49 protein-coding genes and 1 riboswitch (2 of these 50 cut by a window edge) are annotated in these 57,671 nt (G+C 30.4%); of the genes, 14 read left to right on the top strand and 35 right to left on the bottom strand.

All coding sequences use genetic code 11. The features are described from left to right. The 5 genes from BUA86_RS08375 to BUA86_RS08355 form a co-directional block, all read right to left on the bottom strand. Positions 1-2, bottom strand: a 2-nt sliver of a protein-coding gene (locus BUA86_RS08375) for a ribonucleotide-diphosphate reductase subunit beta (RefSeq protein WP_072931677.1). It extends 958 nt beyond the left edge of the window; a 2-nt sliver of its 960-nt coding sequence is all that appears in the window; its start codon straddles the left edge of the window (only 2 of its three bases are visible, at positions 1-2); its stop codon lies off the left edge, out of view. A 381-nt stretch (positions 3-383) separates the two neighbouring features. After that, on the bottom strand, positions 384-1,955 hold the full coding sequence (gene rny, locus BUA86_RS08370; protein ID WP_072931675.1) for a ribonuclease Y: 1,572 nt from the start codon (positions 1,953-1,955) through the stop codon (positions 384-386). Positions 1,956-2,208: 253 nt separating this feature from the next. After that, the gene (locus BUA86_RS08365) at positions 2,209-2,499 is read right to left on the bottom strand and encodes a cell division protein ZapA (RefSeq protein WP_072931673.1); all 291 of its coding nucleotides are present in this window, start codon (positions 2,497-2,499) and stop codon (positions 2,209-2,211) included. 9 nt (positions 2,500-2,508) lie between these two features. Next, positions 2,509-2,844, bottom strand: a complete 336-nt coding sequence (locus BUA86_RS08360) for a hypothetical protein (protein WP_143147277.1) — start codon at positions 2,842-2,844, stop codon at positions 2,509-2,511. Between the two features lie 148 nt (positions 2,845-2,992). After that, positions 2,993-3,793 carry a hypothetical protein gene (locus BUA86_RS08355; protein ID WP_072931668.1) on the bottom strand — a complete coding sequence of 267 codons (801 nt, stop codon included), beginning with the start codon at positions 3,791-3,793 and terminating at the stop codon, positions 2,993-2,995. 238 nt (positions 3,794-4,031) lie between these two features. On the opposite strand from BUA86_RS08355, the gene BUA86_RS08350 reads away from it, so the two are divergent. The 4 genes from BUA86_RS08350 (at position 4,032) to dnaJ (ending at position 9,947) form a co-directional block, all read left to right on the top strand. Beyond that, the gene (locus BUA86_RS08350) at positions 4,032-5,723 is read left to right on the top strand and encodes a M23 family metallopeptidase (protein ID WP_072931666.1); all 1,692 of its coding nucleotides are present in this window, start codon (positions 4,032-4,034) and stop codon (positions 5,721-5,723) included. Then, on the top strand, positions 5,671-8,109 hold the full coding sequence (locus BUA86_RS08345; RefSeq protein WP_072931664.1) for a TonB-dependent receptor: 2,439 nt from the start codon (positions 5,671-5,673) through the stop codon (positions 8,107-8,109). Before BUA86_RS08350 ends, BUA86_RS08345 begins: the two co-directional genes overlap by 53 nt. Before the next feature lie 111 nt (positions 8,110-8,220). Continuing rightward, the gene (locus tag BUA86_RS08340) at positions 8,221-8,799 is read left to right on the top strand and encodes a nucleotide exchange factor GrpE (RefSeq protein ID WP_229731792.1); all 579 of its coding nucleotides are present in this window, start codon (positions 8,221-8,223) and stop codon (positions 8,797-8,799) included. Between the two features lie 23 nt (positions 8,800-8,822). Then, on the top strand, positions 8,823-9,947 hold the full coding sequence (dnaJ, locus tag BUA86_RS08335) for a molecular chaperone DnaJ (protein ID WP_072931659.1): 1,125 nt from the start codon (positions 8,823-8,825) through the stop codon (positions 9,945-9,947). A 148-nt stretch (positions 9,948-10,095) separates the two neighbouring features. Here dnaJ and BUA86_RS08330 read toward each other — a convergent pair whose 3' ends face one another. The 5 genes from BUA86_RS08330 to BUA86_RS08310 form a co-directional block, all read right to left on the bottom strand. Continuing rightward, the gene (locus BUA86_RS08330) at positions 10,096-10,893 is read right to left on the bottom strand and encodes a hypothetical protein (RefSeq protein ID WP_143147276.1); all 798 of its coding nucleotides are present in this window, start codon (positions 10,891-10,893) and stop codon (positions 10,096-10,098) included. An 11-nt stretch (positions 10,894-10,904) separates the two neighbouring features. Beyond that, positions 10,905-11,663: a hypothetical protein gene (locus BUA86_RS08325; RefSeq protein ID WP_072931655.1), complete on the bottom strand. Its 759-nt coding sequence runs from the start codon at positions 11,661-11,663 to the stop codon at positions 10,905-10,907. Positions 11,664-11,666: 3 nt separating this feature from the next. Next, on the bottom strand, positions 11,667-12,392 hold the full coding sequence (locus tag BUA86_RS08320; RefSeq protein WP_072931654.1) for a hypothetical protein: 726 nt from the start codon (positions 12,390-12,392) through the stop codon (positions 11,667-11,669). 150 nt (positions 12,393-12,542) lie between these two features. Further along, on the bottom strand, positions 12,543-15,662 hold the full coding sequence (secA, locus tag BUA86_RS08315; RefSeq protein WP_072931651.1) for a preprotein translocase subunit SecA: 3,120 nt from the start codon (positions 15,660-15,662) through the stop codon (positions 12,543-12,545). Between the two features lie 131 nt (positions 15,663-15,793). Further along, positions 15,794-16,015 carry a DUF2795 domain-containing protein gene (locus BUA86_RS08310; protein ID WP_019976296.1) on the bottom strand — a complete coding sequence of 74 codons (222 nt, stop codon included), beginning with the start codon at positions 16,013-16,015 and terminating at the stop codon, positions 15,794-15,796. A gap of 172 nt (positions 16,016-16,187) precedes the next feature. Here BUA86_RS08310 and BUA86_RS08305 point away from each other — a divergent pair, with 172 nt between their 5' ends. The 3 genes from BUA86_RS08305 (at position 16,188) to BUA86_RS08295 (ending at position 19,571) form a co-directional block, all read left to right on the top strand. Then, positions 16,188-17,129 carry an NAD(P)H-dependent flavin oxidoreductase gene (locus BUA86_RS08305; RefSeq protein ID WP_072932046.1) on the top strand — a complete coding sequence of 314 codons (942 nt, stop codon included), beginning with the start codon at positions 16,188-16,190 and terminating at the stop codon, positions 17,127-17,129. A gap of 78 nt (positions 17,130-17,207) precedes the next feature. Further along, a riboswitch (FMN riboswitch) is annotated at positions 17,208-17,335 on the top strand. 132 nt (positions 17,336-17,467) lie between these two features. After that, positions 17,468-18,133 carry a 3,4-dihydroxy-2-butanone-4-phosphate synthase gene (gene ribB, locus BUA86_RS08300; protein ID WP_072931649.1) on the top strand — a complete coding sequence of 222 codons (666 nt, stop codon included), beginning with the start codon at positions 17,468-17,470 and terminating at the stop codon, positions 18,131-18,133. A gap of 184 nt (positions 18,134-18,317) precedes the next feature. After that, a complete protein-coding gene (locus BUA86_RS08295) occupies positions 18,318-19,571 on the top strand; it encodes an MFS transporter (RefSeq protein ID WP_072931647.1) in 1,254 nt (417 codons plus the stop codon). A gap of 422 nt (positions 19,572-19,993) precedes the next feature. On the opposite strand, the gene BUA86_RS08290 is transcribed toward BUA86_RS08295, so the two are convergent. Both BUA86_RS08290 and BUA86_RS08285 read right to left on the bottom strand, forming a co-directional pair. Next, positions 19,994-20,560, bottom strand: a complete 567-nt coding sequence (locus BUA86_RS08290) for a DUF4920 domain-containing protein (RefSeq protein WP_072931644.1) — start codon at positions 20,558-20,560, stop codon at positions 19,994-19,996. A 12-nt stretch (positions 20,561-20,572) separates the two neighbouring features. Next, the gene (locus BUA86_RS08285; protein ID WP_072931642.1) at positions 20,573-21,169 is read right to left on the bottom strand and encodes an NUDIX hydrolase; all 597 of its coding nucleotides are present in this window, start codon (positions 21,167-21,169) and stop codon (positions 20,573-20,575) included. A 40-nt stretch (positions 21,170-21,209) separates the two neighbouring features. Between BUA86_RS08285 and BUA86_RS08280 the strand changes: the two genes are divergently transcribed. Further along, positions 21,210-21,605, top strand: a complete 396-nt coding sequence (locus tag BUA86_RS08280; protein ID WP_072931640.1) for a hypothetical protein — start codon at positions 21,210-21,212, stop codon at positions 21,603-21,605. A 214-nt stretch (positions 21,606-21,819) separates the two neighbouring features. After that, positions 21,820-24,117, top strand: coding sequence for a choice-of-anchor L domain-containing protein (locus tag BUA86_RS08275; RefSeq protein WP_072931638.1), 2,298 nt, complete (start codon positions 21,820-21,822; stop codon positions 24,115-24,117). Between the two features lie 96 nt (positions 24,118-24,213). On the opposite strand, the gene BUA86_RS08270 is transcribed toward BUA86_RS08275, so the two are convergent. From BUA86_RS08270 to BUA86_RS08260, 3 genes are read right to left on the bottom strand one after another with little or no spacing between them, the layout of a single operon-like run. Next, a complete protein-coding gene (locus BUA86_RS08270; RefSeq protein WP_072931636.1) occupies positions 24,214-25,935 on the bottom strand; it encodes an ABC transporter ATP-binding protein in 1,722 nt (573 codons plus the stop codon). Further along, positions 25,928-26,671, bottom strand: a complete 744-nt coding sequence (locus BUA86_RS08265; protein WP_072931634.1) for a DUF6796 family protein — start codon at positions 26,669-26,671, stop codon at positions 25,928-25,930. Before BUA86_RS08265 ends, BUA86_RS08270 begins: the two co-directional genes overlap by 8 nt. Positions 26,672-26,711: 40 nt before the next feature. Then, positions 26,712-28,463 carry an ABC transporter ATP-binding protein gene (locus BUA86_RS08260; protein ID WP_229731793.1) on the bottom strand — a complete coding sequence of 584 codons (1,752 nt, stop codon included), beginning with the start codon at positions 28,461-28,463 and terminating at the stop codon, positions 26,712-26,714. Between the two features lie 119 nt (positions 28,464-28,582). On the opposite strand from BUA86_RS08260, the gene BUA86_RS08255 reads away from it, so the two are divergent. Beyond that, entirely contained in the window at positions 28,583-29,560 is a 978-nt protein-coding gene (locus tag BUA86_RS08255) for a helix-turn-helix domain-containing protein (protein WP_072931631.1), read from the top strand. A gap of 89 nt (positions 29,561-29,649) precedes the next feature. Here BUA86_RS08255 and BUA86_RS08250 read toward each other — a convergent pair whose 3' ends face one another. Genes BUA86_RS08250 through BUA86_RS08240 form a run of 3 tightly spaced genes read right to left on the bottom strand, consistent with a single transcriptional unit; the run spans position 29,650 to position 35,354 of the window. Continuing rightward, positions 29,650-31,065: an efflux transporter outer membrane subunit gene (locus BUA86_RS08250; protein WP_072932032.1), complete on the bottom strand. Its 1,416-nt coding sequence runs from the start codon at positions 31,063-31,065 to the stop codon at positions 29,650-29,652. Continuing rightward, on the bottom strand, positions 31,052-34,213 hold the full coding sequence (locus BUA86_RS08245) for an efflux RND transporter permease subunit (RefSeq protein ID WP_072931629.1): 3,162 nt from the start codon (positions 34,211-34,213) through the stop codon (positions 31,052-31,054). The genes BUA86_RS08250 and BUA86_RS08245 overlap by 14 nt, the downstream gene beginning before the upstream one ends. Positions 34,214-34,241: 28 nt before the next feature. Further along, positions 34,242-35,354 carry an efflux RND transporter periplasmic adaptor subunit gene (locus BUA86_RS08240; protein ID WP_072931627.1) on the bottom strand — a complete coding sequence of 371 codons (1,113 nt, stop codon included), beginning with the start codon at positions 35,352-35,354 and terminating at the stop codon, positions 34,242-34,244. Positions 35,355-35,632: 278 nt separating this feature from the next. Here BUA86_RS08240 and BUA86_RS08235 point away from each other — a divergent pair, with 278 nt between their 5' ends. Beyond that, positions 35,633-36,229: a porin family protein gene (locus BUA86_RS08235; protein ID WP_072931625.1), complete on the top strand. Its 597-nt coding sequence runs from the start codon at positions 35,633-35,635 to the stop codon at positions 36,227-36,229. Positions 36,230-36,285: 56 nt separating this feature from the next. Here the strand turns inward: BUA86_RS08235 and BUA86_RS08230 are convergent, their stop codons facing one another. From BUA86_RS08230 to hxlB, 13 genes are all read right to left on the bottom strand, one after another. Then, positions 36,286-37,050, bottom strand: a complete 765-nt coding sequence (locus BUA86_RS08230) for a LytR/AlgR family response regulator transcription factor (protein WP_072931623.1) — start codon at positions 37,048-37,050, stop codon at positions 36,286-36,288. Then, a complete protein-coding gene (locus BUA86_RS08225; protein ID WP_072931621.1) occupies positions 37,040-38,155 on the bottom strand; it encodes a sensor histidine kinase in 1,116 nt (371 codons plus the stop codon). The genes BUA86_RS08230 and BUA86_RS08225 overlap by 11 nt, the downstream gene beginning before the upstream one ends. A 147-nt stretch (positions 38,156-38,302) precedes the next feature. Continuing rightward, positions 38,303-39,136, bottom strand: a complete 834-nt coding sequence (locus BUA86_RS08220) for a 1,4-dihydroxy-2-naphthoyl-CoA synthase (RefSeq protein WP_072931619.1) — start codon at positions 39,134-39,136, stop codon at positions 38,303-38,305. 321 nt (positions 39,137-39,457) lie between these two features. Further along, entirely contained in the window at positions 39,458-41,500 is a 2,043-nt protein-coding gene (locus BUA86_RS08215; protein ID WP_072931617.1) for a M16 family metallopeptidase, read from the bottom strand. A gap of 15 nt (positions 41,501-41,515) precedes the next feature. Further along, positions 41,516-42,838 (bottom strand): M16 family metallopeptidase, encoded by a 1,323-nt coding sequence (locus BUA86_RS08210; protein ID WP_072931615.1) that lies wholly within the window; start codon positions 42,836-42,838, stop codon positions 41,516-41,518. A 178-nt stretch (positions 42,839-43,016) separates the two neighbouring features. Beyond that, on the bottom strand, positions 43,017-43,445 hold the full coding sequence (locus BUA86_RS08205; RefSeq protein WP_072931613.1) for a hypothetical protein: 429 nt from the start codon (positions 43,443-43,445) through the stop codon (positions 43,017-43,019). Between the two features lie 88 nt (positions 43,446-43,533). Next, a complete protein-coding gene (locus tag BUA86_RS08200; protein ID WP_072931611.1) occupies positions 43,534-43,851 on the bottom strand; it encodes a hypothetical protein in 318 nt (105 codons plus the stop codon). Position 43,852: 1 nt separating this feature from the next. Continuing rightward, positions 43,853-44,887 (bottom strand): succinylglutamate desuccinylase/aspartoacylase family protein, encoded by a 1,035-nt coding sequence (locus tag BUA86_RS08195; RefSeq protein ID WP_072931609.1) that lies wholly within the window; start codon positions 44,885-44,887, stop codon positions 43,853-43,855. A gap of 102 nt (positions 44,888-44,989) precedes the next feature. Further along, positions 44,990-45,706, bottom strand: coding sequence for a 6-phosphogluconolactonase (gene pgl, locus BUA86_RS08190; protein ID WP_072931607.1), 717 nt, complete (start codon positions 45,704-45,706; stop codon positions 44,990-44,992). Positions 45,707-45,712: 6 nt separating this feature from the next. After that, complete coding sequence (zwf, locus tag BUA86_RS08185; protein WP_072932030.1) at positions 45,713-47,221, bottom strand: glucose-6-phosphate dehydrogenase; 1,509 nt, start codon at positions 47,219-47,221, stop codon at positions 45,713-45,715. 1 nt (position 47,222) lies between these two features. After that, positions 47,223-48,641, bottom strand: a complete 1,419-nt coding sequence (gndA, locus tag BUA86_RS08180; protein WP_072931605.1) for an NADP-dependent phosphogluconate dehydrogenase — start codon at positions 48,639-48,641, stop codon at positions 47,223-47,225. A gap of 210 nt (positions 48,642-48,851) precedes the next feature. Beyond that, positions 48,852-49,478: a 3-hexulose-6-phosphate synthase gene (gene hxlA, locus BUA86_RS08175; protein ID WP_072931603.1), complete on the bottom strand. Its 627-nt coding sequence runs from the start codon at positions 49,476-49,478 to the stop codon at positions 48,852-48,854. Positions 49,479-49,508: 30 nt separating this feature from the next. Next, positions 49,509-50,081, bottom strand: a complete 573-nt coding sequence (gene hxlB / locus BUA86_RS08170) for a 6-phospho-3-hexuloisomerase (protein WP_072931601.1) — start codon at positions 50,079-50,081, stop codon at positions 49,509-49,511. A gap of 56 nt (positions 50,082-50,137) precedes the next feature. Here hxlB and BUA86_RS08165 point away from each other — a divergent pair, with 56 nt between their 5' ends. Further along, positions 50,138-50,344 (top strand): hypothetical protein, encoded by a 207-nt coding sequence (locus BUA86_RS08165; RefSeq protein WP_072931599.1) that lies wholly within the window; start codon positions 50,138-50,140, stop codon positions 50,342-50,344. A gap of 81 nt (positions 50,345-50,425) precedes the next feature. Here the strand turns inward: BUA86_RS08165 and BUA86_RS08160 are convergent, their stop codons facing one another. The 3 genes from BUA86_RS08160 to BUA86_RS08150 all read right to left on the bottom strand — a co-directional run bounded on the left by BUA86_RS08160 (position 50,426) and on the right by BUA86_RS08150 (position 53,636). After that, the gene (locus BUA86_RS08160) at positions 50,426-51,301 is read right to left on the bottom strand and encodes an AraC family transcriptional regulator (protein ID WP_072931596.1); all 876 of its coding nucleotides are present in this window, start codon (positions 51,299-51,301) and stop codon (positions 50,426-50,428) included. Between the two features lie 130 nt (positions 51,302-51,431). Continuing rightward, positions 51,432-51,896: a GNAT family N-acetyltransferase gene (locus tag BUA86_RS08155; RefSeq protein ID WP_072931594.1), complete on the bottom strand. Its 465-nt coding sequence runs from the start codon at positions 51,894-51,896 to the stop codon at positions 51,432-51,434. A gap of 108 nt (positions 51,897-52,004) precedes the next feature. Further along, positions 52,005-53,636 carry an ABC-F family ATP-binding cassette domain-containing protein gene (locus BUA86_RS08150; protein WP_072931592.1) on the bottom strand — a complete coding sequence of 544 codons (1,632 nt, stop codon included), beginning with the start codon at positions 53,634-53,636 and terminating at the stop codon, positions 52,005-52,007. A 235-nt stretch (positions 53,637-53,871) separates the two neighbouring features. Here BUA86_RS08150 and BUA86_RS08145 point away from each other — a divergent pair, with 235 nt between their 5' ends. Continuing rightward, on the top strand, positions 53,872-56,010 hold the full coding sequence (locus tag BUA86_RS08145; protein WP_072931590.1) for a TonB-dependent receptor: 2,139 nt from the start codon (positions 53,872-53,874) through the stop codon (positions 56,008-56,010). 7 nt (positions 56,011-56,017) lie between these two features. Then, the gene (locus BUA86_RS08140) at positions 56,018-57,187 is read left to right on the top strand and encodes a PepSY-associated TM helix domain-containing protein (protein WP_229731796.1); all 1,170 of its coding nucleotides are present in this window, start codon (positions 56,018-56,020) and stop codon (positions 57,185-57,187) included. Between the two features lie 90 nt (positions 57,188-57,277). On the opposite strand, the gene BUA86_RS08135 is transcribed toward BUA86_RS08140, so the two are convergent. Continuing rightward, positions 57,278-57,671, bottom strand: the 3' portion of a protein-coding gene (locus BUA86_RS08135) for a metal-dependent hydrolase (RefSeq protein ID WP_072931588.1). Its footprint extends 287 nt past the window's final position; only the last 394 of its 681 coding nucleotides appear in the window; its start codon lies off the right edge, out of view; it ends in the stop codon at positions 57,278-57,280.

Here is a 57,671-nt window from a genome sequence, read left to right as displayed (position 1 = left end):
ATGGTTTTTAGACTTTTTAAATTAATAACTATGGTAGAAAAAGCATAAATTGGATTATTAAATTGTCATTCGTAATTATAGAATATTTTTTAATAATTGAGCCTCAATAGGCTGACAATTTTACTCTTTTACTTATCGGTTCTTTCAAAATTAAGACAAGATTTTACAATTAAAAATTTTCGAATCTTAAAAATTTAAAAGGTTATCAACAAGTTGTTAATTACTTAGTAGACAAATAAATAATTATTTTTTAACAGCTTATTAATGTATAAAAAATAGTAGAATAAAAAAAGTTATGTAATAAATATTTTGCTATAATTATTAAAAAAATAGACAGACCTTTTACGATCTGTCTATTGATAATAATCTACTGTATTTTTTTTCTATCTTGCAATGTTCACTGCGCGCGTTTCTCTAATAACTGTTACACGAACTTGACCAGGATATGTCATTTCATTTTGTATTTTATCAGAAATCAAGAAAGATAATTCAGCCGCTTTAGTATCGTCAACTCTATCACTTTCTACGATAACACGTAACTCACGACCTGCTTGAATAGCGTATGCTTTTTCAACTCCATCAAAATTTAAAGCTGTAGCTTCTAAATCTTTTAAACGTTGCATATAAGATTCAATAACTTGACGGCGAGCACCAGGGCGAGCACCAGAAATTGCATCAGCAACCTGAATAATAGGAGAAAGTAACGAATTCATTTCTATTTCGTCGTGGTGAGCACCAATTGCATTAATTACATCTGGATGTTCTCCGTATTTCTCAGCCCATTGCATACCTAAAATAGCATGAGGTAATTCTGATTCTTGTTCTGGAACTTTTCCTATATCGTGTAATAAACCTGCTCTTTTTGCCAATTTAGCATTTAAGCCTAATTCAGCAGCAAGTGTTCCTGCTAAATTTGCTACTTCACGAGAGTGTTGTAATAAATTCTGTCCATAAGAAGAACGGTATTTCATACGTCCTACGATACGAACTAAATCTTTATGTAATCCGTGTATTCCTAAATCTAGAATAGTTTTCTTACCAACTTCTATTATTTCGTCCTCGATTTGTTTTGTTGTTTTAGCAACAACTTCCTCAATACGAGCTGGGTGAATACGTCCATCAGTTACTAAACGGTGTAATGATAAACGTGCGATTTCTCTTCTTACAGGATCAAAACATGATAAGATAATTGCTTCTGGTGTGTCATCAACAATTACTTCTACTCCTGTTGCAGCTTCAATTGCACGAATATTACGACCTTCACGTCCAATAATACGTCCTTTTATTTCATCAGACTCAATATTAAAAACAGATACAGCATTTTCTATTGCTTGCTCTGTTCCTATACGTTGAATAGATGAAATTACAATTTTACGAGCTTCGTTTTTAGCCTCTAGCTCAGCTTCTTCCATAATTTCTTGGATATGAGCCTGTGCTTTAGTTTTTGCTTCATCTTTTAAAACTTCAATTAATTCTGCTCTTGCTTCTTCGGCAGAATAATTAGAAATTTTCTCAAGAGTTTCTACTTGCTTTTTATGCATTGTATCAACCTCTTTTTGTCTGATATTAAGCTTTTCTGTTCGTGCTTGTATATTTCCTTTCTCAGATTTAATCTGATCTTTTTGTTTCTGAATTTCTGCTAGGTCAGATTTTGTTCTCTCTTCTCTTTCCTTTACTTTAAGCTCAGCATCAGCTACTTTTCTTTCACGTTGATTAACAACATCTTCGTGCTTAGATTTTAATTCTAAAAATTTTTCTTTTGCTTGAAAAATCTTTTCTTTTTTAATTGTCTCTCCTTCTTTTTCTGCATCATTAATCAAAGATTGCGCTTTAGCAGTTGCATCATCAATCAACTTTTGGTTTTGTTGATCTACAGATTTTTTTGATAAAAAATATCCTACTGCAGCACCTATGATTAATGTAACAATCGCAATAATTATCGTCGTTAGTTCCATAGATTATGTAATGTTTATATATAAAAAAACCTACATTAGTAAAGTATGTTTTGAGTTAACTCCTGAAAACAGGATTTGAGTTAGTCCGCCAGTCAAGTATCCGCTGACAAATTAATGTACCCTAAGGTTGCGGCCCGCTTTCCGAACGGTGTTCACTCGGTAACAAAACTAGTGTTGAGTTAACCAAAATAGCTAGAACTAATGTAGGAATATTGTTTAATGGACAGCTTCTACAACTGTCAGAACTTCTCTTTTATTTTGTGACTGACTGATCAATCAATTCCAATAACTTCGAAATGCGCTCTGTTGTCATTTCTTCGTTATCTTTCACTTGCTTTTTCAATTTAGCTTCGCGTAATGCTAGCTGTATTGTAACCATTGCAAGTGCATCTTGTTTGTCAGAAACAGCGTATTTCTGTTCAAATTGTTTCAAAATATGATTTATCTCTTCTGCACAAGAAAGTAACATTTCTTCCTCGTCAGAATTAATCGTCATTGGATAATGACGTGAAGCAATTTTTATCTCAATTCGTTGAGTTGACATTTTCTTTTTTTAATTATTTGTTTTAATTTGAGCGATGCAAGTATCGACTTCTTTTATTAATTTGTTCATTCTTTGCTTCATCATTTGTTTATACTCCTGATTTCCGCTCATTGCATTAACGACTTTTAATCGTTTTACTTCTTCATTTAAATGTAAGTTATTCGCTTGCGAATCTCTCAATTTATTTTTTAACCTGGCGTTTTCATCTTTCAACAATTGGATTTCATTTTGAAATTTATCCTGTTCTTGTATCGATTTTTCCGCGCCTTTCAGTATATTTTTATAATTCTCTAGTTGATTTAAAAGATCTAAAACTTTATTTTCTAATTCGTTAAATTTTATCATTTTTTCCATCTCCGGAGAATTTCAATTATTCTAGCTTCTATTGCAAAAATAGTATTTTTTTACATCTTTTCATCATAAAAAGCCAAATATTGTGGGTTTTATTTTATTTGTTTGACAAATAGCATTTTAATAAGATTTTCTAATTTGATTATTTCTTTTTAAAGCGCTTTAAAAGATATTTTATTCCAAAAATTAATCCCAAAACAGATAAAATTGTTGGTAAACATTGGCAAAAAATGATTAAAAATAATTTGAAATAATATACACCATCAAGCCATGCTTGTTTTAATTCGTATCCTAAATTTATTTCTTTGTAAACATCTAATTTTGCTTGCGGTAAAACAGAAGTTACAACATGTGGTTCTTCAGATAAACTATAAGCTATTGTCGCATAATTTATACCATCATTAATAATAGCTTTATTTACTTTATTTTCTATCTGTTTAGAAATTTTTACCGATGAATTGTTATCATTTTTCAAATCATTTTCATATTTCTGAAAAGTCAATTCTTCATTGTTAATTAGAATGTGGTCAATAATCACTCCTTTGTTTAATGCGAAAATAATATGCTCTCTTAATTTATTTGCAGGAACTTTTAATTCAATTAAATTTTGACGTTGAATTTTAGTCATTTTTTTCACACTATCATTCGAGATATTAACTTCTTTACTATCCAATGTATTATTCGTTAATTCACTATTCAGAACAAAGCCACTATTTTCTATCGCATGTTGCTCTATTTCTTGACCATTTTTTAAAACATCTGCAACTTTCATTTCTAACATTGCATTAGATTTAAAGACCTTACCTTCTACAGTTGGGCTAACCGCATTAGAAACTTGATCACTCATTTCATTTGTTGTTTCTGCTACATCTTCTCTGTTAGCATGTTTTCCACAACTTACAATTGTTATTATAGTCATAACAGTTAAAAATACTTTTTTCATTTTTTATGTTTTTTTAGTTATATCTAAAATTAGTTGTAAGATTTTTCAATTCATTGGTCAATCTTTTTACTTTTAGTTGTTTTCTTATTTTACAAATACAATGTATTGATTTTTAGTATTTTGAGTTTATTTTACAAAGATTTATCCTAAAAATATTTTCAGATATTCAAAAGTTTAAAGAAGTTTGTAAAAGATTTATTCTAATTTTAGATGAATTGTTAATTTTTGAAAAGAAAACATGAACATAATTAAGCCAATTTTACTTAACCTTTTAGTAGGTTCTACTGTATTCGCACAACGAGCAGAACAACCAAAACCTGAAACTTATCCTAAAAACGTATTTCAAAATCCTTTAGAAATCACGAATTATCTTGCTGGTAATTTTGGCGAATTGCGCACAAATCATTTTCATGCTGGTTTAGATATTAAAACACAACAAAGAGAAGGATTAAAGGTAAAAGCTGCTGGAGATGGTTTTATTTCTAGAATAAATATTTCTCCTACTGGTTACGGAAATGCTTTATATATAGATCATCCTAATGGTTACACATCTGTTTATGCACATTTAAGCGAATTTTCTCCTGCAATACAAGAATATGTACGCAAACAACAATATGCAAACGAAACATTTAAAATAGAACTTCACCCAAAACCAACAGATTTTCCTATAAAAGCAAATGAGATTATTGCTCTTTCTGGAAATTCTGGCGGATCTGGAGGTCCACATTTACATTTTGAAATAAGAGATACCAAATCAGAAGAACCAATTAATCCATTCTATTTTGGTTTTGATATTCCTGACACAAGAAAACCATCTTTATTAGGAACGTATGTTTATCCTATTTATGGAGATGTAAATCAAAAAACGACTCGAACTGTTGTAGCGAATGGAAGTACTATTTCAGCTTCTGGTGCAATTGGTTTTGGTGTAAAAGCTTATGACAAACAAAATGGTTCTGAAAATAATAATGGTATTCATCAACTAAATGTTTTTGTGAATGATGAGCCTATTTACACATTTACTGCAAATCGTTTTTCTTTTGACGAAGCAAGAGCTATAAATAGTGTTTGCGATTTTGGAGATATACAGAAAAATAATAGTTGGGTTTATCAAGCATTCGTAAAAAAAGGAAATCCAATGCGAGTTTTTTCTAATTTAAAGAATGATGGAATTCTTGAATTAGAAAATGGAAAAAGCTACGCCGTTAAAATTGAAGTTTCCGATTATGCTGGAAATACTTCTACATCACAATTTACAGTTAATGGGAAAGAATTTATAGATAGTGCAAAAATTCCAGATACAAACCCAATGTATTGGAATAAAGAAAATCATTTTAAAACAGACGGAATTGAAATATTTTTTCCGAAAAATTCATTTTATGAAGATTTCGATTTAGCTTATAAATATGCGAATGGAAAACATTGGGTAGGAGATTATAATATGCCTGTTCACAGTGCTTACACAATCGCTATCTCCCCTTCTGTAGATATTCCTACTGCACAATTAGACAAAGCTGTTATTGTAAGAGAATATCAAAAAAGAGGTGCTTGGAAAAAAAGTTATGAGACTACAGAACTAAAAAATGGGAAACTTGTTGCAGATATAAAAGAGTTTGGTGTATTCTCTATTATGATTGATAATACTAAACCAACAATTACTCCGTTAAACATCAAAGCAAATAGTCAATTTTCTCAAGCAAATGGCATTATTAAGTTTACAATTAACGATGTTCATTCTGGAATAAAAGATTACAAAGCTTTTATTGATGGTAAATGGGTTTTAGCCGAATATGATCAAAAAATTAGACGATTGACAATTAATTTGAATAAAGAACAAATTTCGGTTGGAGACCATCAGTTAGAATTAAACGTAAAAGATGAAAAAAACAATACAGCAACCTACTCTACCACTTTCAAAAAGATTTCTTAGTACAATAAGTTTATCTCTTTTAGGTGGAGTTTTATATGCCCAAACAGCTCAGATTACTGGAAAAATTGTAGACGAAAACAAAAATCCTATCAACAAAGCTGAAATTATAATTGGCAACGAATCATTTTTTACAGATCAAAATGGAAATTTTAAATTATCTATTCCATCTAATCAATCCGTAATTGTAACGTTTAATTATGATCATTACTCATCATTTTCGCAAACATTTACGTTAAAGGATAAAAATAGAAAAGAGATTTTTATACAATTAGTTCCAGATCAAAGTAACGCTATAGAATTAAGTGAGGCTGTTGTATCATTTCAAAACAACAACAATAAACCTTTACAAAGTACGACTCTAAGTGCTGCTCAGATGCAACAAGGTCCTAGTTTAACTGGTGGTGTTGCAGATTTATTAAAAACATTGCCTTTTGTTAACTCTAATACCGAGTTAAGTTCTCAATACATGGTTCGCGGAGGAAATTACGATGAAAATTTAATTTATATAAATGGAATCGAAATTTATAAACCTCAGTTAATTCGTTCGGGAGAACAAGAAGGTTTAGGATTTGTAAATCCAGCAATGACAGAATTTATAAATTTTTCTGCTGGAGGTTGGGAAGCTAAATACGGTGATAAAATGTCTTCTGTTTTAGATGTTACATACAAACGTCCAAAGAAATTAGAAGGACAAATGGAAGCCAGTTTAATGGGAGGAAATTTAACTGTTGGTGGTGCTTCTAAAAATAAAAAACTATCTGCTATTGTAGGTGCTCGTTATCAAAATAGAAATTTAGTTTTAAATACATTAAAGGGAGATACCAATTTTAATCCTCAATATTATGATGTACAAACCAACATCAATTATAAATTAAACGAAAAATGGAACGTTAACTTTTTTGGTTCTGTTTCACGTTCTCGATACGAAATGTTTCCTATAAAACGTGATACTTACATCAATACATTTAATAATCCATTGTTATTATCTGTTTTTTACAATGGAAAAGAAGATGATAGATTCGGAACAGAAACGGGAAGTTTATCTTTTACTTATCAACCAAATGATAAGGTTGATTTAGGTTTAGATGTATTTGCTTATCATTCTAAAGAAAGAGAATATTTCGACATACAAGGTTCTTACTTTATTTCTGAAGTTGATAACGATGGTAATGCCATTTCTACAAACGATGTTGGATCACAAATAGATCATGCACGTAATAATTTTGACGCGTTAGTTGCAGGAATTCAACACCGAGGAAAATATAAAATCAATAAGAACAATGATATCGAATGGGGAGCAAAATTTCAACAAGAAGATATTAGAGATTTATTAGGCGAATGGCAAGCAATAGATTCTACTGGATATGTTGTGAATCCTAATCCTAATAATGGTTTAAATTTAAGATATTACGTTAATTCTCAGAACAACTTAAAAAGCAATAGAATTTCTGGATATGCACAGTACACAAGTAAATTTATGTGGAATGATGCAAAAGTATTGTTTAATGCTGGAGTAAGAACTTCTTATTGGGATTTTAATGATGAGATAACGGTTTCTCCTAGAGCGCAGATTGCTGTAAAACCAGATTGGAAAAGTGATATGTTATTTCGTTTTTCTACAGGATTGTATTATCAACCGCCTTTTTATAGAGAAGTTCGTCGTTTAGATGGTTCATTAAATAACAAAGTAAAATCTCAGCAATCTATTCATTTTATTTTAGGTAATGATTATGAGTTTAAATGGATGGATCGTCCATTTAAATTAACAACAGAATTATACTATAAAATCTTAAATGATTTAAATCCATATTATGTAGATAACGTTCGTATTCGTTACACAGCAGACAACAATTCTAAAGGATACGCTTATGGACTTGATATGCGATTATTCGGGCAATTTGTTCCTGGTGTAGATTCGTGGTTTTCTGCCTCGTATGCACGTGCATATCAAAACATAGATAATAAAGGAGATATTCCTTTACCTACAGATCCGAGATTTAAATTATCTGCATTTTTCCAAGATTATATGGAGTTTTTACCATCATTTAAGGTAAATGTAAATTTAATTTATGCTTCTGGATTACCAAATGGAGCGCCACAATTTTCAGATCCTTACCAATACCAAACAACTTTAAGAGATTACAAACGAGTTGATATTGGTTTTGTAAAAGAAATCATCAACCAAAAAGATTTAAAACCTTCTGCAGGAACATTTTGGAGCAACTTTAAGGAAATATCTATTGGTGTTGATGTGTTTAATGTATTTGATATTAAAAATCAAATTAGTAATTCGTGGATACGAGATGTAAATTCTTCTACTGTTTATACAATGCCAAACTATTTAACTGGGCGATTTTTAAATGGTAAAATCAATTTCAAATTTTAATCAAAAAACTTATACTTTTGCAAGCACTTCTCTTAAGACAGAAGTGCTTATTTTTTTATCTAAAATCTGACAAAACGACACATAATGGGCATTGGCAAACTATTTGATTCAATGAGAAACAAAAAAACTTATAAGAACATGTCTGACCAAAATATAAACGAAGAATTGGAGAACGAAAACATTCAAGAAAACGTTCAAGAAGGAGAAGCTCAAACTGAGCAAACAGAAACATCTGGAAAGTCAGAATTAGAAATTGTAAAAGAACAATTAGCAAAAGAGAAAGATCAATATTTACGTTTATTCGCTGAGTTTGACAATTTTAAAAAGCGTACATCTCGCGAAAGAATGGATACGTTTAAAACGGCAAATAAAGAAGTTATTACATCTTTATTACCTGTTTTAGATGATTTTGGTCGTGCATTAAATCAAATTCAGAAATCTGAAGACAATGTTTTATTCCAAGGAGTAGAATTAATTAGCAATAAATTAACTGAAACATTACGCGCAAAAGGTTTAAAACCTATCGAAGTAAATGCTGGAGACGATTTTAATACAGATTTCCACGAAGCAATTACACAAATTCCTGCTCCAACAGAGGATTTAAAAGGAAAAATTGTTGACGTTGTAGAAACAGGTTATTTATTAAATGACGTTGTTGTTCGCTATGCAAAAGTAGTTGTTGGATTGTAATTTATTAAGATTAAAGTAGAAAGATGTCATCAAAAAGAGATTATTACGAAATATTAGGTGTAGACAAATCATCGACACCAGAACAAATCAAAAAAGCTTACCGTAAACTTGCTATAAAATATCATCCTGACAAAAATCCTGATGACAAAGAGGCAGAAGAAAAGTTTAAGGAAGCTGCAGAAGCCTATGAAGTTTTAAGTGACGAACAAAAACGTGCTCGTTACGACCAATATGGTCATGCTGGAATGGGTGCTAATGGTGGCTTCGGTGGCGGAGGTGCTGGCGGAATGAATATGGAAGATATCTTCTCTCATTTCGGTGATATCTTTGGCGGAGGTGGCTTCGGCGGAGGTTTTGGTGGTCAATCACGTGGTCCTCGTCGTATGAAAGGTTCTGATTTACGTATTCGTGTAAAACTTAACTTAGAAGAAATGGTTAACGGTTGCGAGAAAAAAGTAAAAGTTAAGCGTTTTAAACAAGCTGAAGGTGTAACATCTAAAACATGTCCTACTTGTGGTGGTTCTGGACAACAAGTTCGTGTAACCAATACATTTTTAGGTCAAATGCAAACTGCAACAACTTGTTCTACTTGTCAAGGTGTTGGGAAAGTTGCAGACAAAATTCCTTCTGGAGCAAATAACCAAGGTTTAATAAAAGTTGATGAAACAATCGACCTTAAGATTCCTGCAGGTGCTAGAGAAGGTATACAATTACAAGTTCGTGGAAAAGGAAATGATGCGCCTTTTGATGGAATTCCTGGAGATTTATTAGTCTTGATAGAAGAGGAAGAACACGACACATTAAAACGTGATGGAAATAATTTACATTACGATTTATATGTTTCTATTCCAGATGCAGTTTTAGGTGCTTCTAAAGAAATTCCTACTGTAAATGGTAAAGTAAAAATTAAAGTTGATAAAGGAACACAATCTGGAAAAGTTTTACGTCTTAAAGGACAAGGTTTACCAGATTTAAATGGTTACGGAAAAGGAGATTTATTTGTTCATGTTAATATTTGGACACCAACTCATTTATCGAAAGACCAAGAAGCATACTTTGAGAAAATGAGAGATGATGAAAACTTCTCTCCAGAACCTTCTAAAAATGAGAAATCATTTTTTGAGCGTGTAAAAGATATGTTCCAATAACAGATAATATTACAGAATAGAAATAGGCTGTTTTACAATAAGTAAAACAGCCTATTTTATTTTGATTAGTTAAATTCTCGTTCTTCGAAAGGCTCAGAATGACAATCTGAATTAATCAAAATTTACTTTATAAATAAAGTTATTCTAATTAAAAATCTCCTAAATATCTTAATGTAATATTAGAAAGAGTATTCGGTTCTGGAATGATAGTTATGTCAGTATCTGGAGTAATATCTCTGTAACTTCTTACTATTTTCATCGTTAAATAATCGTGGGCATTTAATTTCATTACGCCAGCTGCATTTATTGAAATTGTAACTATTCCTGCAGGAAAACCTTTAGTTCCTTCTAAATTATAATTATCTGCCTTGTCTAATGAAGCGTCTTTACCATTAACATAAATTTTCATATCTAATTGATCTCTTCTATTTGAGTTAGCTGTAAAGCTTTTTTTCATAAATGAAGCAGCTTGAATATGATAGTAACCTGTCTTTTTTACTACAAAATTCCCCGATGCATCTATTTGAAAATTAGCTGGAACATTCGAATTAAAAGTTGCAAATTTTAAAGTCCTTACATCTGTTTCGGGTAATTTCGTCATTTCTCCTTCTGTAAAATTACTTTCGGTAGATGCAAAAGTTATCGTTTTATTATCCCTTATTTTATTAATTGAAATAAACGGACGCCAAGCCGTTCCATTCCACCAATAAAAACCTCTTTGTGCTACATCTGGAGAATTAAAAAACACTAACAAACCTACTTCTTTAGCATTAGTTGTATTTAGTGTAGTTACACGTGGTACAATTACTCCAGAAGTATTAGAGGGATTTGTTGGGTTTGGCTCTACAACATCTAATGTAGCTTGTGGTGTTAACGTATTAATTCCGATTTGTGCAAATGTGTTTACACTTGATAAAAAGAATGTATAGATAAAAAATTTAATCATCTTTTTCATCATTATTTCATATTAATTAATGTTAATGTATAGGGCGTATCTACAGAAACTTGACTAGAATTTGGTGTTCCTGATGTTTTAGTTGTTCGGACAGTAATTACATCATTCTTATTAAAGTTAAGAACTGTCGCAATGTAAAAAGTTGCAGATCTCGTATTTCCTCCTCCATTTGCTGGCGCAGAATTAGTAGATGTTAAATTATTACTTGGATTACCATTTATTAAAATCTCTGTACTATAATCAAAAACAGCAGCATTTACATCTTTTACTACTCCTCCTGAAAATGTTAGATAATAAGTAGATGTTTTTCCTACTTTTAATCCTCCATTAGATAATTCAAAACTAGCATCTAAAGTTGTTATATACTCAAAAGGAACGTTCGCTCTAGTTATTGTTCCTCCAATGTTGCTAGGACTAAATTTAGTTCCTAATACAATTGTTTTAGATGTATCAAGATCTTTTGATACATTGTCTAACATAAATTCCCAACTTGTTGTTGCTGCATCCCAATAGTAATAACCTGTTGCATTACTTACAGATGTTGTATCTAGATAGATTAACATTCCGTTCTGTTCTACTGTTGGGTTTATTTCTGGAAAGTTATTAAGAAGTGGTACACCAAAACCAGTATCCAGTTCACCAGAAACTAAATTTTTAGCACTAACTTGTAATTGAGCTTTTGGTTGATTTGTATTAATCCCTATTTGCCCTTTTGTGATTGCAACTGAAATACAAAAAATAAAGAATAAAAAATATTTCATATACTAATTTTGAATAAAATAAAGCGTTAAACTATTAATTCCGAAAGATTCGTAAGGCATTATATTATCCGTAGTTTTTTCTACTACTGCTGTTATCTTTTGCCCAGCTTCTAACTTATATAAAAAATCTAATGTTGCACTTGTAGAAGATGTTGGTTCTGCCGAGATAGATGTACTTACAGAAGCTGTTGCATTTCCATTAACTAAAACAGCATAATTAAAATTAGCTTGTGTACCTGTAGTAGAAGCTGAACTTCTTTTTGAATTAGCAGTTAAAGAAATAAGATATAATCCAGATTTACCAATCGTAATTTCGTTATTAGAAACAGAAAAATTATCCTTATTGGCTTTTATAAACTTTGTAAAATTAATTACACGTTTTAAATCCGAACCTGCATATCCTTGTCCTTGAAATGAATAAATAGTTTCGTCGGTATCTTTATTTACAATTGTAGGAAAACCTAACCATCTTGATCCATTCCAATAATAAAAACCATCTGGATTAGTTGAGTTCCCTTGTAAAAAAACTATTTTCCCTATTCTATTTGTAATCAATACTGGAAAGTTTGCAATTTTAGGAATCAGAATACCATCTGTTCCATTTGGGGTTGCTACACTAGAGGGCTCTACATGTAAAGTAGCTTTTGGTTGATTTGTATTAATCCCTACTTGTGAAAATACAACCTTGTAAGTTGATAAAAATATAATTATCAGGCAATTAAACTTCATAATTCCTTTATTAAAAAGTATGCGAATGTAGTAAGTAATTTTCAATAATCTATTTTATTTTTTATTAATAAATTGAAAACAAAATTGCTACACAAAACAAAAGCCTTTCTGAAAATCAGAAAGGCTTTTAGTATGATAGTTAAATTATATTTATTTTACTATTTCTTGCTCTACAGATTCCTCTTTTTGAGCATTTGGTAATTCTCCTTTAAATAAGAAAGAAATAATTTCTTTGTTTACAGTATCTAACATTCTTTGGAAGATATGAAAAGATTCTTGTTTGTAAACAACCAATGGATCTTTTTGCTCGTAAACAGCATTCTGAGAAGTTTTACGTAAGTCATCAACATCACGTAAGTGTTCTTTCCAGTTGTCATCTATTAAACTTAATACAACAGATTTTTCGAAATCTTTGATTAATGTTTTTGCATTAGACTCGTAAGCTTCTTTTAAATCACAAACAACTGTCATTTGACGAATTCCGTCTGTAAATGGAACTTGAATACGAGAGAACATATGTCCTTGATTTTCGAATACATTAGAAATTACAGGGAAAGCTGTCTCTGCAACATATTTCATACGTACTTTATAATCTTCAATAGCTGCATCATAAGTGATGTTAATTAAATCTTTTGCTGTTTTAGATCTAAACTCATCTTCTGTTACAGGAGTTCCCATTGTAAAGTATTTAATCAAATCTAACTCATATTGAGCAAAATCTTCAAAATCTTTATTTGATTTTACAATAGACGCAGCAACATCATAAATCATGTTTGCGATATCTACTTCTAATCTTTCTCCAAATAATGCATTATGACGACGTTTGTAGATAACTTCACGTTGTTTATTCATTACGTCATCATATTCTAATAAACGTTTACGAATACCAAAGTTATTTTCCTCTACTTTTTTCTGTGCACGTTCTATAGATTTTGTAATCATAGAATGCTCAATAACGTCTCCATCTTTGTGTCCCATACGGTCCATTAATTTCGCGATTCTTTCTGATCCGAATAAACGCATCAAACTATCTTCTAACGAAACAAAGAATTGAGAAGATCCTGGATCTCCTTGACGTCCTGCACGACCACGTAACTGACGGTCTACACGACGAGAATCGTGACGTTCTGTACCAATAATTGCTAAACCTCCAAATTCTTTTACTTCTTTTGTCAATTTAATATCGGTACCACGACCAGCCATATTTGTTGCAATTGTTACAGCTCCTGGTTTACCAGCTTCTGTTACAATATCAGCCTCGCTTTTGTGTAATTTTGCATTTAATACATTGTGATGTATACCACGTAATTTTAATGCTTTTGATAATAACTCAGAAATTTCAACATTTGTTGTTCCAACTAAAACTGGACGTTTATCTTCTTGAGAAAGTTTTGTAATTTCTTCAATTACTGCTTTATACTTTTCTCTATTTGTTTTGAAAACAATGTCATTTTTATCGTTACGTAAAATTGGTCTGTTTGTAGGAATAGATACAACATCTAATTTATAAATTTCCCAAAACTCACCAGCTTCAGTTTCAGCAGTACCTGTCATCCCTCCTAACTTGTTGTACATACGGAAATAGTTCTGTAATGTAACAGTTGCAAAAGTTTGAGTAGCTGCTTCAATTTTTACGTTTTCTTTCGCCTCAATAGCTTGGTGTAATCCGTCCGAATAACGACGACCGTCCATAATACGACCTGTTGACTCATCTACAATTTTCACCTCACCTTCTACTACAACATATTCAATATCTTTTTCGAATAAAGTATATGCTTTTAGTAATTGACTTAATGTATGAATACGTTCTGACTTGATAGAAAAATCACGGAAAAACTCTTCTTTCATTTGAAGAATTTCTTCTTTGTCTTTTCCAGAATTTTCAATTGCTCCAATATTTGTAGAAACGTCTGGTAAAACGAAGAAATTATCATCTTCCATTCCTTTAGACAAATACTCGATTCCTTTATCAGTTAAATCAGATTGATTTTGTTTTTCATCGATAACAAAGTATAAATGCTCATCAATTTTTGGCATTTCACGGTTATTATCCTGAATAAAATATGCTTCTGTTTTTTGTAATTGAGCACGGATACCATCTTGAGATAAGAATTTAATTAATGGTTTATATTTTGGTAAACCACGGAAAACTTGATAAAGTTTAAATCCTCCTTCTTTTAAATCTCCTTGTTTAAATAAAGTTTTTGCTTCATTTAATGTTTTACCTAATAATTCTCGTTGTAAGTTATATAAACGATCAATTTTTGGTCTTAACTCATCAAATTCATGACGGTCTCCTTGTGGAACTGGACCAGAAATAATTAATGGTGTACGAGCATCATCAATTAAAACAGAATCCACCTCATCGACAATTGCAAAGTTTAATTCTCTTTGTACTAATGCATCTGGAGTGTTCGCCATATTGTCACGTAAATAATCGAAACCAAATTCGTTATTTGTTCCATAAACAATATCCGAAGCATAAGCTTCTCTACGACCACCAGAGTTTGGTTGATGATTGTCTATACAATCTACAGATAATCCGTGGAAAGAGAAAATTGGACGCATCCATGCCATATCACGTTTTGCTAAGTAATCATTTACTGTTACTAAGTGTACACCGCGACCTGTTAAAGCATTTAAGTAAATTGGTAAAGTAGCCACTAATGTCTTACCTTCCCCTGTTTGCATCTCTGCAATACGACCTAAATGTAAGGCAGAACCACCAATAAACTGTACGTCATAATGAGACATGTCCCATGTAACTTGACGACCTGCTGCATCCCAAGAGTTTTTCCAAACAGCTGTGTTATCATCTTTAAGCGAAACGAAATCATGACCTCTGTTTACTAAAACTCTGTCATATTCAGAAGCTGTAACTTCTAACGTTTCGTTTTCAGTAAAACGTTTCCCCGTTTCTCTCATTACAGCAAAAGCTTCAGGTAAAATTTCTAATAAAATTTTCTCTTCAACTTCGTAAGCTTGTTTATTAATTTTATCAATTTTAGAGTAAAGTTCTTCTTTTGCTCCAAAATCTTCAGTTTGTTCTACTTCTGCTTTTAATTCGCTTATCTGAGATTTAAATTCTTTAGTAGCTTCAACTAATTTTAGTTTAAAATCTAATGTTTTGTTTCTTAATTCATCAATTGATAATGAACCAAAGTTTTGACCAGCTTCATTTGCTGCATCAACATATTTTTGTAATTCTTTTACATCTTTAGCATTCTTATCACCTAAGAATCCTTGTAAAATTTTTGTTAAAATGCTCATATTTTCTGTCGTTCTTCGTCAAATTAGAAACACAAAAAATTATGCTACTAATTAAACGCAAATATACGTTAACTATGTTAGATATAGACTATAGAATTGAAAAAAGCCCCAATTTGGGCTTTTCTATTTTCTTAATATTCGTCCTCGTTCCAAAGAAAATCATCATCTGTTGGATAATCAGCCCAAATTTCTTCAATGCTCTCGTATGAATCACCTTCATCCTCGATAGATTGTAAATTCTCTACCACCTCTAATGGTGCACCAGTACGAATTGCGTAATCGATTAATTCATCTTTAGTTGCTGGCCAAGGAGCATCACTTAAATAAGATGCTAATTCTAAAGTCCAATACATAGTTTATACTTTTTATTAATTACAAGAGACATTTAAGCTCTATTATATTGTTCAAAATTTTCATTTTTGCCAAATCAAATAATTTGCCAAAGTCAAAGTGTCAGTCTTTAAGTTAAAATTAAATTTTTTCCTTTTATATATTTCTTTAATTTTATTGACAAATAAAGCAAAAATGAACACGAATATAACAAAAATATTTGCAATAAAACACCCTATTGTACAAGGAGGTATGATTTGGAATAGTGGATGGCGTTTAGCCTCTGCTGTTAGTAACGCTGGAGGACTAGGTTTAATAGGTGCTGGAAGTATGTATCCAGATGTTTTAAGAGCGCATATACAAAAGTGTAAAACCGCTACTAGTCTACCTTTCGGAGTAAATGTACCCATGTTATATCCTAACATAGAAGAAATTATAAATATTATTATTGAAGAAAAAATAAAGATTGTTTTTACCTCTGCAGGAAACCCAAAAACTTGGACAGAAATTTTACAAAAAGAGGGAATAAAGGTTGCCCATGTTGTAAGTAGTACAAAATTTGCATTAAAATCTCAAGAAGCAGGAGTTGATGCTGTCGTGGCAGAAGGCTTTGAAGCTGGTGGACATAATGGCAGAGATGAAACAACAACTTTGTGTCTGATTCCAAATGTCAGAAAACATATTGACATTCCTTTAATTGCTGCTGGAGGAATTGGAACTGGATCTCAAATCTTAGCAGCAATGGCATTGGGTGCAGATGGTGTACAAATAGGTTCTCGTTTTGCTGCAACACAGGAATCTTCTTCTAATCAACTCTTTAAAGACACTATTGTTAATACAAATGAAGGTGACACACAATTAACCTTAAAAGAATTAGCTCCTGTTCGTTTAATTAAAAATGATTTTTTTAATCTGATACAAGAAAAATATCAACAAGGTACAAATGCAGAAGAATTAAATGAATTATTAGGAAGAGGGCGTTCTAAAAAAGGAATGTTTGAAGGCGATTTAATAAATGGTGAGTTAGAAATTGGACAAGTAGCTGCTTTAATTAACTCCATTCCATCTGTGGCAGAAGTTTTTGAAGAATTGTTGTCAGACTATGAAAAAGCAAAAGAAAATTTACTAAAATTTTAATTCTCTTTTGTAAATTTGTAGTTGAAAATTTATAAAGATTTATGTCCTAAGTAAATTAAAATTATAAATTAACAACGAAATTTTCTTCGGGGCAAGGTGAAATTCCTTACCGGCGGTTATAGTCCGCGACTCCTTTTATTTTTTAATTGGACTGATTTGGTGAAAATCCAAAACCGACAGTATAGTCTGGATGAGAGAAGAAAATTGAATATATTTTAAGTTTCTGAGTATTATTTTGAATAATAAGTAATTGTTATGTTACGTCATGTTCAAAAAACTAATACTCACAACTTCTATGTATTCCGCCCTGAAGTGATGTTTCATTAAAAAAATACAAAATGAAAACAATCACACAATTTGGTAAAGATGCCAACGAACGTATTGCAAATGCAATAAAAAGTTTACAAAACGGAAAAGGAATCCTATTAGTAGATGATGAAAATCGCGAAAATGAGGGTGATATTATTTTTCCAGCTTCCACAATTACAACGCCAGATATGGCATTATTAATTAGAGAATGTAGTGGTATTATCTGCTTGTGTATTACACAAGAAAAAGCAAATGAGTTAGCATTAACTCCTATGGTTTCAGATAACACGGCAAAGTTTCAGACTGCTTTTACAGTAACAATCGAAGCAAAAGAAGGCGTTACAACAGGCGTTTCTGCTGCTGATCGTGTACAAACTATTAAAACAGCAGTTAATCCTGAAGCTAAACCATCCGATTTAAATAGACCTGGACATGTTTTTCCTTTAATTGCAAAAGCAAATGGTGTAATGGAAAGAAGAGGACATACGGAAGGAAGTATAGATTTAGTACGATTAGCTAACTTAGGAAATGAAGCTGTTTTATGTGAGTTAACTAATCCTGATGGTACAATGTCTAAACTTCCAGAAATTATAGAATTTGCTGAAAAGCACAATATGACAGTTTTAACAGTAGAAGATATTTACGAATATCGTGTGCAATTAGAAAATTCTAATGTTTTAGAGCTTTCTAATTAGAATATGACATAAGAAGACTTAAAATTTAAGTTCTTCGTAAACTAGGACAAGTTTATAAATTTTCAAAAAAATGAAACTTCGGATAAAATTATTCGAAGTTTTTTTATGTAAAATTTTGTCATTTTTAAGCTGTCATGACAAAATTCAATGTACATTTAAAACTTAAAAAAATATAACACATAAAATGGAAACAAAGGAACAAGTTCCATCTGTTTGGAGTAATAAAGAATTTATTCCATTCATCTTTTTAAGATTCTCTTTAATCTTTGCTTTATTTATTCAAAGTACTTCTGTTGCCTATGAAATTTTTAAGGTCACTCAAAAAGAAATATTTCTAGGTTTAATTGGTTTAGCTGAATTTTTACCAATCCTTTTTACAGCTTTTTATGCTGGTCAACTCGTTGACAAATTAGATAAAAGAATGATTTTAGTACGAAGCACAAGTGCATTTATGATTGCTTCGTTTGTATTAATGCTTGTTAACTTCCCTACCATAAGAGAAGCTATTGGGATTCCCGTTTACTTGGGAGTTTGTTATTTTTCATTCTTTATTTTAGGATTAACGCGTGCTTTTGAAGGACCTGCCTTATTTGCATTACTAGCTTTGGTTGTGCGTAAAGAAAATTATACTAAAGCAATTCCTATTTCGTCTTCTGCTTTTATGATAGGTTCTGTATTGGGACCATTGGCTGGTGGTTTATTATTGGCGCATTTAGGAATTGAATTTACATTGATTACAGCATTTTGTATCATGTGCATTTCGATGTGTATGGTCTTATTAATTTCTAAAAAACCTGCAGAAATTTCTGAATCAAGTTCTACAGAATCTCCAATGACAAGAATAAAAGAAGGCTTAAAATTTATTTGGGCAACACCAATTATTTTGGCTGTTTTAAGCTTAGATATGTTTGCTGTTTTCTTTGGTGGAGCTGAATCTTTATTACCTGCTTTTGTTAAAAAGGTTTTAAATGAAGGTTCGGAAACATTTGGTTTATTACGTTCTGCACATGGAATAGGATCACTTATTATGATGATTATTTTATCATCTATTCCTGCTTTATTAAGAGGAAATGTTGGTCCAAAATTATTGGGAACTGTGGCTTTATTTGGTGTTTGTATTATCGCATTTGGATTAAGTGGAAACGTTTATTTATGTTTTGGAATATTGTTACTTGGAGGAGCATTTGATGCTATCTCAATGGTTATCCGACAAAGTATTTTACAAATAAAAACACCTGAAAATCTAAAAGGTCGCGTATCTTCTGTTAACTCTATATTTGTTAGCTCGTCTAACGAATTAGGAGCTTTAGAAAGTGGATTAGCTGCAACATTCTTTGGTTTAGTTCCTGGAATTGTTTTCGGAGGAATAATGACAATTTTAACGGTTATTTTTATTGCCGTATTCATTAAGCCAATTCGAAATGTTACGCTAACATAAAAGTAAGTTTATTATTAAAGGTTTATCAAATTTAGTACTGAGAATATTTTTATATCATTTAAAGTAAAGCATATAAGTGTTTAACATAAATTTATTTTTATTTTTGTCTTGATACAAAGTCTGTGACAACAGAGTATGTGGAGGCGAAACAAAAAAATCAAGGTCGTAAATCTTTGACTAAAAATTATCAACGCTACGGAAATGATTTAAAAATTAACATTCGTTCATTAAATCATCTATATCCTACGCTTTATCAATTTTATTAACGTCAAACCTTTAAAGACCATTTTTTTTAACCCGTTTAAAAAGAAAAATAGCTAAATAATTAAACATGATAGAGAATAATTAGTTTAATAATAATTAGAATAAAAAAACCGAAGATTTCTCTTCGGTTTTTATTTTAAATTTATAATCAAGTAGAATTATTTTTCCCTTAGAAAAACTCCATCTGCTTCAAAATTGTATAACAATTGTGGTTTTGTAATTTTAGCTATTTCTACTTCAGATTTTCCTTGGTCTTTTGCATAGTGACGTAATTTTTCTACAGAAAGTTCGCTAACAAAAGCTTTTCCATGAACAACTACACTAGACTCTTCAGAATCTAAAGGCATAAAGAATCCATAATCTTTAAAACGTACAAAAGATTGTTCTTTCTCTTTTCCTAAATCAACATACATAAAACATCCTTTCTTTTTACAAACGGATTCTATAGTTGATACAAATTGAACATTCTCAATAACATCTCCTTTTTTCATGTTATCATACAATTGTCCAAGTTCGTTTTTTGTCAATGTATTTTCAACGTTAAAAGATTGTCCATAAACTTCGTAAGCATCTAAATTCTCAATTTTAGCAGTTCCATTCTCTAAAATTTTTGATTGAGATTTTGATACTTTTTCAGTTTTTACTTTCGTATCTTTTTTCGTTTGTGCATTTATTGTAATCGACAAAGTCATTATAGCATAAAAACTTAGAAGAACCTTTTTCATAAAATATTTAATTTATAACAAATCTAAATAATTATCTAATAACAATTGTATATTAGGGTAAGAATTTTTTAATAACTGAGGAATTTCATCTTTCTTTTTCCATCCAACAAATTCAATTCCTTCTTCTTGTTGTGGTATAGGAAGCTCGTTTCCATTGTAAAAAACTTCAAACCAAAAGGTTTCTTTAATAATATATTCTTTTAAAAAATAGATATGATAAGTTGGCATTAGAAACTGTTTCAACTCAAGATTTGTAATACTACACTCCTCCTCTATTTCTCTAATTGCAGATTCTTCTTTGGTTTCTCCTTCTTCCATTTTACCTTTTGGTAAATCCCATTTTCCTAAACGATGAATAAATAGAAACTCATCATCTGGATTACGAACAATACCTCCTGCCGCTTTTATATGCTTATAATTGTGAAGAAATTTAGCCCAAACAGCTTTTATATCATCACTAAAAATATTGACAAAATTTGCAGTGTTAGAAGATAATAAATGGAATGCTTCATCAAACTGAGATTCATTCTGAAATAATATATTCTTTGCTTCTGATGTTGATTGGTTACGAAAAGTTAACAAACTTTCATTGAAAAAAACTTTGTACATTTGGGAGATTTGTTACAAATTTATAAAAACTCGAAACGATATGGAAGTAAATACAAATAAAGTACGTTTTTCTAAAAATCAACAAGATGCTTATACATTTTTGTTAGACATGAAAAATTACGAGCAATTAATGCCAGAAGATACTAAATCATTTGAAATACATGAATCTGGTAAAGGATTTACTGTTGGTGTTGGTGCTTTACCAAAAGTTGGTATGAGATTAAAGGAAACAATTGAACCTTCAAAAATTATTTTTGAATCTCCTGCTCCTGCTTTTGAGTATACATTAACAATTTCTATTGATGCAGTTGATGATAATTCTTCTGAAATATCATTAGATTTTAAAGGTAACTTTAATATGATGATAGAGATGATGGCTAAAAAACCATTAACATCTTTTATCGAAACAATTTCTGAAAACTTAGAAAAAATATAATTTAATTCACTTACTTGTTGTGTATTTCATTTCTTTATTAAAGAAAGTTGTTGACTCATACAACACTCAATTAGGGTTTTGTATAATTCATTTAAAAAAGCATTTCGAAACAATACACAACAAATTAGTTTTAGAATAAAAAAATTGAAACTGTTAAATATACTTCGTATAAAAAGTTATTTAGCAGTTTTTTTGCCTCTTACTTAACAGTTAAATGATTGAAATAACATCTATTCTATCAAAAAAAACTCTCCTTACCTCTTTATTTATTACTCTTTTTTCTTCTCTTTTAATAGGGCAAGTTATTACTGTAAATACATCTTATACCAAAGAACAATTGGTAAAAGATATTTTTGTAGGAAATAGCCTTATTCATATTGATGAAAGTTCAATTCAAATTAATGGTTGGACGTTTGATGATGGCGACAAAAGTTATGGTTATTTTGATCGAGGCGCGAGTAATTTTATCATAGATAAAGGAATATTGCTTTCATCGGGAAAATTAATAGATGCTCCAGGTCCTAATTTTGGAATTAATAGTGCAAGTGACCCAAATTGGAGAGGTGATGCAGATTTAGAAAGAGCGCTGAGAATAAATAATACGACTGATGCAACGAGTATAGAATTTGATTTTTCGTCTACAACGATTAATGAAATTAGTTTTGATTATCTTTTTGCTTCTGAACAGTATTTAAGAGTAAATGATAGAGGTAGTTGTGGTTATACAGATGGTTTTGCCTTCTTAATAAAAAAAGCAGGAACTACTGAAGCTTATCGTAATCTTGCTGTTTTACCTAATACAACTACACCTGTTTCTGTAAATACGGTTTATGGTACAGGCGGAAAATGTTCTCCTGTTAATCCACAATATTTTGATCAATTTAATCCGACTAGCTCTCCGATAAGTTTTAATGGAAATACTAAACTTTTAACCGCAAGTACTACCATAGTTCCTGGAGAAAAATATCATTTAAAAATTGTGATTGCTGATCAAGGAAATGGACAATATGATTCTGGTGTTTTTTTAAAAGCAAATAGTTTTGTTGGAACTAAAAAATTAGGAGACGATATTACACTTTGTCCTGCTAGTATAGACCTTGTAGATGCGACAATGCCAGATGCAATTGCTTACAAATGGTTAAAAGATGGCATAGAAATAATTGGAGAAACAAATGCTCAATTAACTGTTCGTGAAGCAGGTTATTATGAAGTTGAAATTGAATTTATTGATGGTGGAAAATTAAAAGGTTATATCTATGTTTATATGGCGAAAAGTCCTACTATTGCAGACCGAAATTTTAATGTTTGTAATGACTTATTAAATGGAAATATAACTGTTAATTTACTAAATTATGTCAATTTAATTGTTGATGATATTGACCGAAGCACCACTATAAAGTTCTTTACAACACTTGCAAATGCACAAGCTAATTCTGGAAACGAAATAACAACTTTGGAACTTAATTCTTCCGCTGACTCTAAAACAGTTTACATTCGTGTTGAACCTGGTTCTTGTCCTCCAATTATAGAAGCAATAACATTTTATACAAACGGATTGAGTCAGTATAATTTTGTTGAAGAAGAAATTTGTAATGCTACTTTAGCGCCTTCTGTAAGCATTGTATTATCGGATTATTTAACTGAATTAACTTCTAATATTGAAGGTAATGCAACTTATTATTTAACCGAAAATGATGCAAAAACAAAGCAAAATGCAATTTCGCCTAATCAAACAATTAATGCTGATAAAACATTTTATGTTCGATTTAAACAAGTTAATTTCTGCGAAAATATTGCTCCAATCTATTTTAAATACAAAGAAGCAAAGAAATCTGATGTATTAAAAGATATAACAATCTGTAAAGATTCTTTTACAACATTGGATGCTGGAAGCGGATTTGATTCTTATTTGTGGGATTTTAATAATGCTACAACTTCATCAATCTCAAATGTTCCTGTTGGTGTTTATCATGTAAGATTAGAAACAAATGGGTGTTTTTATACACAAGAAGTTAAAGTAATTGCTGCCGAAGATCCTATTATTGAAGCAATAGAAATACAAGGTTCTACCGTTACAATTATTACAAGTGGAGCTAATCCTCCTTATTTATATTCATTAGATAATGGTCCATTTCAACCATCTAATGTTTTTACAAATGTTACATTAGGACAACACAAGGTTCGTGTACAGTCTAGTTTAAATTGTACTCCTGTTACAAAAGAATTTTCTTTAATAAAATTGATTAACTTTTTCTCGCCAAATGGAGATGGAAAAAATGACACATTAGATTATTCTCAATTACGAAATAAAAAGAATACTAAATTTGTTGTTTATACCAGAACTGGAAGATTAGTTTTTGAAGGATCTGAAGCAAATAATTTTATTTGGGATGGAAAAGTAAATGGTTTTAATTTACCATCTGATAGTTATTGGTACACATTAGAATGGACGGAAGATAACGCAAGCGAATTACAAAAGTATATGGGTTGGTTACTCCTAAAAAGAGAATAATAACATGAAAATTTAAAATATATAATTGCCTAATACGCTAGCGTATTAGGCAATTTTTTTAGATAAAAAATATAGCTAAAAGATTTCAAGGAAAAATTATATTTTCCAGCCTCCAGCCTTTTGTTGTATATCCCACATTTTTCTATATATATGTTCGTTATTCAACAATTCGGTATGTGTTCCTTTCTCAACGATCTGTCCTTCTTCTAATACTACAATTTGATTTGCTTTTTGTATGGTTGCTAGCTTATGAGCAATTACAATAACTGTTTTAGATTTTACCAATTCTTGAATAGCTTGTTGAATGTAAATCTCATTTTCTGGATCTAAACTTGCAGTGGCCTCATCTAGCAAAACAATTGGAGCATCTTTTAATAATGCTCTTGCAATACTTATACGTTGTTTTTGTCCTCCAGAAAGTTTATTTCCACCTTCTCCTACTTTCGTATCCATTCCTTCTTTAAGCTCCCATGTAAAACTCAAAACTTCTGCTTTATCAGCTGCTTCTAAAATTTCTTCTTTGGTTGCATTTGGCTTTCCTATTTTTATATTATTATAAATGGTATCATCAAACAAATAAACTTCTTGAAATACTTCACTTATCAATTCATAAAAATGGTCTTGATGAATGTTACGAATATCTATTCCTCCTATTTTTATTTGTCCATGATCTACATCCCAAAAACGAGCAATTAAAGATGCTATGGTTGTTTTTCCCGATCCGGAATATCCTACCAAAGCTAACATAGATTGCTCTGGAACATAAAAATTAATCGCTTCTAATGTTGTTTGTTTCTCTAAATAACCGAAGCTTACATCTTCAAAATGGATATCAAAATTTGCAGGAACTTCGTTTATCGTAGTTTCCATTGTTGGCGTTTCCATTACATCTACAATACGATTTAAACTTTCGTTCATATACCTAAGAATTAAATAATCTACCATCACTACCTTTAATGGACTATAGAGATTGTAGCCCATAATTAGAAATGTAATTAATACAGGAATTGTAATCGTATTTCCACTAAGGTAATATAGTCCTAAAGCAATCATTGCTAGAAAACCAATTTCAAATACAATTGCTGCCGTTACTATAAATGGACCTGGAACAGCTTCTAGCTTTATACTTTTACTTTTTAAATCTTTAAACGAATCTTCTAACACTTTATGCTTTTCTCCAACCATTCCATAAGACTTTAAATGTTGAATTCCTTGTACATATTCTAAGAATTTAGCTCCCATGTTATTACGTGCTTCAATTTGTGGTCTTCCCATCTTAGAAACAAGATAATTGGCTAATGCTAAAAATGGATAAATAAGTGGCAGAGCCATTAATAAACACAATGCCAAACGCCAATCGTACACAAATAAGAATAGAGATAATACAGTTGTTCCAAAAACTGCTGAAGATAGATTACCTACACTATGACCAAAAATACCTTCAAAGTTTGCTACATCTTGTAACATAACAGAAGCTATTTCTCCTGGATCTCGTTTCTTAAAAAATCCAAGTGAAAATTTCTGTATTCTATTTCCTAAGGCTATTCGTAATTTGGTTGATAAATCATATACCCATAAATTAGAATTAACCATAGATTTAGATGCTACAAAAAATTGTAGAAACAGCATTACTGTCATTAAACCTACTACCGACCAAACTTTTGTTAAGTTGGGTTGTTCTGAAAATAATTCCCATATAATGACTAATAAAATACCAGAGGGAGCTGCAATGAAAATACTATGAATAATTTCCCATAAAATAACCTTCCCTGTTTCTTTCGAATTAAAGGAAGTAACATATTTTAAATTCTTAATCATGATTGTTTGAATTAGATTGTAAAAGTTGTTTTCTAAACAGAATAAATAGTAATGAGAAGAAAATTAAATATGAAATATTAAAACCAGCAGAAGTAATCCAACCTTTTAAGTCAGACGATGGCATAAAATATAAAATAGGGTGTTGATACAGTGTTAAGAAAAATGGTGTAAAAAATCCGAACCATTTTGGTAAAGATGTCTTCCCTATGAAAATAAATATTGCATAAATAATCCAACCCAAAAACATTACAATAATAGCTGTTCCCCAAGTTATATATAGACTCATTGTAAACCCTTTTGCTATTTCTAATAAATAAGGATGCGCTATTTGATCTGTAAAATAAATGGCTTTATGTATTTCTCCCACATAATAATACACAGCATGCCCAAGTGGCATTAACAAAACACTTAAAACAAGTAGATAGTAATTTGACCATACAATCCATTTCGATTTAAATTCTTGTTTGATGTACTGATATACCAACCAAATTGCAGGTAGAAAAAGTACTGCTGTCATGGCTGCAATTAAGGCTCCAAACATTAATCTTTCTGTAGAACCTTCTAACATAAGTGTGGCTAAAACAACATCTACTTTATCTGCATACGTTTGTGAAAATAACGGATATTTCTCTGGATTCACGTTGAATCCTGCAACAAACATATCGCCTATTACCCAACAGATTGAAGCTATAATTGCAGATATAAATGCTAATTTGATTTTTAATTGATATTTCATGATAAATTGTTTTTATTTTTAAATTCTATTTTTTTCTATTTTACATTACGAAATTCTTGGCTCTTATATGTGCATTCCACATACGTTGATAAAGTTCACTTTCTACTAATAAATCTTGCTGATTTCCTAGAGCAGCTATTTGCCCTTTGTCAAAAACAATTATTTGATCTGCGTCTACAATTGTACTTAAACGATGTGCAATAATAATTACCGTCTTGTCTTTTATAAGTTTACCAAATGCTTGTTGAATTTTATATTCATTTTCTGGATCTGCAAAAGCTGTTGCTTCATCTAAAATTAAAATCGGAGCATTTTTAAGAATTGCGCGAGCCAATTGAAATCGTTGTTGTTCTCCACCACTAAGATGTACACCAGATTGACCAAATAATGTATCATATCCATTTGGTAAGCTCAAAATAAGATCGTGAATTTGTGCAGCTTTTGCAGCAGTTTCCACCTCATCTTTTGTTCTATTCATTCCCATTTTTATATTATCATACATACTTTGCTGAAACATAAAACTGTCTTGAAAAACAAAAGAGATCATCTCCATTAATTGTTGAGTTGGATATTCTTTTATATCAATTCCTCCAATGTAAATTTCACCATGATTCACATCCCAAAAACGAGCTAATAATTGTCCAACAGTACTTTTACCTGCTCCAGATGGACCTACCAATGCCGTAATTGTATTTTGTTTTACTTCGAAGCTAACATCTTGTAAAACCAAGTCATTTTTTTGATAAGCAAATGAAACTTCTCTAAATTCTACTGTAAAATTCTTTGGCTCTTGATAGATTGTGTTTTCTTGTAAGTCTTCATGATTTAGTAAATTATCTATTTGCTCTACACCTCTGTTAATAATTGATATTTGCATTCCCATGTTACTTAAAACAAAAAGAGGTTTTATGTAACCCGTTCCTAAAATCAGAAACAATAAAAGTGTAGGTAATGAAACTCCATTACGGAAATACAAAAACAATCCGAAAGCCAATACAGGAAGCATTGCATTACTTGTGAAGCTCATGAAAATAGCAAAACCTGGTGTACTTTTTTTAACCCACTCTCCTACAAAACCATTAAAACATTTTACGGTATTTCCGTATTTATCGAAGGTTTCAGCAGATTGTCCAAAAATTTTCATTACTGGCATTGCTCTAACATACTCTACAATACCTGCATTCATGTCCTCTAAAGATTGATGATAATCTTGTATAAGTTGTTTATTATTGCCTCCGTACATTTTAGGAAGTAATACTGCTAAAACCAAAAGTGGTACAAAGCTAATTGCAGCTAAACGCCAATCTTGTGTAAAAAGAAAAATAATTGTGACAATGGGTAAAGCAACTGCTTTTACAAAATCTGGAATTTGATGGGCTATAAAATTTTCAATACGTTCTACATCATCTGCCAAAATTTTCTTTAAAGCACCAGAGCTTTTATTAGAAAGATGCCCCATTGACATTCTACCAATTTTATTTGCGATATACTTTCTTAGTTCAAAAAGGATATTGTACGCTGCAATATGTGAAAGTATACCAGAAACAAACAAAAGAAACATACTTATTACCGCAGCAATTATTGCATAAATAATATAGTGTTGTGTGACATCAAAATTCACCTGATCTTTTGTAAGTTCTTTTATTATATAAAAAACTAAAATGTAAGGTATCAAACTTAAAAAAGCATGAAGTGTTGCGAATAAGGCAGAAAAAAATAGCATTATCTTTTTAGCTCCTGCAATCTCTAACAATCTTATTATTCCATTTTTCTTGTTTTGTTTTTCGCTCATATCTATTAAGAATTATTCTAAATAACTTGTATCTTTGGCAAAGGTAAAATTTAGAACATCTTAAAAAGTAAGCGATACGGATAAAGATGTACGAATAAAGGATAAATAAAAAAGGGTCTATGAATTTGAAATTATATGATAAAACAATGGATTATGTGCTAATGGAGAAAGTATATCCTCATCCTTCTATTCAAAATGATGAAATAATAGAAACTGTTATGCATTTAGAGCATTTTGGAGTGAATGGTTTCTACAAAGAAATACTTTTTAATGGAATTCACATCGGTTATGGAAATGCAAATTTAGCCAAGGAAATGTCGCTTGGTTTTGAAACTAATTTTGAAACAATTGAAATGCACTTTGCCATAAAAGGGAAAAGTAGCGCTTCTACTGATAAGTTTAGGAATGAAGTTAGTTTTGAATCTCAACGGCACAATATTATCTATGCAAATGGATTATGTGGAGAAATGAAATGGGAAAAAGACATTTTTCAATTGTGTGAAATTAACTTAAGTCCACAATTTTTTAAACGATTCTTACCTGAAAATCATCCCATTTTTGATTGTTTTCGTAATACATTAGAAAAACAGAATTCTAGTTTATTAAGCTCTCAGAATTATCAAATTTCTTTTCAGATGCATCAAATTATTCATGACATTATTAATTGTGAACGAAAAGGACTTTTTAAACGTATGTTTTTAGAAGCTAAAGTAATTGAGCTTTTAATGTTACAGTTAGAACAGTTTACAAATAACGAATCGTACACAGGTTCTTTAAAGAAAAAAGATGCAGATAAAATTTATGCGGTACGAGAATTTATTATGAATAATATACATTCTACACATTCGTTAATTGATTTGGCTCATCAAGTTGGTACAAATGAGTTTATGCTAAAAAAAGGATTTAAAGAGTTGTTTGGGAAAACAGTTTTTGGTTTTTGGAATGATATAAAAATGGATCAAGCAAAAATTTTACTTACAGATCATCAACTAAATATAGGAGAAGTATCACATCAGATGGGTTATCAAAATCAGCGAAGTTTTTCTGCCGCTTTCAAAAGAAAATTTGGTGTATTACCTAGTCAATTTAAGAAGTAATTTTTCATCATTTATAGTTATAAAAAAGACAGAAGTAAAAAATTACTTCTGTCCTCGCAACTTGAAAAACACTTAAAAACATTAGAGGATTACTCGATCCCTCCTCCTAATGCTCTATATAAATCGATATCAGCATTTAATCTTTCTAAATTCACATTGATATGTTCAAGATCATTTTGAAGTTTGTTGTTTTGTGCTGTTATAACTTCTAAGTATGTTGCCATACCACTTTTATATAACTTTAAAGCATCATCAACTCCCTTTTCTAAAATTTGAGTTTTCTCTCCTAAAATCTTTAATCTATCTTTTGATCCTTGAGATTTAGCCATAGCATCTGATACTTCCGAAACTGCTACCATCATCGTTTGTTGATAATTGATAGCTGCCTTTTCTTGTTCTATCACTGCTGTTTCAAATGCTGTTTTTAGTTGTTTCTTCTGTAAAATTGGTAATGCAAGATTTGCTGCTAATGTTTTCGTAAGTGATCCAGGCAAATCGAACCAATTATTAAATTTAAATGAGTTAAGACCAACTTGTGGTGCCAAACTAATACTTGGGTACATCGCAACTTTAGCTAAACCAGTTTTAGCATTTAAACTAATTAAATTAAATTCTGCAACTTTTAAATCTGGTCTTCTACTAAGTAATTCGGCAGGAATTCCGGCAGATAAGTTCGTCTCCACATTAAAGAAATTAGATTCTTTTGCTCGACTAATTTTATCTGGATATTCTCCACATAAGATACTAAGTGCATTTTCTTGAACAGAGATATTTTGTATTGCTAATGGCACAAGAAGTTCTGCTGTTTTCTTTTGTGCTTCTGATTGCTGAATAGCCAAAGAATTGATTTGACCTGCAGTATATTGCAATCTCATGATTCTTAATGTTTCATCGCTCTGCTCAATATTTTTATTCGCTATAACTAGCTGATTATCTAAACTAATTAAATTATAGTAGGCTTGCGCCACTTGTGAAATAATTCTGGTTTTTAAAACATTCAGATTTTCTTTTTGAGCAAAATAATCCGCAGAAGCTACTTCTTTTTGTTTTTTGGCTTTTCCCCAAATATCTGCCTCCCACGAAAGACTTAAATTAGCACTAAAATCATCTAAATATTTTTGTCCTGTAAATTGCTCATTAAGAGAACCATTTAAACTATTCTGAGAAGCCCATGCTCTACTTACACCAGCACTAAAATTTAAGGTTGGCATTAAAGAATGTTTGGCTTGTTTATAAGCTAAATCTAATTGTTCTATATTTTTAAGTGCAACTTTTACTTCGTTGTTCTTTTCTAAAGCTTTATCTATTAAACCAATTAATTGTTCATCTTTAAAAAAAGTTTTCCAAGGTAGAATAACAGTGTCACCTGTAACTTGAAGTTGATCCTTATAATTTTCAGGAATTTCAAGTTCAGTTTTCTTATATTCACTTCTTGTTGCGCAGGACATCATTGCTGATGACACTGCGCTAAAAAGAAGCATATTTTTTACATTAAATAGTTTCATTTGATATTTCATTTTCTTGGTCAGAAATATTTTTCTTTGGTGATATTTTTTCATCTATATATTGAAAAAACATATACAATACTGGAATTACAAATACTCCTAATACAACACCACTTAACATTCCCATTGCTGCACTAATACTAATTGATTTATTACCAGAAGCCATACCTCCAGCAGAAATCATTAAAGGAATCATACCAACTATAAAAGCTAAAGAAGTCATAATAATTGGTCTTAAACGAGCTTTGGCTCCTTGTAAAGCAGACTCTACAATAGATAAGCCCGACTTTCTTTTTTGAACCGCAAACTCTACAATTAAAATTGCATTTTTCGCCAGAAGTCCAATTAACATAATAAGCCCGACCTGTACATAAATATTATTATCGAATCCAATTGCTTTTATTCCTAAGAATGCACCAATAATACCTGTTGGTATAGAAAGCATTACAGCTAATGGTAAAACATAACTTTCATATTGCGCCGATAATAATAAGTAAACAAATAACAAACACAATCCGAAAATCATAATAGTTTGTCCACTAGAAGATTTTTCCTCCAAGCTTAATCCTGTCCATTCGTAACTATAATCTGAAGGTAATTTATTTAGCGTTTCTTCAATTTTTGTAATTAACTCTCCATTACTAATTCCTGGCTTTGGAGATACATTTATATTTAATGAATTGTAAAGATTATATCGTTGCACAGATTCTGGTCCGTATACTTTATGAAGTTTTATTAAGGTATTAGCAGGAACCATTTCTCCCGTATTACTCTTCACAAAAATATCATTAAAAGCAGTTTCATCCATTCTAAATATTCCGTCTGCTTTTATATTTACTCTATAAAACTTTCCGAATCGTGAGAAATTTTGAGATTGATCTCCAGCAAAATAAGTTTGAATTGTTTCTAATAAACTCGAAACATTTACACCTAATTGATCTGCTTTATCTTCGTTAACTTCTAACTCTAATTGAGGATAATCTGCTCTAAACATTGTGTAAGCAAAACCTACCTCTGGTAATTGCATTAATTGTCCTATTAGTTCGTCTGCTTTTGCTTTTAATACTTTAGGATCTCGTCCCATTCTGTCTTGTAACACAACCTCAGCATCACTACTTACACCATAACCTTCTACAGGAGGCATTCTAAACGTAAGAACTGTTCCTTCTTTTATAACAGATAGTTTTTCGTTTAACTTGTTCATTACCTCCTCTATGTCTTTAATCTCTCCTCTTTCTTTTTTAGATTTTAATTTAACAAATCCCATAGCATAAGCTGGTCCAGCACTATTACTTAAAAGATTAAACCCTGTAATAGATGTATTACTTTCTACAGCATCTATGGTTTTTATAAGTGAATTAGCTTTCTCTGTAACTTCTGTTGTTTTGTTAAGAGCTGTTCCTGGAGGCATAGTTACCATGTACATGATTAAACCATCATCTTCCATTGGAACAAAACTTTTAGGAGTACTTGTCATAAACCAAACAGATCCACCAATTACAGCGGCTACTAAACCAAAAGCAATTAATTTTCTTTTTACTAAAAATCGTAGACCACCAATATAACGCTCTGTCATATTATTAAAACCTGCATTAAAAGCTGCTGAAAACTTTTGTGTAAATCCCTTTTTAGAACCATGTGCATTTTCTCCATGATTATTCTTAAGAAAAACAACACATAAAGCAGGTGTTAATGTTAATGCATTAACAGCAGAAATTATAATGGCTATAGCTAATGTGTAAGCAAATTGTTGGTAAAACATTCCTGTAGAACCTTTCATAAAACCAATTGGAATAAACACGGCAGACATTACAAGCGTAATAGAAATTACGGCACCTGTAATTTCGTTCATTGCTTTGTGCGTTGCTTGTTTACCAGAAAGATTGGTTCCTTCCATATTACTGTGAACTGCCTCTACAACTACAATGGCATCATCTACCACAATACCAATGGCTAATACCAACGCAAATAATGTTAATACATTTATTGTAAATCCTAACACAAGTAGGAAAAAGAATGTACCTATAATTGCAACAGGAACTGCGATGGCAGGAATTAAAGTGGATCTAAAATCTTGAAGGAAAATAAGAACAACTATAAAAACTAAAATAAATGCTTCTATAAGAGTCGATTTTACTTGACCTGTTGCCTCATCAAGTTTTTCTTTTGTACTCATTACTTTCGCATATTTTACATCTGGTGGAAACGATTTAGATAATTTTTCTAGGGTATTATTAATACCTACTTCTATATCATTTGCATTAGATCCTGTTGTTTGCATAATGGCAATGGTTACAGCATTTTTACCATTCGTAAGTCCATCTCCACTATAAGAAATTGCTCCAAATTCTACTCTCGAAACATCCTTTAATCTAATTATATTCGTTCCATCATTTTTTACAACAATATTCTCATATTCTTCCGGTTTGTTCTTTTTCCCTTTGTATCGAATTACATATTCTAATGCTGCATCTGATTCTTCACCTAATTTACCAGGTGCAGACTCTAAACTGTGATTAGCAATTGCATTAGAAATATCTGCAGGTACAAGACCATAGGTAGCCATTTTTTGTGGATTAATCCATACTCTCATCGAGTAATCTTTTAATCCAAATAACTGTGCTTGACCAACTCCTTTTATCCTTTTTATTTCTGGAATTAAATTGATACTTGCATAGTTTTGCAAAAATCTTTCATCATACTTTTCATTGTCTTCAGTATAAATGTTAAATACCATAACCATACTGTTTTGCTGTTTAGATGTCGTAAGCCCCATACGAATAACTTCCTGAGGAAGAATTGGTGTTGCTTGTTGAACTCTATTCTGAACATTTACAGCTGCCTGATCGGCATTTACTCCTTGTTTAAAGATGATTGAGATAGAAAATGTACCATCATTACTGGCAGTAGATTTTATATACTCCATATCTTCTACTCCATTAATTTGTTCTTCTAATGGAGTTACAACCGAACGTATCACGGTTTCACTATTTCCCCCAGGATATGATCCAGAAACAGTAATTGTTGGAGGAGAAATATCAGGAAAACGTGTTACAGCAAGTTGCGTTAGACCAATTACACCTAATATCACAATTATAAGTGATATTACGGTAGCTAGAACTGGTCTATCTATAATTTTCTTTAACATTTTTTAATTATTTGAATGGTTCATTTTATTACTTTACCGACACCACTTTTGGTGTTACATCAGAACCATCGTTTAGTACGTCTATTCTATTTACAGCTATTTTATCACCAGCTTTTAAGCCTGACGAAACAAAATAATCTTGTGGAGTACCTTCTGAAATTTCAACAGCTATCATTTTAACTTTCTTCCCTTCTAGTCTATAAACGAAATACTTATCTTGAATATCTTTCACTGCTGATTTAGGAATTTTTAAAACATCCTGAACATTTCTATGAATTAAAACTCTCGCTGTTCCTCCAGATCTTAATAATTTTTCTGGGTTCTGAAAAACAGCTTTCATCTGTATACTTCCCGTATTTTTATCAAAACTACCGCTCGCCATTTCTAACTTACCATTGTATTGGTATTTAGAATTATCTGCTAAAATTAAGTCTACTTGTCCTGTATTATTATGAGCTAAAGATTTACTATATGTAATGTAATCTGCTTCATTCATAGAAAAATAAACGTTAACCGTACTTATATTAGAAAGCGTTGTAAGTGGTGAAGCATCCGTCGGCGAAATTAAATTTCCCATTCTATTTGGTATTCTTCCTATATAACCACTAACCGGTGCTTTTATATACGTAAAATTGGCATTAATTCTAGAAGAACCAAGAGAAGATTTCGCTTGTGCTACTTGTGCTGTCGCTGCTTGATAACTTGCTTGAGCTGTCTTTAACTGAATTTCTGAAACAACTTTTCCTTCTACTAAAGGTTTTAATTTTTCTACTTCTAATTTTGCAGTTGCTTGATTTGCTAATGCAACTTTTAATGCTGCATCGCTATTGTTTACTTGTTCGTTGTAGACAGAAGGATTGATGCGAAATAAATTTTGACCTTTATTCACATACTGCCCTTCTTTAACATAAACTGCTTCAAGATATCCTGTTACTTGAGCCTTTATATCAACATTATTTTGTCCTTCAATACTTCCTGGATAACCAATTGATATATCGGCATTGCTCGCATTTACCTGAATAAAATCTGTTGACATAGCAACAGCTTGTTGTTCTTGCTCTTGACTATCTTTAGAATTACAAGAATATATCATTACTGTTGTGCTTAGTAATAATATAAAATAACTTGTTTTATATTTCATAATATTTTTATTTCAAGACGCAAATTAAAAGCTATAAGAGGCTTTTACTACTAAAAAAATAAGTGAAATGGAAATATTTAAGGATGAAACGTCTATTATCAAACCTGAATTTTTTTTGCTATTTTTTCATCTTTTTAGAGGTAAAAAAGCCTCAATTCACTTCATCTATTTCTATTTACGTTTTAAGCCGTAATTATTCATTTTCACCATAAAAATAGGATATACAAAAGTGACATCTCAATAGTTTTGTTTTGTTGAAAAAATAACAATTATTTAAAATGAAAAGAATTTTAACAGTAGTAGTTCTTATAGCTGGTTTAGCTGGAGCTCACGCACAGGATGTAAAGAATGAGAAGAATGAATCATCATTAGAAGTTATTGTAAAAGGTGGTATTAATATCTCTAACCAAGCAATTACAAATGTAAATGGTGAAAAATCAAAAGTTGGATTTCAAGGTGGTGTTGGTGTTAATATCAATACTGGTTTAGGAAATTTCTCTGTACAACCCGAAGTAAATTTTATTAGTAAAGGAACTAAACTTAATACACCAATAGGAAAAAGAGAGTTTAATTTAAATTATTTAGAAGTTCCTGTTTTAGCAAAATATAGTTTTGGACCTGTTTATGTAAATGCAGGACCTTCAATTGGTTTTCAGATGGGTAAAAATGATAATGTAAAAGCTGCTTATGGTAAAACAAAAACTATAGATTTTGGTTTACAAATGGGAGCTGGAGTAGCATTACCAGTTGGTCCTGGAAAAATTATTCTTGATGGTCGATACAATTTAGGATTATCTGATATTGCAGATACAAACATTGCTAAAATTAAAAATAGAGGAGTTGCTATATCTTTAGGATATGCTTATTCTTTATAAATTTAAAGTATAAAAAATTACGCCTCATTGTAAAATACAATGAGGCGTTTTTTTTTCTAATAATCCATCCAAGATTTAAATAAAGATGACTTTTCTCTACTTACAATCACTTCCATTTCTGGAGCTTTTTTTAATTCTACTTTTAATTTTCCATTAAAATAATTAGATATTTGCTTAACAGAATCTATATGAACAATGAATTGTCTATTGGCTCTAAAAAACTGAGTTGGATCCAATTGTTTTTCTAATTCTTCTAAGGTTTGAGGAATAATTTCTGTTTGCCCATTTAAAAGTACGCCTTTACTTATTCCATTTTCTGTATAAAAATAAAGGATATCTTGTGTTAGAATTGTTTTGTAACCATCTCTGTATGATAAAAGAAAACGCTTTCTATACTCTTTTGTCTGTATATAATTTACGACTCCTTCAATAGCCATACTCACTAAAGGAACCATCTCAAAAAAGTTTTCATATTTCTTTAAAGACTCTTCTAGCATTTCTGCTTCTATTGGTTTCAATAAATAATCTATACTGTTATATTTAAAAGCTCTTACAGCATATTCATCGTACGCAGTTGTAAAAATAACTGGACTATTAAATTCAACTTTATTAAAAATTTCGAAACTTAATCCATCTGAAAGTCGTACATCCATAAAAAGAATATCTGGATGCTCATTATTTTTTAACCAATTAACTGTAGAAGAAATAGAGTCCTCTACCGATAGTATTTCGATATTTGGTCTAATACTTAAAAGCAATCTTTGTAACCTATCCGAATTTGGTTTTTCGTCTTCTACAATAAGAACTGTATTAATTTTCATGTAATGGTATTTTTGCTATATAATCTTTCTGATCGTTTAAAATAATCACTTTTTTATCTCCAAAAAATTCAAATCTTTTCATTAAATTTTTTAATCCAAATCCTGATAATTCTTTTTTATTAACCAATGGAATTAAATTATTTTCTACAATTAAATAATTATCATTTTCTGTGTAAATTTTTATAATAAGTGGATTTTTCTTTGAAGTTTGGTTGTGTTTTAAGGCATTTTCTACTAAAAACTGTAATGCCAATGGAGGAAGTGAAAACTTCTTATAATTAGATGCTATATCTATTTTAAAATCTACACCATCTTCAAATCTTTTCGAAATTAAATAAATATAAGAATCTAGAAATTTTAGTTCCTCTTCTAATGTTACAGCATCTTTTTTAGAGTTTACGAGTAAATAACGGTAAACTTTCGCAAAACTTTCTGAGTACTCGTATCCAAGTTTTTGATCTTTTAAAATAAGTTCTGATAATACACTTAAACTATTGAAAATAAAATGTGGATCTATCTGCAATTTAATCGCCTGAAGCTCTGCTTCTGTTGCCGCTTGTTTATGTTCGGAAACTTTTAATTTATGTTGAGAAACTAATAATTCTGTTTTTTTCCAATTATACACCAGATAATCTACTGTATTAAATGTGCTGATTAAAAGTGATACAATAATATTTGATGCTAATGATTGAGCAATTATGGTGTACTCTTCTTTGTAACTAAGATTTTGTAACCAACCAAATATATAATCGAAAAAAGCTAATGAAGAAATAACAAAAAGAATACTTCCTAATATCTGAAATATACATTGTATAATTAACCTTTTAGTATTCCAATTCTTCCACGGAAGATATTTAATTAGCATATTATCAATAAATATACTTACCTCAACAATTATTGCAGAAAAAACTAAACCATAAAAAAAATCTATTAATAAATCTCCTATCGTTTTTTGATGAAAATCATATAAATCTGGATTAAATGGATCTATAAGATACGCAAAAACTGAATAAGTTATAAAAGCTATAAACCATAAAACAAATCGTTTCTTTGTAGCTGAAATAATTTTCTGATTCCTTATTTTATATTTTCTCTGTTTAAACACATTAAATATTTACAACAAATGTAATTCTAAGAATATTATTAACATAATAGAAAAAGATATTGTTTGTCTTTATTTCGTAAAAATAATTAATTAAAAAAGCGATACTAAAAAGTATCGCTTTAAATATGTTAATCAAAATTATTGTGATTATCTAAATTTAGAGAAATCTCTTGGACGTTTTTCTAAAAACGCGTTTCTTCCTTCTACAGCTTCTTCTGTTCCGTAAGCAAAACGTGTTGTTTCTCCTGCAAATATTTGCTGTCCAACTAAACCATCATCTACTAAATTAAATGCATACTTCAACATTTTTATTGCTGTAGGAGATTTTGTTAAAATTTCCTGAGCCCAGTCAAATGCAACTTGCTCTAATTCTTCGTGAGGAATTACTAAATTAACCATTCCCATATCGTATGCTTCTTGTGCAGAATAATTTAATCCAAGAAAGAAAATTTCACGTGCACGTTTTTGTCCTACTTGTTTTGCTAAATAAGCCGAACCATATCCACCATCAAAAGAAGCTACGTCTGCATCTGTTTGTTTAAAAATAGCATGTTCTTTAGAAGCTAAAGTCATATCACAAACAACATGTAATGAATGACCTCCACCTACCGCCCAACCATTTACAACAGCTACAACAACTTTAGTTGAAAAACGAATTAAACGTTGTACCTCTAAGATATTTAAACGTCCAACACCGTCTTGTCCTTCATAACCTTTTGCTCCACGAACGCGTTGATCTCCTCCAGAACAAAATGCCCATCCTCCGTCTTTTGCAGATGGCCCTTCTCCTGTTAATAAGATTACACCAACTTCTCTGTCTTCTTCTGCTAATTGAAAAGCATCTAACAATTCGAAAACTGTTTTTGGACGAAAAGCATTACGAACTTCTGGACGATTAAATGCAATACGCATTACTCCATCGCACTTTTTAAACGTGATATCTTCGTATTCTTTTACTGTTTGCCAATTTATAGTTGCCATATATTTCTTTTATTTATGAGATTGTTTAAACAAATTATCTTATTCAATAATTTTTTAATTAGACCCTATTTTTACAATGCTTTGTCATGTTGAGCTTGTCGAAACATTTTATATAACTCTTTAATTATTCTTCGACAGGCTCAGAATGACACTTAGGATTGAAAAAAATATAAATCTTAAAAAAGTTTAAACAACTTCTATTACAAATTTTTCTCAAAAATAGCATTTTATTATGGATTGAAAATACCATCTGAAATAAAAAAAAGCAATCCAAAAATTGGATTGCCTTTCTTCTGAAAAATATTTAAAAAGAATTAATTCTTATTTAAAATCTGCTTCCGTTACATTTTTGTTTACTTCTGCTGATTCTATAACAACTTTCATTGTTTGTGGTCCCATTTCAGTTAATACTTCTGTAGGAATTAAAACTCCTCCAAATGGTTTGTACAATTTATTAACAGTTGTTGTTACCATATCTCCTTGTGGAGATTTCATTTTTTGTTCTGATTTGGCTAGTAATCCTGTTTTAACGTCATAAAAATCTACACGATCTATTTCTGAAGCTACAACTTTGTAATATTCTACTCCATTTTCTGTAACTACACCTTCAACCTTTGCAGTTTTATAACCTTCTGATAAAGGAACAAATAAAGTATTTGTTTTCTTAAGAGGAGCTGTCATTTCTGCTGGCAAATCCATCTTTTGTCCCATATTAACATAACCATTCACACCATCAAAAACTTGTTTCACTGTCATTCCTTGAATGCTGAATGATGTTGCTGTTTTGTTTGGCGCTGCATCTTTTCTAGTATAATCACCGCTAATCCCCATTGTTTCAATTTTTCCTTTTTGAGACAATGATTTTACAGCTTTTACTTTATCCGCTCCACCAATTGCTTTTAAGTAACTGTCTGTTACTTGAGCAACAGTAACATTTGTTGTTTTAGCACCAGAAACAGGTTTATCTGTTTTATTTCCGTAAGCATCATAATAAGTAATAGGGTATCCTAATTTTTCTAATCCTGGTCCTATTTGCTCTAACTTTCCAGTAATATTAATTTTAGCTTGATCTGGACGGAAATATTTTTTAGAAACACGTAATACATCATCAACTGTTACAGCATTTATATTTTTAATATAATCAGCATAAAAATTATCAGATAATTTATTTGTTTTCTTTGTTAATGCTTGTGTTGCTACAGTTTCTGGACGCTCTAATGTAAGAATAAAGTTTCCTAAGAATTTCGCTTTTACATCATTCAATGTTTTTTGATCGATTTTGTTTAGCGTCATTCCTTTAATCTCTTTCATTGTTTCGATAACAGCAGAATCTGTTACCTCGTTACGAACAGTTGCATTTGTATTGAAACGTCCAATGAAACGAGAATCTGAAACTCCTCCACGAGCTCCATAAGTCCATCCGTGAGCCTCACGAAGATTCATGTTTAATTTAGAATTGAAATCTCCTCCTAAAATTGTAGATGCAATTTGTGCTGCATAATAATCAGGATCATTCTTTGTTAATTGAACTGGATAAGATACCGAAACAACAGATTGTACTGCATTTGGCATATTAATCGCGTTTAATTCAGTTTTTGTTACTTCTGCAACTTTAGGGAAAGCTGGAATTGTCAAGTTTCCAGTTTGCCAAGAATTAAAATTTTTCTCTGCTAATTTCTTAACGTCTTTTGTTGAAATATCTCCAACAACAATTAAGTAAGCATTGTTTGGTTTGTAATAGGTATTGTAGTAATCTTTAACGTCTTGTAGTGTAATTTTTTCGATTTGTTCTGGTGTGTCAAATTCTGCAAAAGGATTTCCTTTTCCATAAACCAAAATATTCGAAACACGAGAAGCTGCACTTTCTACAGATTTCTCGTTAGATTTTAATCCTTCGATGTAACGTTTTTTTACATCTGCAAATTCCTTTTCAGTAAAGTTAGGATTAATTGCTCCATCTGCCATATAACCAAAAATTTCGTTGAAATATTTAGTTAATGAGCTTGCAGAAGCTCCTTCTTCCCAAAAGTTAACTCTTGCTCCAAGAAACTCGATACGCTTATTAAACTCATCTTTCGATTTCGTTTTTGTTCCAGTTCCTAACATTTCACTTAAAAGAGATTCTGCTCCCTTTTTTGCGTTTAATGCAAAAGGAGGATTATCTATTGTTAATGTAGCTGATACTCTTGGTAATTTATTATTCTCAACAACAATAATCGTTAATCCATTTTTTAATTTGAATTCGTTTGATTTTCCTAAATTAATCGTTGGTGCTGGACCTGGTTTAGGCATTGGAATCGTAACCTGCGCATTTAAACTAACTGCCATGAATGCGATTGCAAGTGATAATATTTTTGTTTTCATAATTTCAGTTGTTTTTTACTTAGCAGCTTTTTTAGATTCTGGTAAATAGTTAATAATTACACGTTGATTTTTATTTAGATACTTCTTAGCAACATTTCTGATATCTTCTCTTGATACAGATTGATAAATTTTCAATTCATCGTTGATTTTATTCGTATCTCCTCCCAACATATAAGCATCAGCCAAAGCATGCGCTATATTTTGAACACCTGATTTTGATGAAACAAAATCATTTTCAACTCCATTTAATATTTTTTGATAATCTTCTTCTGAGATTAAATCTTTTTGTACTTTCTCTATGTCTAGTTGTAAGTCTTTTTCTAACTTATCTAACGGAACATCTCCTTGAGGTAAAATTCCGATTGAATAAATTCCGTAATCTTCCATTTGACGATTGAAAGCGAAGATTTGTAATGCTTCTTTTTTCTCGTCTACATATTTCTTGTATAAAACAGATGATTTTCCTCCCGTTAAATAACTTGATAACATTTCTAATGCATAAGCATCCTTAGATTTGTTATCTGCTGTACGGTAATTAATTGCTAATAAAGGAATTTGGATATTAGAATCATATTCTGTTGCGCGAACTTCTTGCGTAATTGGATCTTCCTTAATTACTGTTTTTACAACATCATTTCCACGAGGAATTACTGCAAAATATTTTTCAATTAATTTCTTTGCTTCATCCTTTTTAAAATCTCCCGCAACAACTAAAACAGCATTATTTGGCACATAATATTGTTTACTAAAATGTTGAAAATCTTCTAATTTTGCATTACTTAAATCTTCAAAAGATCCAATAACACTCCAACGGTATCCACTTTTCTTAAATACATGAGGATTTACAGCTTCTCCGTAAGAAAATCTTCCATAAGGTTGATTATCTAAACGAGAACGTTTTTCTTCTTGTACAACTTCTTTTTGTGTGTTTACACCAATTTGATTAATAATTGGTTGTCTTAAACGATCAGACTCCATCCATAAACCTAATTCTAAGTTATTTGATGGAAATGTCTCGTAGTAATACGTTCTATCTGTTGTTGTATTTGCATTATTAGAACCTCCATTAGCAGAAACGATTTTAAACCATTCTCCTCTTTTTATGTTCTCAGTTCCTTCAAATAATAAATGCTCAAAGAAATGCGCGAAACCTGTTTTCCCTACTTGTTCATCTTTAGAGCCAACATGATACATTACTCCCGTTGTAATTACAGGTGCCGAATTATCTTGATGAAGGATTACATGTAACCCATTTGGTAAAGTATACTCATCAAACTTTATTTGCTGACCAAAAGCTAATGATCCTGCAAATAAAACAGACATAAGAAGTTTCTTCATTTATATAGTTTTTCTAGATTATATTCTAACGTTATCTATTATAAGTAACATAAAATGAAAAAAAGTTACACTTTTGTTGAAAAAAATATAAAAATAAATAAGAAAAGACAAAACAATTTCAAGCTTTTATATGATTATTAAATGTTTAAAAATCGTGTCTTTTATGTTGTATACTAAGCTATTCTATTTTAGCTCTAGGTAATTCCATTAATGAATTTACTAAATCAATATTTTTTGTTTTTATAACCCAAAATGAATTATCTATTAGTTCAATGGCAATATCATTATTTTCAAAAATATCTGCATCTGTTTTATGAATAGGATTATAATTTTTTTCATAATTACCGATTAAAAATAGTTCATTGTAAATAGATATATTCTCATTAAAAATCATCAAATCTTTGTTATTAAAATTTAAGATATTTTTCTTTTTATTTACATTTTCTTCTATTTCTAATATATTAAATTTATTAGATTTTGAAATAGCCTCAATCCACAAGACACTCCAATAATTCAGTGAAAAATCTTTATTTATAACATTAAGAATGTCAGAAATACTTACATCTAAAATGTCTATTTCTCTAGAACCATATATTAATACTTCCATTAATCTTTAATTATATATTTTTACTTTCATATTGATGTAGTCTTTTTTATTGTAGAGCTCTTTTTAAAATATTTTAGATATTAAAGAATCATTCCTTTATTGATTGCTCTTTATATTTCTCTACAAACTCTTTTGCATCTGCTAATTTTACAGGATAATCTTCGTAGACATTTGTCAAAACATCATTTTCAATTTTGAAAATATGCTGATAATAAAATCCGTTTGTAATCAGAAACTCAACAACTTCCCAACCTTTACTATCATCCTTTCTAGGTGGTCTAAATCTATGTGTTAATAGGTGCATAGAATTTCCACAATTAGCACACGTATAAACCGCATCTGAACCAATATTTAAAGATTGATTAAATGATAATTTACACGTTAAACAAACCTTTTTATACCCCATTCTAACTTTTATAAGCAATACAGAAAACTGTTTCGTTTGGATTAATTGGTGGAGTACCTATTTTATAAAGTATTTTTCCAGTAACAGGTGACTTAAACTCTTTTATTTTCTTTCCAAAAAAGTCTGTAACATAACCAACAACTTGCCCTTCTTTTACATCATCACCAGCTTTTAAGTTACTATAAAAAATTCCTTGAACATCTGATTTTATATAAGCTTGCTGATTATAATTTATAATCTTTTTTACTGTTTTTAAATTCTGTTTAGTGTACATTTTTAAATCTTTCAGCATTAAATAAACAGAATTTTTAATTTCTGCAACAGACTCTTTTTGTACATTTCCTAATTTCCCGCTCTCTATACTTAAAGCTACTTTCCCGTCTTGTACTGCTTGCTTAAATGCATATAAAGCTGGTTGGCTCTTTGTTAATGTGTAAGAATAAGAAACAACATTTTCAAAACCACTATTTTCACTTAATCTCTTTGCTTCTGCTGTTTGTTTAGCATAATCTTCAGCGTTATAATAACATATAAATGGAATTAAATCTTCACTGGCATCTCCTGCATGAATGTCCAATAAAACATCTGAAACTGGAATAATTTTATTCGTTATTTGATAAGCAATTTGTTCTGTAATTGTACCGTTTTCTTTTCCAGGAAAAGTGGTATTTAAATTTCTTCCGTCAATTGGATTGTAGAATGCAGAACGTTCATTAAAAGATGCTGTATTAGCAATTGGTACAATTACTATTGTTCCTTTTAATGTCGTATAATCAATTTCATTCATTAATTCTTGTACAGCAATAATCGGAGGATATTCGTATCCATGTACTCCAGCAATAATAGTAAAAACTGGTCCTTCATTTTTTCCTTTTATAACACGAATAGGAAGTATTGCATTTTTATCTTGATCTTCTAATTTTAATGAAAAATCGTGAATACCTTCGTTTAATTTGTTCGATTGTAAGTTTAATTCTTGTGCATTCATTTGTTGAGTAGAAAAAAGCATCAACATGGCAATCAAAGTATGTTTCATCTAAAAAATATTAAAGTCTATAATTCTCTTGCAAGTTAAGAGATTTATAGACTTTAATTAAATGATATATTGATTTTAATCTTTTCTTAAAAGAATAAAAAACTATTTTGTTTGACTTGCAGCTGCTTTATCAACTAAGAAAGTTAACTCACCATTTGTTGGTTTTATTAACTGTGTTGGATATTCTGTTGGATTGTTTTCTCCTTGTAAAACTTCATAAAGCGCTTTTGCTTTATTTTCTCCGAAAACAATTATCTGAATATTTTTGGCTTGATTAATTAATGGAGCAGTTAATGTAATTCTATACATGCTTTGAGGCTCTAAATAATAAGCTTCTACCCATTTATCTTGCTCATCTAATACTTTTTGATGTGGAAATAATGAGGCCGTATGTCCGTCATCTCCCATTCCTAAAAGAATTAAATCAAACGTTCCTTCAGATGTAACTTCTTTAATTAATTGCTGATATTCTATTGCATATTCTTCTGGTGAAGTAACATCATTATACATCGGAAAAATATTTCCTTGTGGAATATTCACATGATCTAATAAAGTTGTAAATGCCATTTTTGCATTACTCCTATCATCTTCCAATGGAACCCAACGTTCATCTCCCCAAAAAATATAAACCTTCTCCCAATCAATTTTTGATTGATATTCATCTGTTGCTAATAATTTATGCAAATCTATCGGAGATGATCCTCCAGTAAGTGCAACAACAAATTTACCATTCTCTTCTATTGCTTTTTGAGCAATAGAAACAAATTGATTTGCAACATAACTTATTAATTCATCTTTTTTATCAAAAATCTCTATCATAGGAATTTATTTTCGTTTTTCTATTGTATTAGGCAACCATTTATAACCTTGTTTTGTCTGCAATAAATCAGATGCTTCTGGTCCTAAACTTCCTGCAACATAATTCGGAAAATCTGGCGCTGTTTCATTTTCCCAAACATCCTGAATAGATGCAACAACATCCCATGCTTCTTCTACTTGATCTGATCGCATAAATAAAGTTGGATCTCCTAATAAAGCATCTAAAAGCAATGTTTCATAAGCCTCTGGTGAATCTGCCGAAGAACAATCATTGTAGTCGAAAACCATTTCTCCTGGTTTTAAAACCATAGATAATCCTGGTTTTTTCGTCATAAACTGTAAACGAATATCCATTGTTGGTTGAATATTAATAATCAATCTATTGGCTAACATATTTTCTGTTCCAGGAAAATTATTAGAAGGAATAGATTTAAAAAGAATTGAAACGTATGACTGTTTCTCTTTCATTCTTTTTCCAGTTCTCAAATAAAATGGAACATTTTGCCATCTTTCATTATCTAAATAATATTCTATTGCAGCAAAAGTTTCTATGTTAGATTCTTTATCAACGTCTTTCTCTTCGCGATAAGCAACAACTTCTTTTCCTCTTATTTCGCCTTCTTTATATTGTCCACGAACTGCATATTTGCTTACATCTTCTGGTTTTATTCTTCTGATTGCTCGTAAAACATCAACTTTCTTGTCTCTAATTTCTTTAGCTTCAAAAGAGTTGGGATTTTCCATAGCAACCATGCACAAAATTTGCAATAAATGGTTCTGAATCATATCCTTTAAGGCTCCTGTTTTTTCGTAAAACGCTCCTCTTTCCTCTACTCCTACTTCTTCTGCAACCGTAATTTCTACTTTTTCAATAAAATTATGGTTCCATAAAGGTTCAAAAATAGAGTTACCGAAACGGAACGTAAAAATATTCTGAACAGTTTCTTTCCCTAAATAATGATCGATTCTATAAATCTGCTCTTCCTTAAATGTTTTAGTTAATAACTCATTTAATTCTATTGCAGAAGCTTTATCGTGCCCAAATGGTTTCTCGATTATAATACGATCTTGATCTGCATTTGGAGCTAATTCTGTTTTCTTTATATATTCTGAAACAGTTGAAATAAATGATGGTGCAATAGAAAAGTAAAACAATCTATTTGCTCTTACACCAAATTTTTCATCTATATTTTTTAATTCTTTTTCTAAATCTTTGTAAGATTCTTCTTCATCTAATTGATGTTTGAAATAAGTAACTTGCTGTGAGAATTTTTCCCAAACCTCATCAGAATCAACTTTATTTCTCGAAAATTCGTTTAGATTATCTTTTATATAATCTCTAAATTTTTCGCTATCGTTATCTCTTCTACCTAAAGCAATTATCTGAAATTGCTTTGGCATTCTACCTTCTAAAAACAGGTTATAAAAAGCAGGAAAGAGTTTTCTTTTTGCTAAATCACCTGTTGCTCCAAAGATGAGTAAAATGGTAGGTGATACATTTTTATTATTGCTCATCTTACCCATTTTGTTGTTCGTCCCACTGTGTGTGAAAAGTACCATCAACGTCTAATCTTTGGTAAGTATGCGCACCGAAATAATCTCTTTGTGCTTGTACCAAGTTAATTGGTAAACGTTCTGTTTTAAAAGCTTCAAAATAAGCTAATGACGAAGATAAACAAGCTGTTGGTAATCCTTTTCTTATTCCGAAAATTACAATTTCTTGTAGTGCTTCTGCTTTAGATTGTGCTAAAGCCGAAATGTTTTCGTCTAATAATATATTTGTTAATTCAGGATTATTGATAAATGCTTGGTAATATTTTTCTAACATCACAGAACGAATAATACATCCTCCACGCCAAATTTTTACAACATCTTTTAAAGGAATAGCTAAATTATATTCTTCCGAAGCTTTATTTAATTGTGCTAAACCTTGTGCATAGCTTAATAAGATAGATAAATATAATCCATCTTTTACTTGGTCTATGAAAGCTTGTTTATCGGCAACTTCTACATCATTTAATTGAGATGGATAAATTTTAGAAGCTTTAACACGGTCTTCTTTGTAAGCAGAAATTGTACGAGATGAAACAGATGCATCAATTGTAGGAATTGCAACTCCTAAATCCATCGCATCTTGTGAAGTCCATTTCCCTGTACCTTTAGATCCAGCTTTATCCATTATGAAGTCTAATAGATAACCTTCTGTATCTTTATATTTAAAAATATCGCGTGTAATTTCTATTAAGAATGAGTTTAATTCTCCATCATTCCATTCTTTAAAAACTTGGTGTAATTGGTCATTATCTAATCCCAATCCTCTATGAAGAATATCGTATGCTTCGCTAATTAATTGCATAATTGCATATTCAATTCCATTATGTACCATTTTTACATAATGTCCAGCAGCATCTTTCCCCATATATGCAGTACATGGATCGTTTCCTACTTTTGTAGAAATAGCTTCAAGAAAAGGTTTTACAGCATCGTAAGCTTTTAAATCTCCTCCTGGCATAATACTAGGACCAAAACGAGCTCCTTTTTCACCTCCAGAAATTCCCATTCCCATGAAGTGGATACCTTCTGTTTCTAATTCTTTTACGCGACGATTTGTATCTTTATAATAAGAGTTTCCTCCATCAATTATAATATCACCTTCTTGTAATAAAGGTTTTAAATCTTTTATTACACTATCTACAGGATTTCCTGCAGGAACCATTAAAAGGATTTTACGTGGAGTAGAAAGTCCGTCTACTAAATCTTGAAAAGATTGTACTCCTTTAACGTTTGTATTAGGTGATGCTCCATCTTCTAATAAAGTTCTTTTTTCCTCATCTGCATCAAAGCCTAATAGGTTGTAACCATTATCTCCAATGTTATAGGCTAAATTACGTCCCATAACACCTAAACCAACGATACCAAAATCAAATGTTTTCATTGCAAATTTTATTTTCCTTTTCTATTGTTTTCCCCAATTAAATTGGAGGTGTTTGTTTATTGTTTAAAGCATTGAATTATTCTAAGATAAATTAATTGTAAGTGGTTCTAATTAATTATCATTTTTAATTCCGGGTTTAAAGATACTAAGAAAAGAGCATATAAAAAGGCTGAAGAATCGAAAATACTACAGCCTTTTTTATTTATTTTATTATTGAATTGCTTCTTTTAATGCTTTTGCAGCTTCAGCCGGATTTTCTGCACCATAAATAGCTCCTCCAGCTACAGCAACAGTTGCTCCTGCAGCTACAACATCTTTTATAGTATCAATGTTTACTCCACCTGCGATTGAAAAAGCTACACCAGCTTCTCTACCTTCTGCAATTAATGTTTGTACAGAATATCCTGGTAAAGCTTGTTCATCTAAACCTGCATGTAATTCTACAAACTCAACTCCAAAAGCAATCACTTCTCTTGCTCTTTCTACACGATTTTTAACTCCAATTGTATCTACAACAACTTTTCTTCCGAATTTCTTTCCTGCTTCTACAGCTCCTTTTATTGTTGCATCATCTACAGTTCCCATTACAGTTACTAGATCTGCACCCGCTTGGAAAGCCATTTCTGCTTCTAAAGCACCAGTATCTGCAGTTTTCATATCTGCAAAAACTAATTTATCTGGATGAGCTTCTTTCATTGCTGTTACAACTCTTAATCCTTCTGCCTTAATAAGTGGCGTTCCTAACTCAATAATATCTACATAAGGAGCTACCTTTCCTGCTAATTCTAATGCTGCTTCTGTTGTAAGCAAATCAATCGCTACTTGCAATTTTGTCATGACTTAAATATTTAATTATTAATAATTTTGTTATTCTAAATTGGCATGTTTCGGCCATAAATCTTCTTTTGTTAAACTAGATTTTTTCCAAAGAGACATAAAAACACTTTCGAAAATTAGAAATGTAAATTGTTCAAATAAACTACCTGCATATTGTTCAGATACAGCAGCTCCAAAATCTGTTTTTACAGCAGCTTTTATTAGAAGTAATTCATCTGCTAACTGTGCTAATTCACTATTTTCGTCTGCTGTTAAAGCAAAAACTTTCGCATGTTGTTTATTTGCTTTCTTCACTGCAGATACAACAGTAGAAGTTGTTCCAGAACCTGATGCTACGATTAATAAATCTCCTTCGAGTATAGCTGGAGTAACTATTTCTCCCACAACAAATACATTTAAACCTAAATGCATCATTCTCATTGCAGCAATTTTTAATGCTAAACCACTTCTTCCTGTTCCTAAAAAGAAAATTCTGTTTGCATTGTTTATCGCATTAATTAAGTTTTCTACTTGCTGAGTATTTAATTCTTTAGATAATCGAAGATTTTCATTTAATATTAATTCTAAATCTTCTTCAACTGTATGTGTGTTATTTATGCTCATTCTTCTCTCTTTTTCATCATTAAAAAATTAATGATTATTGATAGAGCAAAGTTAAAATGAGTAATAGTGAAGTTATTATACATACAAGACTACTTGATATACATTTAGTCCTAGTAAGTGGAGGTTGGAGGTTGGAGGTTGGAGGTTGGAGGTTGGAGGTTGGAGGTTGGAAAGTTAAAAATTACAGTGTAATTTTCTGTCTTTTAGATTTATTTTTCGAAATGAAAAATGAAGAAAAATTGTATAATGAGATTCTGAAATAAGTTCAGAATGACATTCACTCTATACATTCTAATTTTCTAATTTAAACGGATTGTCACATTAAGCTTGTCGAAATGTATTTTCTAAACATTATACATTTGCATCAACTCTTGTTGAAGCTGTGTTGGTGTTTCGTTTAATTTTGATTTTACAAACTTATTTAAGGCTGCAGGAGAATTAAAACCTAAATCAAAAGCTATCTCTTTGTGTGTAACATCGGCAAACATTAACTGACGTTTTATTTCTGTCAAAATACGATTATGAATTGCATTTATAGCAGTTTCTCCACAATGTTTTTTAGTGATTGAATTTAATTTTTTAGGCGTTATAAAAAGTTTCTCTGCGTAATACTGAACTGTGCGTTCTTCTTTATAATACTGATTTAATAAAGTTTTAAACTGAACATATAAAGGTTGATCTGATGAATGTTGTCCTAAAATTGGATGTTGACCATGAACAGATTCTATAAGAGATAATAAAAATATTTTAATATTAAAACGTGCTTGTTCTTTTCTAATTAAACTCGGTTTTTCGTAAACATCTTGTATTAATTCTATTGTTCTTAAGCTTTCTGTAAATTGCTCATTAGGTAAAATTGTACAATTTAATTGTGTAGATAAATTGACATTGTAAACACTTAATTCATTTTTTAAAATATCTGAACAAAATAAAACCTCTTCAAATAAAATAATTTTACCAACTAAATCTTGTGTCATCTTTTTAATAGAATGTACCTGATTTGGGAATATAACAGCTATTTTTCCTGCTTTTAGAAAGTGTATTTTATCTTCTATTAATAATTCTAATTTTCCTGCTTCTATAACAAGAATTAAAAAATGATCGCGTTGAGCTGGTTCTGAATGAATAATTTTATTTTCCGGAAGTAAATCAAAAACTCTAAATGATAAGTTCTTATCCTCTTCTTTCTCTAAATATTGTTTAATTTTTAACTGTTCCATTCTTTCAAAACCTATTAATAAAGTAGAACAAAGTTAACTTAATTTTAATGAGCTAATAAAATTATAAAAGCCAATATAGCTAACTATACTGGCTTTTAATTAATTATTTATTTTGAATTACTTCTTTTAATTACGAATTACTCCATGTGATTTTTATTGCTGAAAATTTTGGAGTTTCTAAGATAAAATCATTAATAATTTTAAACTCATTTTTTAAATAAAAATTTATTGGTGATTTATATGGTGTATTATTTTTTTTATAATAATTGGCTTTGTCAATTACCCAACCATTTAATTGACTTTCACGCTCTTTCAATTTATTTAACATTAAGGAACCATATCTCTTGCTTTGATAGTCTTCAGATATAATTATCCCAAACCATCTTTCATCTTCCCTATTAAAAGAAAAAGACCAACCTATAATTTCTCCACAATCAATTAGTAATATATTAAAACAATTTTCTAAACTTTCTAAATATTTTTCAAAATCTTCTAATTTTTCATAGTTTAATTGAACAGGATATTCATTATTCCATAAATGCCATAAATCTCTTATTTCTAAACTATTTAACTCATTCTGTTCTAGCAATTTCATTTTCTATATAGTATTAAGTTGTTTAAATTCATTATTTTTCGACAAACTATGAATTAATTAAGATTGTAGACATTATAAAAAGTTTAAATAATTTCTTAAAAAAATTATTTATTTTTCAATTTCTTTTAGAGATTCCATTTTCTTTTGTTCTAAGAAACCTTTTATATCTTCGAAATGTTCTTTTACTCGTTTATTTCCAAATTCGAAAACCTTTTCAGCTAATCCATCTAAGAAATCTCGATCGTGAGAAACTAAAATAACTGTTCCTTCAAATTCATTTAAAGCATCTTTAATGATGTCTTTTGTTTTCATATCAAGATGGTTTGTAGGCTCATCTAAAATTAGAACATTAAATGGTTCTAATAAAAGTTTTACCATTGCCAAACGCGTTTTCTCTCCTCCAGAAAGTACCTTTACTTTTTTATCGATATCATCGCCTTTGAACATAAAAGCGCCTAAAATACTTTTTATCTGCGTTCTAATATCTCCTTCTGCAATTCGATCTACAGTTTCAAAAATTGTTAAGTCTTCATCTAATAAAGATGCTTGATTTTGAGCAAAATATCCTATTTGTACATTATGACCAATTTCTAATTTTCCTTGAAAATCTATTTCGTTCATAATTGCTTTTATCATCGTAGATTTTCCTTCTCCATTCTTACCAACTAATGCAACTTTTTGTCCTCTTTCAATTACCATATTCGCATTATCAAACACAATATGATCTCCATATTTTTTTGTTAGATTTTCTACAATAACCGGATATTGACCCGAACGAGCTGCTGGAGGGAATTTTAATTTTAATGCAGAAGTATCAACCTCATCAACTTCTATAATATCTAGTTTTTCTAGCATTCTAACACGCGACTGAACTTGTTCTGTCTTAGAAAATGTTCCTCGAAAACGTTCTATAAATGTTTTGTTTTCTGCTATAAATTTTTGTTGCTCATCATACGCTTTTTGCTGATGAATTCTACGATCTTGACGTAAAACTAAATAATCAGTATATTTTGCTTTATAATCGTAAATACGTCCCATTGTAACTTCTATCGTACGATTGGTAATATTATCTACAAATGCTCTATCGTGAGAGATAACCATTACAGCTTTGGCTTGGTTTTTTAAGAAATCTTCTAACCATTGTATAGATTCTATATCTAAGTGGTTTGTAGGCTCATCTAATAAAATTAAATCTGGTTGACGTAATAATATTTTAGCCAATTCTATTCTCATTCTCCACCCTCCAGAAAATTCTGAAGTAGAACGATCTAAATCTTCTTGGGCAAAACCAATTCCTTTTAATACTTTTTCTACTTCTGCTTCGTAATTAACTTCTTCTATCGAATAAAATTTTTCACTTACTTCCGAAACACGTTCAATTAATTTCATGTACTCATCACTTTCGTAATCAGTTCTTACAGTTAATTGCTCGTTAATATCATCAATTTCTCTTTTCATTGATAAGTATTCATCAAATGCTTTTGATGTTTCTTCTCTAACTGTACAATTATCTTCTGTTAACAAATGCTGTGGCAGATAAGCAATAACGGCTTCTTTTGGTGCAGAAATATTTCCTTGAGATGGTTTATTAATACCAGCTACAATTTTTAGCAAAGTAGATTTTCCTGCTCCATTTTTACCCATTAAGGCAATTTTGTCATTCTCGTTTACCACAAAGCTTACACCACTAAATAAAGTAGATGAACCAAATTGAACGGCAATATCATTAACTGTAATCATAAATTTTTCGAAATAATTTTGGCAAAGATACTTGAATACATGAAGTTTCTTATAGTCTTAATAAATTTTATTCGCAAGAATTGTAACTTATAAAAATCATTCTAAAAATTTGAGCAACAAAATCTTGAACTCAGAATTTAACGATGATAAAAAAAAACTTTATGTTAATTAACTCTCATTACTTTTTGAGAGTAAAAGAAAATAATACTTTTGCGTTTATTTATTCTAAATAAAAATGAAAAAACATTTTTTTAAAATTCCTACAAAACCATTCCTATTCTTAAGTTTATTTTTTAGCGTTTCGACATATGCTCAAATAACAGATACTATCCCTACTAATCCAAATGAGGTGATATCAGTAGATGAAGTAATTGTTACAGCAGGTAGAAAATCTGAAAACATTAATCAAATTCCTTCTTCGGTAACTGTAATCTCTCAAAAACAAATTCAAGAACAATTAGAGTTTACTGCTGACATCTCCCAAATTATCGGAAATTTAGTTCCAGGGCTTAGTGTTAGTAACAATAAATCAAACAATGCAGGACAAACTTTACGTGGGCGTGCTATTTTAGTTTTGATTGATGGAATACCACAATCAACACCACTTATGAATGGTTCTCGTGACATACGTACCATTGATCCAAGTGTTATAGAGCGTATAGAAGTTATTAAAGGTGCTACATCTATTTATGGAAACGGTTCTGGTGGTGGTATTATTAATTATATCACAAAAAAGAATTTTAACAAAAACCCTATTTCTGGACAGACTTCTGTTGGATTGAGAGTAAACCCTTATAACAGTAAAGAAACTTTTGGATATAGAGTTTCTCAATTTCTTTCAGGAAATAGTAATAAATTTTCATACATGGTTGGTGGATCTATTGATTATACTGGATTACAAAGAGATGGAGAAGGATTAGTACTTGGACAAACAGATGGTACATCCAATTCATATCAGAATAATGTTTATACTAAATTGAATTATCAAATCAATGATGAATCTTTTGTAAGTGTAATGTATAATTTCTACAATAGCACACAACACTCAAAATACATAAGTAAAAATGGTGTATTTGGTGTGTCTCCTACAATTGGAGTAAAGGGAGAAGATCCTGGTAAAGCCACAGGAACACCATTTAATCATAATTTAATTGTTCGTTATAATAACAATGCTATTTTTGGTAAAACTCAATTTGACGCTTCATTTTATCTTAATTCATTCCGTTCAATGAATAGATATGTTCAATCAGCAACTGCATGGTATGGACCGGGTCAAACAAAAATAAACTCAAATAAAAAAGGAATTCGTTTAAACTTTAATACTCCATTTTCTTTAGGAAACATTCCAGGAGAAGTTACATATGGTTTAGACTTATTAAACGATGTTACTTATCAAGATTTAACAGATGGACGAGTTTATATTCCGAAAATGAATATGACAAGTTTTGCACCATACGCTCAATTAAAATTAGATTTATTTCAAGATTTAGTTTTAAAAGGAGGACTTCGTTACGAAAATGCTCAAGTAAAAATAAAAGATTTCAGAACAATCGCAGATGGTCCAAACGGAGAGGGATCGATAGATGTTGAAGGAGGTAAATTTCCTTACAAAGGAACTACCTTCAATGCAGGATTACGTTATACAAAATTTGATCTCTTTAATCCTTTCGTAAGTTTTACTCAAGGTTTTTCTATTAATGAATTAGGTAGAATTGTTCGTTCGGCAGAAGAAAGTACATTAACTAATGTAAATACAAAACCAATATTAACCAATAATTATGAAGTTGGTTTTTCTTCTCGTTACAAAATGTTGAACTTTACGGCTGCTTATTTCATTAGTACTTCTAGTGATGGTGTTAGTTTAGTGGAGAATAGTAATGGATTGCTACGACCAGAAAGAGCTCCAGAACGTACTTATGGATTTGAATTGACATTAGATGCAAATATTTCTAGAGAATGGAAAGCAGGAGCTACTTATGCACATGTTGAAGGTAAATCTGAAAAAACTGATGGTAGCAAAAAATATTTAAGTGGAGCGAGAGTTGCACCACCAAAAGCTACTGCATACTTGCGCTTTTCACCAAATAGAAACCTTAACTTAGCTTTAAATTGGTTAATGACAGGAGACCGTAATCATTTTAGTCCAAACAATAATGGTGTATATCTTTCGGGAGAAGCTCCTGTAAAAACAATTAATTTGTTTAACCTTTCAGGAAATTATCAGCTTAACCAAAATTGGGGTATTAGTTTAGGTATTGACAACCTATTTAATACTACATATTATACTGTAGCAAGTCAATACAGCGCTAATGTAGCTAATTATGTAAGAGGAGTTGGAACAACAGCTACGTTTACTGTAAATTATAAGTTTTAAAAACAAGATGATTAAAAAATCTGTTCTTTGGTTACATAAATGGTTAGGCTTAATTATTGGCTTAATTATATTTATTATAAGCGTTACAGGATGCATTTATGTGTTTTATGATGATTTAAAAACTACAATTTATCCAGAAAGATATTCTATCCAAGATAGAGTAATGCCTGCAAGTATGCAGGCATTACCTTTAACAGAACTTATTACTATTGCTAATAATCATCTTCCTAAAAATGAAAAGATAACTCGTGTAGATTTATATCCTGCAAAAAATAGAACATGGGTATTTAGGGCAAATAAAACAGATAAAAGTAAAATACTCTACAATGAGTATACTGTTTATTATAAACGTGTATTTATAAATCCTTACAATGGAAAAGTACAGTTTGTAGAAAATACTAAATATGAGTTTTTCCAAGTTTTATTACAATTACATCAAACACTATTATTAGGAAGCAAGGTTGGTAAAACAATCGTATCTGTATCAACAATATTATTTATGATTCTCACAATTAGTGGAGTTGTATTATGGTGGCCAAAGAAATGGAAAAAGAAATTAGTGAAGAAAGCTATTTGGGTAGATTTTAGTGTAAAATGGAAGCGTTTAGTATATGATTTACATAATGTTTTAGGATTTCAGACATTCTTATTAGCATTAATAATTGCCTATACGGGTTTAATTTTTGCTTTTCCTGGTTTAAAAAAATCAACCATTCAATTTTTTAATACAGTTAGTATTTCTTCAAAAAATAATAATTCAGTTCAATCTTCAGATAAAATTATTTTGCAACCATCTAATATTCTCAATCAATCTTTAACATATGCTCTTTCTAAACATCCAACTGCGGATATGATGTCTATAAGATTAAGAGATGAAGAGGAAAAAGAACAAGATGTACAAGTAAGATTAGAAAAAGGGAAAACAAGTGTCTTTAAATGGTATTATTTTGATAAGTCTTCTGGAGAATTGACTAATTTAAAATCAAGCAAAGATCAAAATTTGGGAAACCAAATAGCAGATATGAATTATGATTTACATACTGGTGGCATTTGGGGATATCCTACAAAAATTTTAGCTTTTATTGTTTCTTTTATTTGTGCTTCACTTCCTGTTACAGGAGCTATTGTTTGGTGGAATAAACGTCCAAAAAAGAAGAAGAAAAAAATTATTATCTAAATAATAAAACTATAATATTAAATTTTATAAAAGAAAAAAGCTATTTTCAAATTGAAAATAGCTTTTTATATTGATTTATCTGCTCTATTCTTAAACTGTTATATCTTCTCCGATATCTAATAAAACTAATTGAATGTGGCGAGAAAAGAAAATAGATTTCGCTTCTGCTTTATCAATTTTAATTGGAGGAAAAGTATCATAATGATACCCTAAAACTTTTGTTGCCTGAACATATTCCGCAGCAATAGAAGCACTCTTAGCTCCCATTGTGTAGTTATCTCCAATTGGTAAAATAGCTAAATCTAACTGTCCTATTGTATCAGGAATTAATTTCATTTCGTATGTTAATGCTGTATCACCAGCAATGTAAACACGTTTACCTTCACTTTCTATAATATATCCATTTGGATCTCCACCGTAAGTACCATCAGCAAATGAACTTGAGTGAAAAGCGATTGTAGATTGAATAGATCCAAACTCAAAA

Origin of the sequence: Chishuiella changwenlii, assembly GCF_900142565.1 — a bacterium.
GTDB classification, from domain to species: Bacteria; Bacteroidota; Bacteroidia; order Flavobacteriales; family Weeksellaceae; genus Empedobacter; species Empedobacter changwenlii.
This window is presented reverse-complemented; position numbering and strand designations above follow the sequence as displayed.

Excerpts from the sequence above, each read along its gene's own strand:
- rny (WP_072931675.1), bottom strand. The coding sequence starts at position 1,955 with ATGGAACTAACGACGATAATTATTGCGATTGTTACATTAATCATAGGT.
- BUA86_RS08365 (WP_072931673.1), bottom strand. The coding sequence starts at position 2,499 with ATGTCAACTCAACGAATTGAGATAAAAATTGCTTCACGTCATTATCCA.
- BUA86_RS08360 (WP_143147277.1), bottom strand. The coding sequence starts at position 2,844 with ATGATAAAATTTAACGAATTAGAAAATAAAGTTTTAGATCTTTTAAAT.
- BUA86_RS08355 (WP_072931668.1), bottom strand. The coding sequence starts at position 3,793 with ATGAAAAAAGTATTTTTAACTGTTATGACTATAATAACAATTGTAAGT.
- BUA86_RS08350 (WP_072931666.1), top strand. The coding sequence starts at position 4,032 with ATGAACATAATTAAGCCAATTTTACTTAACCTTTTAGTAGGTTCTACT.
- BUA86_RS08345 (WP_072931664.1), top strand. The coding sequence starts at position 5,671 with ATGAAAAAAACAATACAGCAACCTACTCTACCACTTTCAAAAAGATTT.
- BUA86_RS08340 (WP_229731792.1), top strand. The coding sequence starts at position 8,221 with ATGAGAAACAAAAAAACTTATAAGAACATGTCTGACCAAAATATAAAC.
- dnaJ (WP_072931659.1), top strand. The coding sequence starts at position 8,823 with ATGTCATCAAAAAGAGATTATTACGAAATATTAGGTGTAGACAAATCA.
- BUA86_RS08330 (WP_143147276.1), bottom strand. The coding sequence starts at position 10,893 with ATGATTAAATTTTTTATCTATACATTCTTTTTATCAAGTGTAAACACA.
- BUA86_RS08325 (WP_072931655.1), bottom strand. The coding sequence starts at position 11,663 with ATGAAATATTTTTTATTCTTTATTTTTTGTATTTCAGTTGCAATCACA.
- BUA86_RS08320 (WP_072931654.1), bottom strand. The coding sequence starts at position 12,392 with ATGAAGTTTAATTGCCTGATAATTATATTTTTATCAACTTACAAGGTT.
- secA (WP_072931651.1), bottom strand. The coding sequence starts at position 15,662 with ATGAGCATTTTAACAAAAATTTTACAAGGATTCTTAGGTGATAAGAAT.
- BUA86_RS08310 (WP_019976296.1), bottom strand. The coding sequence starts at position 16,015 with ATGTATTGGACTTTAGAATTAGCATCTTATTTAAGTGATGCTCCTTGG.
- BUA86_RS08305 (WP_072932046.1), top strand. The coding sequence starts at position 16,188 with ATGAACACGAATATAACAAAAATATTTGCAATAAAACACCCTATTGTA.
- ribB (WP_072931649.1), top strand. The coding sequence starts at position 17,468 with ATGAAAACAATCACACAATTTGGTAAAGATGCCAACGAACGTATTGCA.
- BUA86_RS08295 (WP_072931647.1), top strand. The coding sequence starts at position 18,318 with ATGGAAACAAAGGAACAAGTTCCATCTGTTTGGAGTAATAAAGAATTT.
- BUA86_RS08290 (WP_072931644.1), bottom strand. The coding sequence starts at position 20,560 with ATGAAAAAGGTTCTTCTAAGTTTTTATGCTATAATGACTTTGTCGATT.
- BUA86_RS08285 (WP_072931642.1), bottom strand. The coding sequence starts at position 21,169 with ATGTACAAAGTTTTTTTCAATGAAAGTTTGTTAACTTTTCGTAACCAA.
- BUA86_RS08280 (WP_072931640.1), top strand. The coding sequence starts at position 21,210 with ATGGAAGTAAATACAAATAAAGTACGTTTTTCTAAAAATCAACAAGAT.
- BUA86_RS08275 (WP_072931638.1), top strand. The coding sequence starts at position 21,820 with ATGATTGAAATAACATCTATTCTATCAAAAAAAACTCTCCTTACCTCT.
- BUA86_RS08270 (WP_072931636.1), bottom strand. The coding sequence starts at position 25,935 with ATGATTAAGAATTTAAAATATGTTACTTCCTTTAATTCGAAAGAAACA.
- BUA86_RS08265 (WP_072931634.1), bottom strand. The coding sequence starts at position 26,671 with ATGAAATATCAATTAAAAATCAAATTAGCATTTATATCTGCAATTATA.
- BUA86_RS08260 (WP_229731793.1), bottom strand. The coding sequence starts at position 28,463 with ATGAGCGAAAAACAAAACAAGAAAAATGGAATAATAAGATTGTTAGAG.
- BUA86_RS08255 (WP_072931631.1), top strand. The coding sequence starts at position 28,583 with ATGAATTTGAAATTATATGATAAAACAATGGATTATGTGCTAATGGAG.
- BUA86_RS08250 (WP_072932032.1), bottom strand. The coding sequence starts at position 31,065 with ATGAAACTATTTAATGTAAAAAATATGCTTCTTTTTAGCGCAGTGTCA.
- BUA86_RS08245 (WP_072931629.1), bottom strand. The coding sequence starts at position 34,213 with ATGTTAAAGAAAATTATAGATAGACCAGTTCTAGCTACCGTAATATCA.
- BUA86_RS08240 (WP_072931627.1), bottom strand. The coding sequence starts at position 35,354 with ATGAAATATAAAACAAGTTATTTTATATTATTACTAAGCACAACAGTA.
- BUA86_RS08235 (WP_072931625.1), top strand. The coding sequence starts at position 35,633 with ATGAAAAGAATTTTAACAGTAGTAGTTCTTATAGCTGGTTTAGCTGGA.
- BUA86_RS08230 (WP_072931623.1), bottom strand. The coding sequence starts at position 37,050 with ATGAAAATTAATACAGTTCTTATTGTAGAAGACGAAAAACCAAATTCG.
- BUA86_RS08220 (WP_072931619.1), bottom strand. The coding sequence starts at position 39,136 with ATGGCAACTATAAATTGGCAAACAGTAAAAGAATACGAAGATATCACG.
- BUA86_RS08215 (WP_072931617.1), bottom strand. The coding sequence starts at position 41,500 with ATGAAAACAAAAATATTATCACTTGCAATCGCATTCATGGCAGTTAGT.
- BUA86_RS08210 (WP_072931615.1), bottom strand. The coding sequence starts at position 42,838 with ATGAAGAAACTTCTTATGTCTGTTTTATTTGCAGGATCATTAGCTTTT.
- BUA86_RS08205 (WP_072931613.1), bottom strand. The coding sequence starts at position 43,445 with ATGGAAGTATTAATATATGGTTCTAGAGAAATAGACATTTTAGATGTA.
- BUA86_RS08200 (WP_072931611.1), bottom strand. The coding sequence starts at position 43,851 with ATGGGGTATAAAAAGGTTTGTTTAACGTGTAAATTATCATTTAATCAA.
- BUA86_RS08195 (WP_072931609.1), bottom strand. The coding sequence starts at position 44,887 with ATGAAACATACTTTGATTGCCATGTTGATGCTTTTTTCTACTCAACAA.
- pgl (WP_072931607.1), bottom strand. The coding sequence starts at position 45,706 with ATGATAGAGATTTTTGATAAAAAAGATGAATTAATAAGTTATGTTGCA.
- zwf (WP_072932030.1), bottom strand. The coding sequence starts at position 47,221 with ATGAGCAATAATAAAAATGTATCACCTACCATTTTACTCATCTTTGGA.
- gndA (WP_072931605.1), bottom strand. The coding sequence starts at position 48,641 with ATGAAAACATTTGATTTTGGTATCGTTGGTTTAGGTGTTATGGGACGT.
- hxlA (WP_072931603.1), bottom strand. The coding sequence starts at position 49,478 with ATGACAAAATTGCAAGTAGCGATTGATTTGCTTACAACAGAAGCAGCA.
- hxlB (WP_072931601.1), bottom strand. The coding sequence starts at position 50,081 with ATGAGCATAAATAACACACATACAGTTGAAGAAGATTTAGAATTAATA.
- BUA86_RS08165 (WP_072931599.1), top strand. The coding sequence starts at position 50,138 with ATGAGTAATAGTGAAGTTATTATACATACAAGACTACTTGATATACAT.
- BUA86_RS08160 (WP_072931596.1), bottom strand. The coding sequence starts at position 51,301 with ATGGAACAGTTAAAAATTAAACAATATTTAGAGAAAGAAGAGGATAAG.
- BUA86_RS08155 (WP_072931594.1), bottom strand. The coding sequence starts at position 51,896 with ATGAAATTGCTAGAACAGAATGAGTTAAATAGTTTAGAAATAAGAGAT.
- BUA86_RS08150 (WP_072931592.1), bottom strand. The coding sequence starts at position 53,636 with ATGATTACAGTTAATGATATTGCCGTTCAATTTGGTTCATCTACTTTA.
- BUA86_RS08145 (WP_072931590.1), top strand. The coding sequence starts at position 53,872 with ATGAAAAAACATTTTTTTAAAATTCCTACAAAACCATTCCTATTCTTA.
- BUA86_RS08140 (WP_229731796.1), top strand. The coding sequence starts at position 56,018 with ATGATTAAAAAATCTGTTCTTTGGTTACATAAATGGTTAGGCTTAATT.